Source organism: Acinetobacter rudis (assembly GCF_031157835.1).
GTDB classification, from domain to species: domain Bacteria; phylum Pseudomonadota; class Gammaproteobacteria; order Pseudomonadales; family Moraxellaceae; genus Acinetobacter; species Acinetobacter rudis_A.
The window spans coordinates 1-40,896 of record NZ_JAVIDR010000026.1 but is presented as its reverse complement, the minus strand read 5'-3'; the positions used below and the strand labels follow the sequence as shown (position 1 = coordinate 40,896).

The window sequence follows — 40,896 nt, the reverse complement described above, 5'->3', positions numbered from 1 at the left end:
GAAATGTGTCATATGGCTTACGCCAGTCACTTATATCCTCATCCTGAACGATGAGGTTTTACGCTCCATCGGATAAAAAGCAGGCTTATTGGCCTGCTTGTATTATGTGTTTTATATGGTTTTACTGAGCGACTTTGCGTTTTTCAATGAGTTTACCCATGAGTAGGCCAAGCTCAAATAGCATCCACATAGGAATAGCCAACATAATCATTGAAAGTGCATCTGGTGGTGTTGCAAACATTGAAACAAAGAAACAGCCCACAATAATAAAGCGTCTTTTTTCGGCCAAAGTTTTGGTATCTACAATACCAATGAGTATCAGCACTAACGTAATAATCGGTATTTCAAAGGTTATGCCAAAAACTAAAAAGAGTTTTAGACAAAAAGTTAGATAACTGTTGATATCTGTCATTGGCGCTACAGTATCTGGTGAAACACTGATAAAAAAATGTAGGATTGAAGGTAAAGCCACAAAATATGCAAAACAAATACCCGCATAAAACAGACTGATGCTACCCAAAAGCAAAGGAATCGCTAAGGTTTTTTCCTTTTCATACAGTGCAGGTTTGATATAGGCCCAAAGCTGATAAATGATAAAGGGCATCGCCAGCATTATGGCAACAAAAAAGTTGAGTTTAAAGGGTGCCATAAAAGTTGCTGTAACATCCGTCGCAATCATGGTTGATTGTGCTGGAAGCTGTGCACGTAGCGGTGCAGACAAAGTGCTGTACGTTTTATTGGCAAAAGGGAGTAGGCAGAAGAAGAGTACCAGCAGTATAGTCACGATTTTAAATAAGTGTTTTCGTAGAATAACTAAATGCTTGGTAATCGGCATTTCTTCTAAGGTGGCAGATCCAGTTGATGAATCGTGTATTGCTGGGGGCTGAGTTTGAGAACTCATCGTGTCTGTCATACGGCCACCTGAAATTCGGGAACATGAACTGTGGGATTAGAATCCACAACCAGTACACTATTACAGTTGTGTTTCTTTAACCAAAGCGTAGGCATATACAATTTTGGTATGTGATGTTGAACATACTGGTATTGAGCATGTTTAACTGATGTTGTACTGATATGTTCAGAAGTGAGAGGCTGATTCGCTTGTTGTTGTAATTCTTGCATCTGACGTTGCATTTTTTCTTCAAGCTCTTGAATCCGTTTCATTTCTTGATTCATTTGCTCGCGTAATTCAGATAGACGTAACTCACGATCAATGTCATTTTGTACACTGCTGATGGCACGTTTAAATTTACTGTACCACTTAGCTGCAAAGCGTGCGGCTTCGGGTAGTTTTTCTGGTCCAAGTACCAGAAGGGCAATGACACCAAAAACTAGAAGCTCAGAGAATCCTACATCAAGCATAGCTTACCTCACTCGTTTATTGTTTTACCGTCGAGTTTACGTCGCTATTGGTATTTTGATGTTCTAGAGTACGTGGCTCATTGATTGAGGCCGTTGTTTCCTCATCTTTGATTGATTTTTTAAAATCTTTCACTGCACCACCAACATCTTTACCTAGATTTTTAAGCTTAGATGTACCGAACAATAAAATAACAACGATTGCAAAAATGACAACATGCCAAATTGATAATCCAGCCATGAGAACAACTCCTAATTGATCAACCGCTATATCAACAGTAAATCATGACAGCGCTGTGACGTTATTATTGCAATTTAAGGACATAGGGCTAGACGAAGTGAAAGCGAAAGGTGCATGCTATTTGTTCTTGGGCGATTTTTAGGTTTTGAGCAGTGATTCTATTTCCACTATTTTCTTTTTTATGTGGTTTGCTATTAGCAAGTGTCAAAACACAGGCAAAACTTAGAGTAATACTGTCCAATATTTTAGCTAAGTTGCTTATCCCAATCGTGATTATTTATAACATGGTGTTTTACAAAGAGGGACAGTTGGCATTGGTTGGACTGAGTATTTTGGCTGCAATCATGTTGTATGTTTTTTATGTGCTCTTGTTTAAGGATCGTCTACAGGCATTATGTTGTAGCTATACCAATATTGGTTGGTTGGGTTTACCTATAGCCATGTCAATTTTTGGTGCCGAGGTCAGCGGTGCAATGATTGCTTTATATATTGGTGGCTCTTTATTTGGCAATATTTGGGCGACATCTGCAGTGAGTCAAACAATTCAAGCACCTTGGCTTGTGATTAAAAACTTAGTCCGCTCTCCACCTGTAATTGCACTACTCATCGCTGCTGTTTTAAGTGGGCTTGGTGTTGATCAAATGAAGCAACATGTGCTTATTGATCATTTATATTTAGCTGCAAAGTGGGCAATGAGTTTTGCTGGCATGTGTGTATTGGGTATGTGGCTGAGACATACACGGATAGGTGTAGCTGATTTGATTCAGAGCAGTAAGATTGCTCTATTTAAGTTGTTATGCGGTATTGTTTTTTGTTCACTGATCTATTTGCTCATTGATAATAGTGCAATACATCAAGCAATTGCTGCAATATTCTTTATATTTTGTTTACCACCAGCAGCGAATATTGTTGCACTAGAAACCTCTTTTCAAGGTACTGGTAGATCTGCAAAATATATTGCTGCTGGGACAGTAGTTAGCTGTGTGGTTATTGCCATTTATGCTGGGCTATGGCAGGTATTTGGAGCTTTTCTGGTATTTGCTCAGTTTTAACTAAGCTGTGTGGTGTTCAAGCTGGCTTTAAATAATTGCATCGCTTGACCACGATGACTTATTTTATTTTTATCCACTTTGCTTAGCTCGGCACTACTACAACCTAACTCAGGTAACCAAAATAAAGGATCATAACCAAAACCATTGTCTCCACGTGGAACCTCCAAGAGTTCTCCGTGCCAAATACCTTGGAATACTTGGGGTAAAGGATCTTCAGCATGCTGTACTAAAGCCAATACACAGACAAACATGGCTTCAATGGCTTGGTTGGGTTGACGTAGTGCTTTAACATCTTCAAGCAGTTTTGCATTGTTTGCTGCATCATGACCATGTTCACCCGCATAACGTGCAGAATAAATACCTGGAGCACCGCCTAAAAGTGGAATACATAATCCTGAATCGTCCGCAATAGCAGGTAAACCTGAAATTTTTGCGGCATGGCGTGCTTTAATAATGGCATTTTCAATAAAACTTAAACCATCCTCAACAGCATCTTCAATATCAAGTTGACCTTGGGCAATGACTTGTATAGGAAGATTTAGTTGCTCAAAAAGATGCTCAAATTCTGTAATTTTACCTTTATTATTACTTGCTAAAATTAAACGACCTTGAGATAACCAATCTGTTGCTGACATGTTGTAACTGCTCTAAAAACGAATGCAACTAGTGTAAATGATTTTATGCTGATCATTGTTATTTGCGGCAGATAAATGTGCTATTGAATAGCAAAGTTAGGCTTGGTTGTTTGTGTATAGATAGAAAAAAAGCACCGTAGTGGTGCTCTAATTCCAAATTTTAAAATTAAAAATTAAAAATTATTGTGCTTGAATCCAACGGTCAGCACGTTCACGTGCAGTGCGGATTTGATCTTGGGTTAAGTTTGCAGCCAAAGCAGTTTTCTTTGTTTCTGACATATTGATGACTTTGTTATCAAGCATGCCGTCACGGGTAGAAAGTTCATACCATTGATAAGCACCAATGTAGTTTTTCTTTTGCTCTTCCATAACTGCAAGGTTAAAGCTAGCGCGATTATCGCCGTGGCTTGCTGCTTTCTCTAAATATTGACGTGCCAAAGTTTCATTTTTAGAAACACCAATACCATCTGCATACATGCGGCCAACGTTGAGTTGAGCAGCAGAAATACCTTGGTCTGCTGCAGCTTTATACCAAGTAAATGCTTGTTTATCGTCTTTTTGAATTTCACGGCCAAGTTGGTAGTGAGTCGCTAAGTAGAATTGCGCTGCGGCTTGTCCTGATTTTGCTGCTTTAAATAGATCTTGAACAGGCATATGTGCATATTGGGCAGCTAAAGCAGACGTTGACTGTTTTTGCTGTGGAATATAGTCAGCATGAGCTTGCATACTCAGCATGCCAAAAAATAAGGTACTACCTAATAAAATTTTTTTCATAGAGCACTCACTCGATAAATTGCGACTTCACCAAACAAATTTGGGCTGTACTTACTGAGTAAGTTATCTTTCTGATTCCCATTTACGGCAAGTCGATTAATAATTTGTATACGGTTCTCAGCACAGAGTGCTTCAAAATCTCGAAAAGTACACAGATGGATATTGGGCGTATTGTACCACATATATGGCAATGCTTTGGAAACGGGCATTTTTCCTTTTAAAGCTAAGTAAGAACGAGTCTTCCAATAAGCAAAGTTAGGAAAAGTAATAATAGCTTGTTTTCCAACACGGACCATATCACGTAATAATACATCTGGTGCATCAACAGCTTGAAGAGCCTGAGCCATGACTACATAGTCAAAAGATTGGTCAGCGAAGCGTTGTAAACCCAGATTTAAGTCTTGTTGGATGATATTTAACCCTTTGCCAATAGCAATTGCAATCTTTTCTTGATCAATTTCTAATCCATATGCGCGAATATTATGCTTTTTTGTCATATGTGCGAGCATTTCGCCATCACCACAACCTAAGTCTAAAACAGTTGAATTAGGTTTGATCCATTTTTCAGCGAGTTGATGATCTATACGCATTATGGCTGCTCCTGTGTTGAGATTTGAGCCTGCGATTTTCCAGCTAGAAATGCTTGCAACGATTTAACATATAAAGGGATAGGGAAGAGGAAAGAGTCGTGTCCTTGTTCAGCATCAATGTCGAGATAGCTGACAGGTTTTTGATTGCTAATCAAAGCATTCACGATTTCTTGTGAACGTTCAGGGCTAAAACGCCAGTCTGTAGTAAAAGAAACCACCAAAAATTGACATTGAGTTTTCGCCATTGCTGCTTGAAGTGATTGTTCATATTCACGTGCAGGGTCAAAGTAATCAAGCGCCTTAGTCATGATTAAATAGGTATTAGCATCAAAGTTACGACTAAAGCGTTCGCCTTGGTAGCGTAAATAACTTTCGACTTGGAACTCGACATCAAAACCATACATAAATTTGCCAGATTTTAAATCTCGACCAAATTTTTGCATCATTGCTTCTTCTGAAAGATAGGTAATATGACCGACCATGCGAGCTAAAATAAGACCACGTTTAGGGTAACTGTCATTTTCTAAATAACGACCATCATGAAAATCGGGATCAGATAAGATGGACTGGCGAGCAACCTCATTAAATGCAATATTTTGAGCTGAAAGTTTTGGTGCACTCGCAATGATCACACATTTTTGTAAGCGATCAGGGTAATCTACCGACCACTGTAGAGCCTGCATACCACCTAGAGAGCCACCAATGACCGCATACCAAGTCTGTATACCTAGACGGTCCGATAACATTGCTTGAGTTTTGACCCAGTCTCGGACTGTGACGAGTGGAAAGTCTGGCCCATAGGGGCGATTTTCATTTTCTGGATTAGGTGAAGTGGGGCCTGTAGAGCCATGACATCCCCCTATGTTGTTAATAGCGACAACAAAAAACTTTGAAGTATCAATTGCTTTACCAGGTCCAATACAGGCATCCCACCAACCTGTTTTTTTATCATTGGCATCGTGATAGCCTGCGGCATGATGGTGCCCTGACAGTGCATGACAAATCAAAATTGCATTTGTTTTATCGGCGTTGAGTGTGCCATACGTTTCAACCATTATTTCAAAGCGCGGTAACATTCGACCGCATTCCAATGCTAAGGGTTGTTCAAACTGAAATTTTTGCGGGGACACTAATCCCACTGAGTCAGTCGGGAAGGACACAGTCATTGTTCGCCTTAAAATGTAAGAATATCAATATGTAAAAGAGGATATCACTTGCGATATCCTTTCCAAAGTCATTTATTGCATAGCACAGGCCTGTTTAGTACAAGCCTGTTGATTAAGCCAACCTAAGTGAAAGTTAGGCTGGGGCTTGCGTTTTAGATTGAAGCACGCCCTGAGCAACCAAACGGTTGATACATGCAATAATTGCTTCAATTGAAGAAGTTACAATGTTGTCATGCACACCAGCACCAAATGCTGAGCGTCCAGTACCTTTAACTTGAAGTTCAATTAATGCAAGCGCTTTGGCATTTGCACCTGAGCTAATTCCGCGTTCTTCGTAGTTTAATACGTCAACTGGTAAGTCGAGTGCATTTAAAATAGCTGAAATTGGACCATTGCCTTCACCACGGAGCTGTTGTACTTCACCGTTGATTTCGATATCAAGCTCAATGATTTGATTGCCATTTTGATCTGATAATTTATAACCTTTTGCATCGAAATGACCTTTTTTGCTTTCGACATATGCAGCTTTAAATAATTTCCAGATTTCTTGGGCTGTAATTTCAGTTCCTTCCTCATCGGTAACTTGTTGTACCACTTGAGAGAATTCAACTTGTAAACGACGTGGTAACACAACGTTGTAATGTGATTCTAAAAGATATGCGATACCACCTTTACCTGATTGGCTATTGACACGAATCACGGCATCATAGTCACGACCCAAGTCTTTTGGATCAATTGGTAAATAAGGCATATCCCAAATATCTTGATCTTTTTGGAATTCAAAACCTTTCTTAATCGCATCTTGGTGTGAACCAGAGAATGCTGTGAAGACTAAGTCACCTGCATATGGATGACGTGGATGTACTGGTAAACCTGTACATTCTTCAACAGTCGCGATAATTTCATTAATGTTTGAGAAGTCCAAGTGTGGCGCTACACCTTGGCTATACATATTTAATGCAATTGCTGCTACATCAACGTTACCTGTACGTTCACCATTTCCAAACACACAGCCTTCTACGCGGTCAGCACCAGCCATAATGGCTAACTCTGATGCTGCAATACCGCAGCCACGGTCGTTGTGGCAATGTACAGAAATTAATACCCCATCACGACGAGCAATGTTGCGATGCATCCATTCAATTTGGTCTGCATAAACATTTGGTGTTGAAACTTCAACTGTTGCAGGTAAATTTAAGATGACTTTATTGTCTGGTGATGCTTCCCAAATTTCTGTAACAGCATCACAAACATCTTTAGCAACCTCAAGTTCTGTCGCACTGAAGCACTCAGGACTATATTGGAATACCCATTGGGTTTCTGGATATTGTGCAGCATACTGTTTTACTTTTGTTGCAGCATTAACTGCCAATGCTTTCGCACCAGCAATATCAACATTCAATACTTTTTGGCGGAATGTTGGAGAGTTAGAGTTATAAATATGAACAATTGCACGTTTAGCACCAGCCAAAGCTTCAAATGTTCGTTCAATTAAGTGATCGCGTGCTTGAACTAAAACTTCGATATAAACGTCTTCTGGAATGTGATTTTCTTCGATAAGTTTACGAGTAAAGTCAAAGTCGACTTGTGAAGCCGAAGGAAAACCAATTTCAATATGTTTAAAACCAATTTTGACCAACATTTGGAACATTTTAAATTTTTGTTCAATGTTCATCGGTTCAAAAATAGCTTGGTTACCGTCACGAAGGTCTGTACTCATCCAAATTGGCGCTTGAGTAATTTCTTTGTTTGGCCATTGGCGGTCAGTTAATTCGACACGTTGATACATGCGACGGTATTTTTTACTTGGATCAGCCAACATCATTGCAGAACTCCTTGTGTCACCTAAAAAACTCAGATCTCGGGGATGAGCGATAGACGACAATATATATGGTCTCTATTTAAAATACGTTTAAACTTTAATCTAGGGGGCGAGTGCCAAAATGGCAAAATTAATATGTGCGCGCTAGGCGCAGCATAAGCTGCAAGCTGAGGGTGCTGCTTGCCATTGGGAGGAGGGCGAGAATAGCTGGATATTTATTCATACCGTTAAAATTACGATATAAGCACAATAGTGTCAATGAGATTTAGAAAAAAACTTTTATAGATCAAAATGAAGTTGTCGTAAATGGTGGTAGGAAAGAGCGGAGCCTTAAAGCTCTGCCCATTTACGAATTAAATTATGATAAATATTGGTAAGTTGAATAACTTCCTGATGTCGATCACCTAAACTCATTCGTAGATTTTGAATGCTTTGGTCTAGGTTAAATAACATATGACGATTTGCGTCATCTCGAATCATACTTTGTACCCAAAAAAATGAGGCAACACGGCAACCCTGAGTAATCGCTGTCACTTCGTGTAAGCTACTCGCTGGATACAAAATTAGATCACCAGCAGGTAGTTTAATGTCATGAAAGCCATAGGTATCCTCAACAACAAGCTCACCACCTTGATATTCATCAGGCTCAGATAAAAATAAAGTACAAGATAGATCTGTTCTTAATCGTTCTTGTGTACCTCGAATGCGTCGTATTGCATTGTCAACATGCATACCGAAAGCTTCGCCTGCCTCATAACGATTAAATAGTGGGGGAATGATATCTTGTGGAATTGCTGCTGATAAAAACAAAGGATGTTGTCCCAGTTGTTCTAAAATAATCGTACTCAGTTTATGCGTAAGTGGGTGGTCTTCTGATAGTTGTTGATTATGTTTAACTGTTGCCGAGAGGGTGCCGGCAGTCACCTTGCCATTGACCCATTCAACTTTATTCATTTCGGTACGAAAGTATTCAACTTGCTCTTTACTCAGGACGTTAGGGATATGATGAATCAAAGTAGCACCTATTTATGTTGTTTAAATATACAAATAGCCTCAAACGAGGCTATTTTAGTACAAATCCCTTATTTTTAATAAGGGATTATGTCGTTCTTTTCTTAATACTTAAAGTTAAGTGATACAACTGCACTACGGCCTTCTGCTTCAGTCGCATAGTGTGATGCATAAGCTTTAGTGAAGTAGCGTTTATCACCAATGTTATTTACATTTAACTGTAAGTTAACATTTTTGTTAACGTCATAACGTGCCATGGCATCATAACGAACATAGCTTGGAACCCATTTTGTATTTGTTGCATCGCCATAGACTTTATCACTATAGACTGCACCACCACCAATACTAAACTGTGGTAAGACTTGATAAGTGGTCCATAGGGTTGCACTGTTTTGGGGAACGTTTGGCAATTTTTTGCCTTTTGCAGGATTTTCAGCAGTACAAACACCAGTACGGGTACACGATGGACCAGGTTCAGTTTGTTTACTGTCAAGATAAGAGTAGCCAGCAGATACTGCCCATTTATCAGTAATATTACCATTAACGCCAAGTTCAATACCGTCAACCTTACTTTCACCACCGTTGGTATATGTGGTTGAGTCGAGTTGAATGCGCGTATTTTGTTTCTCAGTACGGAAGATTGCTGCTGTTAAATTTAGACGCTTATCAAGCAGATCCCATTTTGTTCCAATTTCATACGTACGTGCTTTTTCAGGATCGAGATCTTTAATGTTTACATTTAACGCAGTTTCTGAGCCATCACCAGCATCTACTCCAACAGGGTTTGCTGAGGTAGCGAAACTTGCGTAGATTGAACCATTTTCTACAGGTTTAAAAGTTAAGCCGGCTTGGTATGAGAAAAAGTCAGTATTGTTCTCAATTTTTTCACCTGTAGCGTTTGTTTTAAGCTCAGTGTCAAATTTATCCCAACGCGCACCTAAATCGAGCAACCATTGTGGATTAAGTTCAATGTTATCCAATACATACAATGAAGTGGTTTGTGATGTTGTTGTAGTGACTTTTTTATTTTTCGTTGCATTACCTAACCAAGGATCATGTGGGTTTGGATTATAGGCATCAGTACACCAATAGTTTGAATCTGCAGGAGTGAGTCCAGCACAGGCTTTAATACCATTTAGTTTGGCAGGTAATGTTGAAGAGGCGGCTTGTCCCAAATCTGTCAACATATAGTTACCTTTATCGGATACTATCCGGCTAAATTCTGCTCCAGTATTAAAACTATGCTTGATAGAACCTGTATTAAACTTACCACGTAAACTCAGTTGGTCACTAAAACCATCCGTATCAGTTATACGTGTATTCGCACGACGTACGACTTGTCCATTGGCAATATTACTTTTTGAGTCATCAGGTTGCGTCCAGATATAGTCATTTTTAGATTTGTTATATACGGCGGTATTACTGATGGTTAAGTCATCCGTAATATCATGCTCTAGTTTAAGGGTGCCAATATGGTTTTCTTGTTTTTGGAAATCACGATCTTTCCAGCCATAATAAATGCCTTGTTTGGCATCTAATGGTTTGCCTGTAGGTGTACTTGTTTTATGATCCCAATAAGGCACGCCAGAGTCTGGGGTATCATCTGATTTTAAGTAGTAATAACTTAAAGTCGCACGTGTTGGACTACCTAGGCCAAAACTAATACTTGGTGCAATACCAAAACGTTTATATTCAGCACCATCTTTTTGGCCTGCTTTGTCATTTTGATGCCCCATGATTGCTACACGAGCAGCTGTACCATTACCAAAATCTTTGTTGCCATCTAAAGTGATACGAGCATAGTTGTCTGTACCACCTTGTACTGAACCTTCAATAAAGTTTTCTTGTTTTGGTAGTTTAGAAATTAGGTTAATGCTACCACCAGTACCACCGGCACCACCAAGTGCAGAGGCAGAGCCTTTAATCACTTCAACTTGTTCAACTGCGAACATTTCACGATTTTGAGAAGTCGCATTACGGACTCCATCAACATAAATCGAGCTTTCTGAGTTATAGCCACGGATAAATGGTCGATCGCCATTCGGATTACCGCCTTCACCAGCGCCAAGGGTAATACCTGGAACTGTGCGAAGTGCGTCGCTTAGTGTGTTCACTTTAGTGTCAGTGATGAGCTGTGGTGAAATTACATTCACTGATTTTGCAACATCAAGTAGGGGAACCGTAAATTTACTATTTGCTGATTGATCAACTTTTAAAGACTTATCTGCTTGTGCTTCTAGGTGAATAGTCGGTAGTTGAACACGCTCTTGTTCCTGAGCTATAGCATGTGTCGCGATTACAGAAAGTGAAGAAGCAATCGCTGAGGATACTATTTTCTTCCGTGTTTTTATAAATGACATCAATCGACTCGATAGTTAATCTAAAATAGAGTGTAAATAATAATGATTATTGTTTTTTAAACCGACCTAACTAAATTGAAAAAATAGATCAAATATGAAGAAATGAAAGAAAAATGTATTTAATAATAGAATTGTTTATCTATAACTATATGATTTTTATGGTGATGAAAAAAAACGGTAAACTAATTTAATTTAATTGTTTTTTATGATCGCTGTCGGGTGAGTTTTTATAAGTGGTATTGATGCTGGTGTAAAGAGCGTTCAGTGTGTGTTTGATCATTGCAGGGTGAGACAAGAAAGGCTGTGCATATTGATAAATAGTTAGCTAACTAAATAAAACTTTTTATGTTTATCTCTTTCTTTATATTAAGTGTGATAATTCGTATTAAAAGATTTATAAATCAGCAATATTGTCATAAACCATCTGATTGACTTATATGACTCATTAATACTTTGTGAATTATGTTTTAAATATGTTGGCTTATTTAATTCATTTAGAACAAAGCAGAAATTTTTTTGACAGTTTTTATTGAGAAAAGTAAAAATTTATAGTCAGAGAAATCATTGTTGTTAATTATTTAACAGCAAGTGAAAAACTCAGGCTATAACATCTTGAATGCTAAAAGTAATAGAATTAATGATTAAAAAATAAAAAAAAATTGAGTTTATGTTTAAGGATTTTGTATATCTTGCATTGTTGGCATATAATGTAGCACTTTTTAAAACTGTAATTACTACTTAATATATCGAGGAAGCCATGCAAGTAACTTCTGAAGCGGTTTCGGGCGTAGCCCGTCGTTTAAATGTATCTGTACCGACGAGCCGTGTGAACGAACAGTTTGAAGCTCGTTTAAAGCGCACTGCAAAAACTGCGAAGATCAACGGCTTCCGTCCAGGCAAAGTGCCATTAAATGTTGTACGTCGTGAATATGGTGCAGGTATTTACCAAGAAGTGGTAAATGATGTAATCCGTGACACAGTATTCGAAGCTATTCAACAAGAAAAAATCAATGCTGTTGGTATGCCAAACATTGAAAAAGTTGAAAACAAAGAAGACGCTTTAGTTTATGAAGCGACAGTTGAAGTTTATCCAGAAGTTAAAGTAAATGCATTTGATGCTTTAGAAGTTGAACGTAAAACTTCTGAAATTAAAGATGCTGACGTTGACACAATGTTAGAAAACTTGCAAAAACAACGCCAAACTTGGGTTGAAACCAAAGGTATGGCGAAGAAAGACATGCAAGTGACTTTTGATTTTGAAGGTACTGTAGACGGTGAAAAGTTTGAAGGCGGCGCAGCTGAAGACTTTAAACTTGTTTTAGGTTCTAACCGTATGATCCCTGGTTTTGAAGATGGGATTATTGGTATGAAGAAAGGCGAAGAGAAAGTTATTGATGTAACTTTCCCTGAAGATTACCAAGCTGAAAATCTTGCTGGTAAAGCTGCTCAATTCAAAATCAACGTAAAACTTGTTGAGAAAGCAAAACTTCCAGAAATGGACGCAGAATTCCTTACTGTATTCGGTATTTCTGAAGAAGATGGCGTTGAGAAGTTAAAATCTGACGTGCGTAAAAACATGGAACGTGAAGTTAAAAATGGCTTACGTAACCAAGTTAAAGGTGCAGCTTTTGATGCGCTTGTTGCTGCCAATGAAGTTGAAATCCCAACATCTATGCTTGCTCAAGAAATTGACCGTCAACGTCAACAAATGATTCAACAGTTCACTCAACAGTTTGGTGCTCAAGGTGCGCAAGCATTTGACAACAGCATGTTGCCAGATGAGCTTTTCAAAGAACAAGCTGAAAAATCTGTGAAACTCGGTGTATTGGTAAGTGCAATTTTAGCTGAGTCTAAACTTGAAGTTGATCAAGCACGTGTTGATGCATATATCAATGACATGGCATCTTCTTATGAAGATCCTACAGAAGTTATTGAATACTTTAAAAATGATGAAAAACAACGTGCTCAAATCGAAGCTGTTGTTTTAGAAGATCAAGTTGTTGATCACATTCTTGCATCTGCTAAAGTAACTGATAAAGCTGTAAGCTATGACGAATTGTTGAAAGAACAACAAGCACGTCAACAAGCTTAAGTTTTTGTTGCTAAAAAAGGCGCTTAGAGCGCCTTTTTTATTGTGGGTTTGGTGGTGAAAAACGATAAAACCGTGGGTAGCAGAAAAATGTTCGTTCTTTTATAGGGAATATTTTGCAATTTTGAATATTATCCCTCATATTGTGGAAATGAATCTGAGAAACAAAAATCAGGATAAATAACGTATGTACGTTCCAACTATTGATAATGCATTAGTCCCCGTTGTTCTTGAACAGTCTTCTCGCGGCGAGCGCTCATTTGATATTTTCTCACGTTTATTACGTGATCGAGTCATTTTCTTGACAGGCGAAGTTGAAGACAATATGGCCAATTTGATTGTGGCGCAAATGTTGTTTTTAGAAGCAGAAAATCCAGATAAAGATATCCATCTCTATATCAATTCACCAGGTGGCTCTGTGACTGCTGGCATGGCAATCTATGACACAATGCAGTTCATTAAACCTGATGTTGTGACCTATTGTATGGGGCAGGCAGCTTCTATGGGTGCCTTCTTGTTAAATGCTGGTGCAAAAGGTAAACGTTATTGCCTTGAAAATGCACGTGTTATGATCCATCAACCATTAGGTGGTTTCCGCGGTCAAGCTTCTGATATTGAAATTCACGCACGTGAAATTATTTTCATTAAAGAACGCTTAAACAAATTAATGGCGGAGCATAGTGGTCAAGATTATGAAACGGTCGCTCGTGATACAGATCGTGATAATTTTATGACAGCGCAACAAGCAAAAGAATATGGTCTAGTTGATGAAGTATTGTCAAAACGTCCTGAAAACTAAGATCTAAATTAAAGTTAAAATATTTGGAGTGAAAATGTCCGAAAATCCTCAAGGACAAAAGCATTGTTCATTTTGCGGTAAAACGCAGTCTGAAGTCGGTAAGCTGATTGCAGGCGAGGACGCATTTATTTGTAATGAATGCGTGGACGTGTGCATGGACCTAGTTCAAACCAGTCAACAAGTAGAAAGTGGTGACTGGGCAACTCGTCCTTTACCTAAGCCGCATGAGATTCGTGCTGCGCTTGATCAGTATGTTATTGGTCAAAGTACAGCGAAGAAGACTTTGTCTGTGGCGGTATATAACCATTACAAACGTTTAAAAGTCTCTCAAACTGCACAGAAAGAAGATGCAATTGAAATTGCCAAATCAAACATTTTACTTATTGGACCTACAGGTTCAGGTAAAACGTTATTGGCTCAAACTCTTGCACGTTTACTTGATGTTCCTTTTGCAATGGCTGATGCAACAACACTCACAGAAGCAGGTTATGTTGGTGAAGATGTTGAAAACATTGTACAAAAGCTACTGCAAAAAGCTGATTATGATGTAGAGAAAGCTCAAAAGGGTATTATCTACATTGATGAGATTGATAAAATCACTCGTAAGTCAGAGAACCCATCTATTACTCGAGATGTTTCTGGTGAAGGCGTACAACAAGCATTATTAAAAATGATTGAAGGTACTGTTGCTTCAATTCCTCCTCAAGGTGGACGTAAGCATCCTCAGCAAGAGTTCATTCAGATTGATACCTCAAATATATTGTTTATTTGTGGTGGTGCATTTGCTGGCCTTGAAAAAGTGGTGCAACAGCGTCAAGAGAAGGGTGGTATTGGTTTTACTGCAGATGTACGTAGTAAAGATGATACCAAAAAAGTTTCAGAGCTCTTTAGTCAGGTTGAAGCCAATGATTTGGTTAAATTTGGTTTAATCCCAGAGTTCATTGGTCGTTTGCCTGTAATCGCAACTCTAGAAGAGTTAGATGAAGCTGCGCTAATGCAGATTTTAACTGAACCTAAAAATGCATTAACACGTCAGTACCAATATTTATTTGAAATGGAAGATGTTGATCTTGTTTTTGAAGATGATGCTTTACGTGCTGTTGCGCAAAAAGCATTGGAAAGAAATACAGGGGCGCGTGGTCTACGTTCAATTTTAGAAAATGTATTGCTAGAAACTATGTATGACCTACCAAGTCGTGATGATGTGGGTACAGTTGTCATTAATGCTGCAGTTATTAATGATAAGGCTGCACCAGAATACAAGAAAGAGCGTCAACCAAAGCAAGAGAAAGAGACACAAGAGAAAACTGAGTTAAAAGTAATTAAATCAGCTTAATTTTGTGCCTAAAAAACCGTGTAATTTCTGAATTGCACGGTTTTTTTATGTCTTCATTTATTGCACTATTTTTTTTGTTCAGTCAGTGGGGCAATAATTTTGCTCAGCTGTAACATAAACTCTTTTTGTTGAGCTGTATCATTAAATAATTCATATGCAATCTTTGTTGACTCTTGCATCATTTCTGTTGTGAGTTTAGATGTTTTTTGGGAAATGGATTGGCCTAGCGGTGAGCTGAGAAAAGTAATATAGGCCTGAGCTTCTTCTTCAGTATATGTTTTTTGATATATATTTTTAATCATTTGCATAAATCTAGGGTTTTGCATAATTTCTTGATTTTTGGCAAACATCAGTGCAGAAAGCTGTTGTGCGGCTTGTTGTTGTTTGGCATTGAGTTTTTCAACTGCAAGTGATTGTTTGATAATAAGCTCAGCTTGTTGATCCAGCACTGGGCGCATTTCAGTTGCACTATTTTTAATAAAGTTTTCAACATTAGAGAGCTGTATAAGCTTTTCAAGAGACTCATTTTTCATGGGTGCAGCATAAAGTGCCGAACTTGAACTAAGAAAAGATATGAGTAGTACTGAGGCAAAGCGTTTATACATAAATGATCTCTAATATGTGAAAAATATGAAAATAAATATAAATGGTCTTAGATAATAACAGCATTTATGCTTAAATTTTTATATGAAACTTTAAGTGAATGAGATTTATTCGTATTTCACTCTTTTCGTGACTAATCTAAAGTTAGGAAATCAGTATTAAACATGCAGCATGAATAAATATTATTTTGCTCTAAACAAGAAACCATAGTTGGAGATTAATATGAGCAAAACCTTTGTTTTAGCTCCCGATTCGTTTAAAGAAAGCATGAGTGCAAATCAAGCTTGCGAAGCAATGTCCTTGGGGATATTGAAAGTATTTCCTGATGCCAAGATCATTCATGTGCCAATGGCCGATGGTGGAGAGGGCACCGTTGATGCCGTTCTTTTTGCTTGTGAAGCGAAGAAAGTAGAACTTGAAGTGATGGGACCACGAGCTGAGCTGCGAGTTCATGCTTATTTTGCTCTTTTAGACCATGGTGAGACAGCTGTAATCGAGATGGCTTTAGCGAGTGGTATAGAGCTGTTAGAGCTTTCGCAGCGCGATCCATTTTATACGACGAGTTATGGTGTTGGTGAGCTGATTATTGCTGCATTGGATCATGGTGCAAAGCGCATCATCATTGGATTGGGTGGTAGTGTAACTAATGATGCTGGTATTGGTATGGCTCAAGCCTTAGGAGCACGATTTTATAATAAAAATGGGGAAGAGCTTGCTTTAGGTGCATTGGCTTTGTCGCAGTTAGATCGTATAGATTTAAACAATCTTGATGCACGTTTATGTGATCGAGAAATTGTGATTGCAAGTGATGTAAGTAATCCTTTGACTGGGCCAAATGGTGCTTCTTTTGTCTATGGTCCTCAAAAAGGTGCAACTGTAGATCAGGTGCAATATTTAGATCAGTGCTTAACACATGTGGCAACATGTATTCAAAAACAATTAAATGTAAATTATCAAGATATTGCCGGTGCTGGTGCTGCTGGTGGCTTAGGTTATGGTTTAATGGTTTTTGCTGGTGCTCGCATGGCCTCTGGTGTTGAAACCATGATGAACCTGGTTAATCTTCGACAGTATTTAAATGATGCTGATTATGTATTTACTGGAGAAGGTGCGATTGATCGACAAACCTTAGAAGGGAAAACACCTTATGGCGTAATGCAATTGGCTAAGCAGTTCAATGTACCTGTTATTGCATGTGCAGGTCGGGTCGGAGATGGAATAGAGGACTTATATGCAGCTGGTTTCTCTTCGATTTTCTCGATCGTGTCTGAGTGCTGTACGCTTGAACAAGCATGCTTAAATGGTGCTAAAAATCTGCAACAGTGCTGTGAAAGTATTGCACGTATTCTTCACTTGCTTGAGCCTCGGTAAATTGAATTTTGCGTGATGAATGTATGATTAGGCGAATAGAAAAATAGTTTGATGGTACTTGGTTCAGCTTTTCAGGGACTGCTCTGTTAAACTGCCTATGTCAAAAATATGTTGAGTGGTTATGAGTTTAAAAGTCCTGATTGATGAGTTGAATACTCAACAAAAACAAGCAGCAACCACTGAGGCGCAGCATAGTTTGGTTTTAGCTGGAGCTGGTTGTGGTAAAACAAAGACCATTGTTGCTCGTGCAGCTTATTTAATTGAACAAGGGGTACCTGCGGATCAAATACAGATATTAACTTTTACTCGTCGTGCAGCAAGTGAAATAGTATCAAGAGTTGAGTTGGCTTTGGGAGCCAGTGCAAAAGGTTTAAGAGCTTCAACTTTCCATACCTTTTGCATGTATTTATTACGCCGTGTGCCTAAAGCTTTTGGTTTAGAACAATTTTCTATTATTGATCGTGATGATCAAATGCTAATGTTTCGTTTATTACGTGGTAAAGATGATAAAAATCATATAAATGCTTTACCTAAACCGAAAGAGCTTTGTGATTTGTATTCATTTGCACGGAATACTAGACAATCTTTAAGTCAAGCATTAGAAGCTCAACTCCCTGAATTTGTAGAGCAAAAAGAAGCAATTAAACAGCTTATGCAGGATTATCAACAGCGTAAGCAGGCACGTCATTTTTTAGATTATGATGACATTTTAGTTGTTGTTGCGGCAGCATTTGCCCAGTCTGAATCATTGGTCAATTATGTTGCCTCTATGTGTAAACATTTATTGGTTGATGAAATGCAAGATACCAATCCGTTACAGTGGGCTTTACTTGAGCCATTGTTGGAGCAGGTAAACTTGTTTTGCGTGGGCGATGATGCACAATCCATTTATGCCTTTCGTGGTGCTGATTTTGAAAATATTCATCGTTTTAAAGATCGGGTAGCTAATGCTCAAATTTTTAAATTAGAACGTAATTATCGTTCTACTCAAGAAATTTTAGATCTTTCAAATTGGTTGTTATTACAAAGTCCTATTCACTACGATAAACAACTCGAAGCACAGCGTGGTTCTGGGTTAAAGCCTAAAATTCATATTTTTCGCAATGAGTTTGATGAGGCTGCTTGGATTGCAGCAGATATCAAACAAAGACACCTTGTTGATGGTACCGCTTGGCATGAGCATATGGTATTAGTACGCTCGTCTTTTGCTGCGAGACATATTGAGACTGCATGTATTCAAGCGAATGTGCCTTATCGTTTCATTGGTGGAATGAAATTATTAGAGACAGCACATGTCAAAGATTTATTGAGTATGCTGCGTGTTATTGCTAATCCGCAAGATGATATTGCATGGATGCGGTTTTTAACATTATGGCCCGGTGTAGGCGATGTCGGTGCAAGTAAGCTCGCATTACAATTGGTTAAAGCTGATGATATCAGTGCAATTGTCACTATTTTAGAAAAATTTGGCCGAGTTTCAGCTGAAGCAATTTTAATTATGCAGCAGATGTCGGTGCTTAAAGATCAAGTACAGCAGTGTGTGAGCCTAGCGATTGATGCTTTGAAAGAGCAGCTAAGTGAAAACTATGCCAAAAAAGACTGGTCAAAACGCTGTAATGATTTTGACTTGGTTACGCAGCTTGCCGAGAAACATCAGCAACTTAGCGAGTTTTTAGAACAATACGTTTTAGATCCGATTTCCATTTCGGAAGTTGAACGTTTAGAGCAAAATGATGTTGTAACATTGATTACAATTCATTCGGCAAAAGGAACTGAACAAAAGGTTTGCTATGTTGCTAACGTAAGTCCTGGCCAGTATCCACATGCTCGTGCGCTTGAGAGTTTTGATGAGGTTGAGGAAGAACGCCGTGTGCTTTATGTCGCCCTAACACGTGCCCAAAATGAATTGATCTTGACCAAACAAAACCTAAGTCAGTGGACAAGTGAAAAGTATGATGAGCAAGGTCGTAAAATAGAGCATTATTTTTTGACAGGTTTAAGCCGTAAATTATGTATAAGCGAAACACATCATCAGAAAAATACTGGACAACGGGCTCCTACATACTCATCTGGTAGAATAGATTTCGATTTTGGATTGAATCTAGATTAAACTTAAGCATGGGAATCTGTGAGTGTTTGCAGAGTCCCTCTTTTTATATAGTTGTTTAAAAGGTTATGAAATGAAAATACTTGTACGTAATTTAGAGCGATCAATTACTGAGGCAGAATTGCTTGCTTTATTTGAACCTTTTGGGCAGGTTGAATCTTGTGTGATTGTTCTTGATCAGGAAACTGGGAAATCTAAAGGTTTCGGATTTGTTGAAATGACCAATCCTCGTGAAGGTGTTAAGGCTGTTAAGGGGCTGAATACGCTGAAAGTAAAAGGTGTGGGGATGCGTGTTAAAGTGGCTGAATAATTCGGCCTCTGATTTTTAATATGTCAGTTGAATTAGTTGAGTCAAAGACTTATTTGGCACAGTTTTTGGTCGATTAATTTCGGTGACATGTTAAAAAAATGCTTAAATCCTTTGTTTTTTGAACTGATAATATTTAAGCTAAAGCGGAGTGCTATTTGGAAAAAAGCTATGTCCCGTGTTGCGCGCTATCACATTGATCGTACCAATCAAAAATTATATTTTGCTCGTTTGGCTTGCCAACAAGCAGAGCAACTAGATCAAGTTCAGCAAGTTCAAGCTGCACGTGAATCGGCAGTTTTTCATCTGCATGGCGCGCTGTTAGCATTCTTACAAGAATTGGTGCGTTATTATCGCTTAAATGATCAATACCCAACCTTGAAGTCTATAGAAGAAGAAATGGCACTTAAAGGACAAGTATCACCAGAAGTTGTGGTGATGCAACAATTAGCCAAGCAAGGGCTTATTGCAGAGCTTAAACGGGCATATCGACTATGTCAGTACGCAACAGAACCTGCGGCTGCTGAGCCCGAACCCGAAACTTCATCGAATCTTATTATTAAAGTGACGCAATCTCCACAAGCATGGTTGCCTGATAGTGAAATCTTACGTGAATGGCACAGAGATTTGTCTCAACTGTTTGATGGGTTTCGTAATGAGATGGTCGAATTTTAATTTATGAGCGGGATAACTTGAATTGTCCAATGTTTATCCCGATATATCATCATAATGCAGACAAACTATATTTTGTATTATGTTGGGCATGGAGGATTTATGACTATAGAACAGTTAAAAGAATTATTCGGCAATCAAGAAGTCATTCTCGAATTGGTTCAACTTGAAAGTGGTGAGTTAGCACTGCGTAATGCTGGGTCTGAGAAAGAACCATTAATTACCATTCAGTTCAATGCTGAAGTGAAACAGATGTTAGGTGAACAAACAACAGTATTGGCTCAACATATGATTCAAGCTGCGCTATTTAGCCTAATGGAAAAACAAGTTGGTGAATGGCAAGCAGAAGTTGTGGATGAAAAACCACAGTTTTTGAGTTAATGATTGTGGACACATTCCTATCTTGTCATTAAGACAAGATAGGTTTTTTTATGTCTGCAGATCATGGTGTGTGAGGTAAAATTTATCTATAACTTTGAGCGAGAGTTATCTTCAAAAATTTGTGATAAAGGAACGGAGAGGCGGGCAGTAAGAGCCGCATCTGACTCTAACAAGGCAGGTCCAATATCTTGCAGCCATGGCTTATCTTGAGTTATATCAATAATATCCTGACGCCGAGGTAATGGGTAAGGGAGCATTTTGTAAAATTGCCAGAAATCAACTTCATTGAGATTGCGTACAAGGACAAATTTGTCATCACCAGTACATTTAATTAAATTATTTTTCATTAAAATATTCAGGTGACTTGGCCAGCGGCCAATTTCTTCACGACCAAGAACGTCAAGCGCTTCTGCGTCTGATACTGCTTCACCCTTTTTTTGCTTATTATAGAAAAGTTGTAGTAGATCCATGAGCATAATCACTGGATGCCGATTCGACTCTTTATGTGCATTAAATGCAGTAAGTGCATAACTCAGCTCTACACCAAGTAAAATAATGTTCCACGATAAAAATATCCAAAGCAGGAAGATAGGGACTGCGGCAAAAGCACCATAGATGATTTCATAACTGGTGAAGTTTGCCATGACAAAACCAAACAAGTTTTTAAGTAATACAAAGATTGTGGCACTAAAAGCTGCAGCAATCATAGCTGCTTTGGCTGGCACAGGGCGATTAGGAATCATCCAATAGAGAATAAAGAAGCCGAGTATGGTCAAAGCAAAAGAAATAAAACCGAATAGATAAGTTCCATCTAAGTTGTAACCTGCAAAGTTACTGCTTAATACGTTCATAGAGGTGATGGTAGAGGAAATAACAAATGCGCTACCTAACAAAATTGGACCTAAGGAAATAATCGTCCAATAACGCATAAAACCAACAATCCCACCACGGGTTTCGCGTACTCGCCAAATTCGGTTAAATACAGTTTCAATACTGGTCAGCATAAGTACTGTTGTGACAAATAGAAATAAAATACCAATAACTGTTAGGTTGCTTGATTTAGACGTAAAGGCGTTGAGTGCTTTGTCAAAGGCGATTGTGGTTTTTGGTAAAAAATTACTATAAATTAACTGTTGTAGTTGTTGTCTCGCTGGCTCTAAGGCATTGATAGAAGAGATGATCACCAGAAAAACAGTCAGCATTGGTACGACTGCAAAAAGTGTTGTGTAAGTGAGCGAGCCAGCTTGTTCACGACAACGGTCAGCCTCAAAACGTTTAATGACAAAGAGGACAAACTGAAACCATGTGTGATCATAAAAAGGGAGTTTCTGAAAATACTTTTCTAACATAAAAATGCCGTCTCGATTCTTTTATTTAAATTCTTACATTATTCAAATGCATAGAGATATCCCAAAAAGAGAAAAATAACGTATAGTTTTCTCTTTTATCTTAGTCTAGCAAAATATGCAGCCATATATTCTTGTTTTATATTACAGTAAATACGGTTCAGTGAAGCAAATGGCTGAACTGATTGCCAAGGGTGTTGAGTCTACAGGCCTTAATGTGAAAATTAGAACAGTGCCTGAATTGGCTACTGTTGTTACTGAAGCAGCTGCGAGCATTCCCGAAGAAGGTGATTTATATTGTAGCTTAGATGATTTGGCGAATTGTGCTGGGCTCGCACTTGGCTCACCAACACGTTTTGGTAATATGGCTAGTGAAATGAAATATTTCTGGGATCAGACAACCAGCCTTTGGTTAAATGGCGCATTACATGACAAACCTGCATGTGTGTTTACTGCATCTGGATCTATGCATGGTGGGCAGGAGAGTACGCTTTTAACCATGTTACCGCCTTTGTTTCACCACGGTATGATGATTATGGGGCTGAATAATACTCAACCTGCTCTGTCAAATACTAAAACTGGTGGAACGCCATATGGTGCTAGCCATGTTAGTGGTGCAAGACATGATCAAGCGATGAGTGAAGATGAGCGTGTGTTATGTGAAGCACAAGGTAAACGACTTGCTGAAATTGTACAACGTTTAGCTTAAGGCATTGGTGTTATAGTGGATTTTAAAGCCACAGCCTTATTGAATACAATTAAAATCAACCATGGAGTTAGGCTGAATTATGACACTGCACCAATACGCTGTTGAAATAAAATGGCAAGGGAATACAGGCACAGGAACCTCTTCATATCAGGCTTATCGCCGTGATTTTGAAGTGCGACATGAGACTAAACCAAGCATTGCAGGGTCTGCTGACCCAGCATATCTAGGTGATCCAACACGGTGGAATCCAGAAGAGCTATTGATTGCAGCACTTTCTTCATGTCATAAACTTTGGTATTTACACTTGTGTGCTGATCATAATATCTGTGTATTGGATTATACCGATCAAGCAATGGGTGAGATGCAAGACCAAGATCTGTTAAAGCGTGGCCATATGACACAAGTTACTTTACGGCCTCGTGTGATTATTCAAGATTCAGAACAGTTAGCACTTGCAGAAAGTTTACATCAGCTTGCACATCATGAATGTATGATTGCAAATTCTGTAAACTTTCCTGTGCATTGCCAAGCTCACTGTGAAGCTTTGACAAAATAAGATTGCAGTTTATTTTTTATCACTAGATTTTGTTTTTTGTACAGGTTCAAATTCACGAAAATCTTGTTTACGAATAAGTGCATGGATGCCTTTGGTTCTATCTACAACTTGGGAAACACTAAAATCTGTTGCGGCACTTAAATAAGCATATGCGAGTGCTTCATCAATACCATAATGTTGATTCAAAAACCGAATTGCTTCACGAGTTGAGTTTTTCATTGCTTCATTTAGGTCAGGGTCAAGTCCTGGGGTGATCCAATATTCCGGTGTTTCTCCCAATACTTGTTTGAGGGTATGACTTGGAATGGCATTTGTTCCTGCTTTTAATAGTGTGAGTTTAAATGTTGCTCGTGTAGAACCCTCTAGTGCGGTTAAAGCAACCTCACCATTTCCTTGGCTAAAGTGACCATCACCCGTATAGAACTGAGCGCCAGCAACTTGAACCGGGAAATAAGCTGTAGTCCCTTTTGTTAACTCATTAATATCAATGTTACCGCCATAGTAAGCAGGAGGTACGGAGTGAACGGGTTCAGTTGTATTTGCTGCAACACCCATAATCCCCATAAATGGTTTTAAGGGAAAGCGGATTGTTTTTCCAGTAGGTGTAACAATGCTCCCTTCATATTGACCATTGGCGAGCTTTTGTATAGGCGTGAATACAGAGATATTGCCGTAACTTGATGGATTGTTGACACTTGGCTGAGCTTGAGCAGGTGTTTTAGGAAACTCCCCGACTAAAGTGCCTTTCCCATGACGATTGGAGATAACGCCATAGGGAACACGGGGTTCAATGTCAATAATTTCAACTTTAAGCACATCACCTGGTTGTGCATCAATGATTTCAACAGGTCCAGTGACAATATGAGGGCCATCATGCTGAAAGTCATGTTTAAGTGATGATTGAGTAATTAACTGCGCTTCAGCCAAGATTTGTGAAGGAGCTACACCTTTACTCATAAAGTATTTTTTGGCATCACGGCCTTGGTCTTCTAATAGCCCTTCATGCGATACGGTGTCAAATGTCACCACACTACCTGAGGCTACTTTGAGCACTGGAGCATGGTCACGGTTTGGTAAGTAGCCCCATTGAATGGTCTCTAGTGTTGAAGGAATATAGTAATTCCCTTTATATTGCCCCTGGTTGAGTTTTGTAGGATGCTCACTTAATTGAGTCAAAACTTTAAATGGTTCAGCTAATAATTTGCTTGTAACACCATAGCAGCTGAGTATGATACATAAAGGCGTTAATTTTTTTAACATTGTGTTTGTACTCTAGTTTTGTTGTTCGCTCTTAATACTTAGCAAAAAATATGCCGTTTGACCATCGGAAATGATTGTTAACTCTTTGCTTATATGGAGTATTTATATAACTATTCATTGGAATAGAGACTCTATTTGAGCTTCTCGTTATACTTATCATGTATTCAATATATGATTTGAGATACATACGAATATATAGATAGGACTGTGAGTATAAAAAATAAACTTATATAGATCAGGTTTATCAATGATTTTTGATTAGGGTAAAAAATGAAAAAATTGACAATTGCATTGTGCGGTAGTGCTGTATTAACTTTAACGGCTTGTACTACAACAGAAACATCAAGAAGTATTCAAGCACCACAAGTGACAGCGGCCACTGCTGCTGTTAAATATCAAGGTCCGAAGACACCAGTATCTATTGGTAAGTTTGATAATCGTTCAAGTTATATGCGTGGTATTTTTTCAGATAATGTTGATCGTTTAGGTGGTCAAGCAAAAACAATTTTAGAAACACATTTACAGCAAACAGGTTATTTTAGCGTCTTAAACCGCGATAACTTATCTGAATTACAACAAGAAGCAGGTTATACCAAAACGAACCAAGCCATTAAAGGGGCACGCTATGTTTTAACTGGTGATGTATCTGAATTTGGTCGTAAAGAAGTCGGTGATCAACAGTTATTTGGCATATTAGGCCGTGGTAAAGAGCAAGTTGCTTATGCCAAAGTAAATCTAAATGTTGTTGATGTACAAACTTCAGAAGTGGTGCACTCTGTACAAGGGGCAGGTGAGTACGCGCTTAGTGCACGTGAGGTGCTCGGTTTTGGTTCAACAGCTTCTTATGACTCAACTTTAAATGGCAAAGTACTTGATTTAGCTGTGCGTGAAGCAGTCAATAATTTGGTGCTAGATCTACAATCTGGTAAGTGGTCATTGAAATAAGGCTACTGAAAAATAATGAAAAATTTATTTTTATTGCCAGTTTTGGGTTCAATGCTCATTGGCTGTGTATCACAACCCAGTGCTTTGTATAGTTGGGGATCTTATCCCGAACAAACTTATCTCATGTATAGCCAACCACAAAAGGTGTCTCCAAGTGCACAAGTTCAAAAGCTTGAAGCTGAAATTGAGAAAGCTAAGGCTAAAAATTTGGCAGTCCCACCTGGACTGTATGCACATTTAGGCATGTTATACGCAGAGCAAAACAATACCAATAAGGCGGCTGAGTATTTCCAATTAGAGCGTCAGGTTTATCCAGAATCGACAGTGTTAATGGATCGTTTGTTAAAACAATTGACGGGCAATAAGGGAACTGCGAAATAATGATGAATTTCAAATGTGCAGCACTCTTAACAGTAGTGACATTGTTGCTTGGTGGTTGTGCAACAACAGCATCAACACAAAAAGATATGTCTGATTATCGTGCGCATATGCCGCGCTCGATATTGGTACTTCCTCCTGTGAATGATTCGCTTGATGTTAAAGCAACCTATGGTGTTTGGTCTGGAGTAACAGTACCTGTTGCTGAAGCAGGTTATTATGTATTTCCTATGGCTGTTGTTGATAGCATGTTTAAGGAAAATGGTGTGCATAGTGGGGCTGAAGCACAAAATATTCCTGCAAAGAAACTTCAGGAAATCTTTGGCGCTGATGCAGCACTTTATATTCGAATTAAACAATATGGATCAAGCTACCAAGTTCTGCAAAGTGTATCTACCGTAGCTGCAGAAGCCAAACTTGTTGATTTAAAAACAGGAACTTTGCTTTGGTCTGGTTCTAAAACACTTTCACAATCAAGTAATAATGGTGATGGTGGCTTGGTAAGTGCATTATTGACAGCAGTTATTGATCAAGTATCAAGCAGTCTAAGTGACCACTCTCATCCATTAGCAAATCAGGTGAATATGATTATGTATACACCAACCCCTTCACAACCAGGGGTGGGTTTATTATATGGACCACGTTCGCCACAGTTTCAACAAGACGTACCTCAAAAATAATACATACATGAAGTCAGTATTAAAAAAGCCTTAGTGTTACAACACTAAGGCTTTTGATTTTGTAAATGACACTTATATGGATTAAGGTCAATTTTAGACTTTATTCATCTCGAACGAATTGAACTGTGCCGTCTCGTAGAGATTGAACACGTGCTAAAGATTCAACGCGATAACCTTTTTCTAATAAGAGCTCACGACCAGGTTGGAAAGATTTTTCAATCACAATACCAATACCAAGTACTTCAGCTTGAGCTTGATGAATGAGGTCTGCTAAACCAAGAGCAGCTTGGCCATTTGCAAGGAAGTCATCAATTACTAAGACGCGATCTGTTGCAGCAATATGCTTATTTGAAATAGCAATTGTACTTTCAGTTTGTTTGGTAAAAGAGAAGACTTTAGCGCGATAAAGATCATCTTTGAGTGTAAGAGATTGATATTTACGTGCAAAAATAACAGGTACACCAAGCTCCAAACCAGCCATAACTGCTGGTGCAATACCAGAAGCTTCAATGGTGATGATTTTAGTGACACCTGCATCCTTAAAACGACGAGCAAATTCTTGACCTATTTGCTGCATAAGTACAGGGTCAATTTGATGGTTGAGGAAGGAGTCGACTTTCAAAACTTGATCAGAAAGAACGATACCTTCCGCTAAGATTTTCTGTTCGAGTGCTTGCACTGGGAGAATCCTCTAGAAGTCAGATGCTTTTAGCAAATGCGTATTTTAGAAAGCACCTGAAAAAAAGCAAGCTTAATTAGGTTGAAACAGATAAATTAAGCAAGCTTTTTTAATTTTCTTATTTTTTATAATTTGTTAATAACAAACTATAAGAAGTCTTACCATCTTGATGCGCCATTTTTACAGGTAGGTAATCAAGTTGAGGTGCTAGCCAGAAAATAGAGCTTTTAGTTGCTTTATCATGTTTTAGTAGGACCTTAATTGTGCTGTAAGTCCCATAAGGGGTTGTAACAGATTCGGTGCCTTGTTTAATGAATTGGCGAGCGTCGGCAGATTTAGCATCAGCAATATAATAAGTGCCTTTTAAACCACTACCTTTTAAGTCTTCACGAACTTGTAATTCTGCATTTAATTCATCAAGTACACCAGGTTTCCAAGCAAAAGAACGAGCTTTATCATCTTTCTGCGTACTAATAACCTTGCTGTTTGGATTAAAGCTGATATTAAGCTTGTTACTGTGAATTAAAACTTTACTTGTACGACTGAAACTATTCGATTGAATTTGCCCATTGCTAAAATTAAAGCGACTGGTTTCATTTGCAGATGCGAGTGCAGCAGCTTTGGCTGAAAAAGAGTAAGTCCAAAGGTTGCCATTTTGTGAGAGTTGGCGTGTTGCACTACCTACATTTTTTCCATTATAAGAAAATTGATAACTTGCATTAAATGGACTCAGTGCGAAACTGCTACTCGATATGCCTCCGAGTAGGACCAGACTTGTAAGGGTTGCAAGCAAACGTGAAGAGTTTGAAGTGAACAACGTTATCATATTGGTCCTCGAAAAAGGTTATGCTGATCACATTGTACAGCTCAATTCTGAGTAAAATCTGAATTTTTTAATTACTCTTGTGAATTTTCACGTAAATTTAGGGGGATGAGTTTATTTATCAACCATTCTTTTGTTGGATTGGTGTGACTGTTGACTCCAATTCATCATCCATATTGTTCTCAGCATGATCAAAACGATTAAATAAAGCCATTAAACTGATGTTACCTTGTACACGTAATTCTGTCTCTGCAAGTACAGCATGATTAATACGCACTTTATTTAAGGTATTGAGAATGGCAGGTTTACCTAACCACCGATTGAGATCGAGATGTAAAAGTTCATTCTCAACATAGACGATATTGTATTTTGATAAGATTTTACCTAATGGATCTTTTTTTAATATTTTTTGATAGAAAAACAAAGCTGTATTCACAGCAAGTTTTAACCATGCTTTGGCAAATTTTGCTTCAATGACACGAGTATCACTGATTTGTTCAAAGACAATGAGTTGTACGTCTTTATTCATTTGCATTGAGACAAGTTTTAGATCGACAGATAAACTAGCATAGATGCCAGCAACATCAATTGTTGCATAAAGTCTTAACCAGCCATCATGTAGATCTGCATGGAGGTCTTTGAGTAATCTCACATTATCGGTTACATAACGTTTGAAAGTTGCATTGAGAAAAACTTGTGATACTGGAAACTCACGTTCTTCTTCAATGAAATCACTTGCTTTTAGGCATGCTTGTCGTGCTCGACTTGCGATATTAGACAGCAGTGTCTGCATAGGTTATGTCCCCGATGGTGTCATCATACGGTGCAGCCATCTGAATAAGAGGCTGAACTAAAAATTAGTTTGATGACGAAGTCTAACAAAATCGTATCAAAAAACTGTTTTATTGAAGTTCTTCAGTTTAATTTTTTTATTTAAACATAAAGTAATGTAAAAAATAAGGCCATCTTAGGCCATGTTAACTGTCATTCCCATATTGTTGGCTATGATGGAATGACAGCATTAAACGTTATCGCGATGGATGGCGTTTTAAAGGTAAGGGTTGTTTAAACCAAGTTTTGCTAAGATTTCGATCTCAAGTGCTTCCATTTGTTCAGCATCAGCTTCACTTGTTTCATGGTCATACCCCATAAGATGTAATACACCGTGCACTAACATGTGTGTAAAGTGTTCAAGGGGAGTTTTGGATTGCTCTTGTGCTTCGGTTAGCACAACAGGAATACAAATGACTAAGTCTCCTATTGGTAAGGCATCCAGCATTGCAAGCACTTCTTCTGGAATATCACTTGGAAAAGACAATACATTGGTAGATTTATCTTTTTGACGATATTCCAAATTTAAATGGTGACTTTCGTCATGATCGACACAAGCTATACCAATTTCACAGTCTTGATTGACGTCAATGTATCGTAGTGTCGTTTCAATGACTTTCTTTAAATATGCGCGTTTAAGCAATAAATCTGCTGATTCAAACGACTGTTGTAGACTAAGACTAACTTTCAAAATAAACCTTTCATTATGTAAGATCGAATGGTGAAGATTCGGCCTTGATTGATCAAGGCCGAAAGATTTATTCGATTGCTTGGTGCTGTGCATCGGCAGCAGCATCATTGGCTTGTGCTAATGCTTCTTGGCGTGCTTTGCGTTCGGCACGAACCTCGGCTGAAATACGCTGTTGTTCAGAATCCCAGCCTTCATAAGCTTCAACGATTTTTTGTACCAGTTGATGACGTACTACATCACGAGAATGGAAGCGTGTGATGTGAATCTCTTTAATTGATTCAAGTACTCGAAGTGCTTGAGCCAAACCTGACTGTTGCCCACGTGGTAAATCAACCTGAGTGATGTCACCGGTAATCACTGCACGTGAACCAAAACCTAGACGTGTTAAAAACATTTTCATTTGTTCTGGAGTCGTATTTTGTGCTTCATCTAGAATCACAAAAGAGTGATTGAGCGTACGACCACGCATGTAGGCTAAAGGTGCAACCTCGATCACTTGACGTTCAATCAGTTTTGCGACTTTTTCAAAGCCAAGCATTTCATACAAGGCATCGTAAAGTGGGCGTAAATAAGGATCAATTTTTTGTGTGAGGTCACCAGGTAAGAACCCTAGTTTTTCACCAGCCTCAACCGCAGGGCGGACCAAAAGGATACGTTGGATTTCATTTCGTTCCAACATATCAACAGCAGCTGCAACGGCAAGATATGTTTTACCCGTTCCTGCAGGTCCAATACCAAAAGAAATATCACTTTGTAAAATACGCTGTACATAACGTTTCTGGTTTGCACCGCGTGGATTAATACGGCCTTTACGAGTTTGTAACCAAACTTCGTCTAGGCCAGTATGTTCTTGATCCGGATCTTGTTGTAACTCACGATCAGTTTGGCTACCCTGAATCATCAGGTGCAGCGTATCTGCGCTAATTTGCTGAGTATTTTCAGCTTCATCATACAGACGCTGCAATAAACTTTCTGCGCGTTCAACAGCATCTAACTCACCATCTACATAGAAGACATCACCTCTGTGGGAGATTTTGACCTCTAAACGTTGTTCAATTTGTTTCAAATGACCGTTGTATGCACCAAGCATACTTTTGATACGCTCCATTGAAACACCTGGGAAAGCTACTGTACGTCGAATCTCTGCAGTCAAGGTATTTCCTTTTTATTAGTAAAGTTATAGGGCTACATTACGCTACGTCGGGTTCGAGATTCAAGAGCTCACCATAAACTAAATTTAAAGTTTTAATTTCGGTAATTTCAATTTCTGCGAAGCGTCCGACCCAGCTAGGATCGCCTATAAATGTTACCAAACGAGTATTATCAGCAGTACCAACTAAAATATTTGGTTCTTTATCTGATATTTTTTCAACTAATACTCGTTGTAAGGTACCAAGCATTGCATCAGTTTTTTCTATACTTGATTGTTTGATCCACTGTTGAACTTTGGCTAAACGCTCTTTTTTCACTGCTTCTGGTGTATCGTCCACGAGTGTTGAGGCTGGTGTGCCAGGTCGTTTTGAATAAACAAAACTATAAGAATGGTCGAAATCTAGATCTTTAATGAACTGATAAGTTTCTTCAAAGTGAGCATCTGTCTCGCCAGGGAAGCCAATGATGAAATCACTAGAAAGGTGCATATCTGGGCGAACTTGACGTAGCTTTTTAATTTTATCAATGTAAACATCAATACTATGGTTACGTTTCATACCTTGTAGCACGTCATTCGAACCACTTTGTACAGGCAAGTGTAAGTGCGATACCATTTGAGGAAGATCACGATAACATTCAATAATGTCATCAGTAAATTCAAGTGGGTGTGAAGTTGTATAACGGATACGTCCAATACCTGGTATTTCAGCAACTAAGCGTAATAATTGAGCAAAGCTACAAATATCACCATCAAAAGTTTCACCTCTATAACCATTTACATTTTGTCCAAGTAAACTGATTTCTCGCACACCCTTTTCAGCTAAACCTGCAATTTCAGCAAGTACATCATCTAGTGGTCGGGAAACTTCTTCGCCACGTGTGTAAGGGACTACACAGAAAGAACAGTACTTTGAACAACCTTCCATAATTGAGACAAAAGCTTTATAGCCATTGACGCGAGGTTCAGGAAGATAATCAAACTTTTCAATTTCGGGGAAAGAGATATCAACCAGTTTGATTTTGTCTTTCTTCGGTTTTTCTTGCTGGGCTTGATGTTGGTCTAAAATTTGTGGAATGCGGTGTAGTGTTTGTGGACCAAAGACCATATCTACATAAGGTGCACGTTTTTGTATGTTGTCACCTTCCTGAGAGGCAACACATCCACCAACACCAATGACAAGGTCTGGATTTTTTTCTTTCAATTTGCGCCAACGGCCAAGCTCAGAAAATACTTTTTCTTGTGCTTTTTCACGGATGGAGCAGGTGTTCATTAAAAGTACATCTGCTTCATTGGGATCTGTGGTTAAAATGTAACCATGAGATTCGCCTAAAAGATCTGCCATACGGTGACTGTCATACTCATTCATCTGGCACCCTTGAGTTTCGATATACAGTTTTTTAACTGCATTGTTCGAATCAGAGTGCTGAGGCTGGGTAACAGTGTTTTCTGAAGCAGCTTTAGTCGCATTGGGAATGAAGGTTTGAACCGTCATGTCGGCTCCTTTAAAAGGTCAGCATTAGGTTGGGTCTGGCGATAAACTGGCTAGACACATAGTAAAAAACGGAGCATTTTACCGTATTTATGAGCAAAGAGCGAAGAATTAAATGTGTCGATAAGGCTGTTGAATGTGAAGTAAAAAAAGATATTATTAATGCTCTTGAATCATAAGGTTACACAACAGAACAGTAGCTAGAGTTAGGAATACTTAAACTATGTGTTTTGCTACAGTGTTGCAGTTATTTAAAAGGTAAGTCATGCAGATAGGAAACAATATTGTGTATACACTACAAAACATTAAAACAATGAAAACCTGTCTGTTCAGTTGTCTTGCCCTATTGGGTGTGCAGTGTACACACGCCGATGAGTCTCAATTTAATGATGCACTTCGTGCTGCAAGCTCTGGAAATACAACACTTTTAGAGCAATATCGCGTATCTATGCAAGATGATGTATTGGGCTATTATCCAGAGTATTGGTCACTTAACACCAATCTTGGTTTTCAGCCTGCGAGTAGCATTATTAGTTATGCTCAGCGCTATCCTCAATCTGCTATGGCTGAGAAATTAGCAGCAGACTATGTTGAAGAAAAAGTGAAACAAGCTGATTTTGCGACAGCAAAACCTGTCATTAATTATGTTTCAAATCCAGATCAAGCGGAGAGCTGTGCTGTTGCTCAAGTGCGTGCTCGTACTGGCGATAGCCTCGTTTATGCTGAATATAAAGATGTTTGGTTAGCAACAAATAGTCAGCCAGAGTCATGTAATGGGTTAGGGCGAATGATGCTATCTAGTCCATTAATGACCAAGGAAGATCGTGAACAGCGCCTATATGCACAGTTACGTGCAGGTCAATCTGGACCAGCAATGGCTACGGCTCAAACGCTAAATAGTAATTTATCTTTAGCACAACTAAATCAGATTCAGGCAAATCCTGTCGGTTATTTATGGACTGCACCTAAATCAAATATGACAGATTATGCTTATTTGGTTTTTGCGCTTGGACGTGCAGCGGATAGTGATTTAAACACTGCTTTGCAATCATTGCCTCGTCTCACCCAAGATGTTCCGACTGATGTGCAAAAATATTTATATCGTACTGTAGCTTATGTTGGCGGTACGACAGTAATGAAGAACAATTTTAATCTTGCAGTACTTGATGCTTTTGATCGCAGTTATGGTGTGCCATTTACTGATGAAGAAGCAGAGGTTTATGCTCGTCAGGCTGTACGTTTTGGTCGCTGGGAAAGTGTAATCCGTGCGGTTGATAGTATGAGTATTAACCAGAAACAAAGTGATCGTTGGCAGTATTGGTTGGCTCGTGCTACAGAACAACGTGATGACCGTAATGCTAAGAAAACTGCACAAGAAATCTACAGTAGACTGGCTAATGCTGGTGATGATTATCATAACCTATTAGCGAAGGATCACTTGGGGCAACGTTATAATGCTAAGTCTCCTGCTGCACAGCCTTCAAGTAGTGATATGCAACGCTTAAGTCAAGATATTCATTTCCGTCGTGCCTTTACTTTGCGTAATATTAATGCGCCAGCAAATTATGTTAATCGGGAATGGAACTGGGCAGTTCGTCAAGCTTATTTAAAACAGGATGATGGTTTATTGCTTGCTGCAGCAAAACGTGCAACTGATATGGGATGGTATGATCGTGCAATTTATGCAGCAGATCGTACTGCAAAAACGCATAATTATGAATATCGTTATGCGACCCCTCATCAGGCAACAGTGGTGAGTTATAGTCAAAGAGTGGGAATCGATCCATCTTGGGCTTATGGTTTAATGCGTCAAGAAAGTCGATTTGTGACCAATGCTCGTTCTCATGTGGGAGCTGGTGGTTTAATGCAAATTATGCCTGCAACAGCAAAACATGTTGCTGCGAAAATGGGGGAGAGCTATAACTCTGCGGTTTCTTCTGATCCTAATACAAATATTCGCTATGGTACTTATTATTTATCAATGATTCATTCGCAGTTAAGTGCGAATCCCGTATTGGCTACAGCAGGGTATAACGCTGGCCCTAATCGTGCTAAGCGTTGGCAGCCAGATCAACAACCGTTGACTGCGGATCAATATGTTGAATCTATTCCTTTAGCTGAAACGCGGGATTATGTAAAAAATGTGATGACCAATGCGGTGCACTATGGCATTTTGCTCAACCAAGGGCCACAAGTGATCGAAAGTCGTATGCCGGTTATTCCAACACGTACTCCGTAAACTAGGTGTGTTATTGCGGTCGATGAGCAATTTAATTATTAAGAAGTTTAGCCCATATTGGCAACTCAAAGTTTTTAGCCTATTCATTCTATGGATGATAGGAGGGATAGCATTTGCTGCAGAAACGCAGTTGCAAGGTTATGTAATGCAGATTCAAATGACGCCTGCTGTTTGCTCAATGGATCAGCGTAGTGCCAAGCAGCGTAAGTGTATGGAAGGCTACTCCTTAACAATTGCTGGATTACTTCCTGAGGTGCGACCAGGTACAGACTGTCGCACTTCTAGTTCAGCTAGTTTATCTCCAATTCAAACCAAAGTAATTGCGAAGGTGATGCCTGATGAACAGGGGCGTAGTCAATTGTGGCGAGAGGTTGGGGGCTGTGTTCCAATGAACGCAAGTCAGTATTTTAGAACAGTAATTAGTTATGCTGAAAAACTAAAAGTCCCAAGTGATCTCACTGGTTATGAAAATAAAGTTATAGATAAAGCAAAGTTGCGAGCACAGTTTTTAAGGTTGAATCCAAGTCTACCGAGTCAGGGTATTCGTTTTAGCTGTCAAAATAGACAAGAACCGGCTGTCTTGACAGAGGTAAAGGTTTGTTATCATGTGAATGGTACTTACAAGCAATGTTCTAGTCGTGTGGTGACAAGTTGTCCAAATGAGATCTTAATAAAATCAAGTTATTAATTTTATAAGTGATATTAAGATTTTAATTTATAAATTTTTAAGCCTATTGTTCAATACCTTACTGATGAAAGTCTGTATTTAGTTTTTGCTTTGCATTTCAGATGTTATTTATTTTAGTGTTTAATATTGTTGTTTTTTTCATTGGCTTTAAGGCCTAATAACGTCAGCTCATTCATTTTTTCTATCAGACTTTTGTTGAATATCCAAGGTTTTTTATGCAACTGCAATTGGATTGGAGTACAATAATGGCCGTTTATGATAATTCGGTTAAGTAGATATCTGCTTAATCACATTAGCGATCCTCAATTGGAGATGATGATATGAAGCAACCCGTTCGTGTTGCCGTTACTGGCGCTGCAGGTCAAATTGGTTATAGCTTGTTATTCCGTATTGCTAGCGGTGAGATGTTAGGTAAAGATCAACCAGTTATTTTGCAAATGCTTGAAATCCCAGTTGAGAAAGCTCAACAAGCGCTTAAAGGCGTTATGATGGAGCTTGAAGATTGTGCATTCCCATTGTTAGCAGGTATGGTTGGTACTGACGATCCGAATGTTGCATTTAAAGATGCTGATTACTGCTTACTTGTAGGTGCTCGTCCACGCGGTCCTGGTATGGAACGTGCTGACCTTCTTCAAGAAAATGCAAAAATCTTTACTGTTCAAGGTAAAGCAATCAATGATCACGCTAGCCGTGACGTAAAAGTACTTGTTGTTGGTAACCCAGCAAATACAAATGCTTATATCGCTATGAAATCTGCTCCTGATTTAAACCCAGGTCAATTCACTGCAATGCTTCGTTTGGACCACAACCGTGCGTTGAGCCAAATTGCAGCTAAAACTGGTAAAGCAGTTAAAGATATCAAAAACTTGGTTGTTTGGGGTAACCACTCTCCTACAATGTATGCAGACTATCGTTTTGCTACAATTAACGGCGAAAACGTTAAAGATATGATCAATGACCAAGATTGGAACGAAAATGTATTCCTTCCAACTGTTGGTAAACGTGGTGCTGCAATTATTGAAGCACGTGGTCTATCTTCTGCTGCTTCTGCTGCAAACGCTGCAATTGATCATATGCACGATTGGGCGCTTGGCACAAACGGCGAATGGGTAACTATGGGTATTCCTTCTGATGGTTCTTATGGTATTCCTGAAGGCGTAATGTACGGTGTTCCAGTGACTTGTGAAAACGGTCAATATACACGCGTTGAAGGTCTAGAAATTGATGAATTCAGCCGTAAGTGCATGGACAAAACTCTTCAAGAATTAGAAGAAGAACGTTCTGCAATTGCACATTTGTTTAACTAAGCAATGTGTTAATTAGTTGATAAAAAAGCATCCGTTAAGGATGCTTTTTTTTATCTGACTTTTCTGTAGTTGAGGGATGGAGGTGGACTGCAACTTTAAGGTGGTTCGCTAGTTCAAGTGAGTTTTGATCAAAATATTGAACCAATTATGTTGCTGTAAATCCTGAAAAGCTGGATGTTGTTTAATTAAGATTGGGTCGAAGTGAATGGACTTGGCATATTTGTTTAACCAATGTCGTGTCATTGCTGGTTCATTTTTCGCTATTGAAGCATATGCCAATAAGAAGTAAATTTCGGCGTTTTCATAAACAGTAAGCGGTTTTAATATTTGCTGTGTTATGAGAGCGAAGCGTTGTTCTTGACTTATCTCAAAATATTTTAAATATGTTTTTGCCAGTTGAATGGAGAGATCAAGATAGAGTGTTAATGGCATTTGTTCAAATTCAACACGCGCTTGCTCAAGAAGCACAATTGCTTCTTGTAAAAAATGAATTTGTTCAGCACGTGAGTGGCTTGCGTGCACTAATTGCAAGCGTAAATTTGCCCGTTCTAATGCAAGTTCAGGGGTATTTTCCTGTAGAAAAAGCTGATCAGTTTCACCAATACGAGAAACAATCAGTCGAGTGTCTTCAGCCATTAAATATATTCCTTAAATGAGCGAAGTATTTGTTTAGTGTGGCATAAACAAGAATAAATATGTTGTGATATGAAAAATTAACTGTTGATGAAATCCAGTTTAGATCACATTAGAACCACTACGTAGCCACGCAGTAATGGAAAGGCGTTGTTGCTTTGCAGGTTTGACTTCATGAAGCAGGTCACTTTGGAATATTGCAATACGATTGGCTGTTGGTTGAATAATATGCCAATTTCCCTGTCTGTCTTGTAGATGTAATTGGCCCCCCCAATCATCTTGCCAAGTCTCGTGTAAATAGTACACACAAGAAATCATACGATCATTTTTTTGTTGTGGATTGTCTCGATGTAGTGCGTAAAATTCGCCGCTATTATAACAAGCAAAATGTGCTTCGACGTGCTGTATACCTAAGAAAAAGTGTTGATTGAATTGTTGTGAAAGTTGTTCTAAAGCTTGAATATGTTGTTGTGCAATTTGGAATTGGTCTTGGTTGATCCAAAGAATGTGGTCACTACGAATGTTTGATACGATGCCATTTTGTATGGCTGCTTTACGGAATTGATCGAGGTTTTCTGTACACTCCAAAATGAGTTGTTGTTGGTATTCGTGGTCATAGGCTTGATCAATAATTGCAAAACCAGAGTGTGCCAATTGGTCTAAGATATGATCAATTTTCCATGTTTTTGGGAGAAGCATCGCTTCCATAGAACCTCGTAAGTTCAATAAAATAAATAGAGACAATATTTTAGAACATTGAAGGACAGTGAAGAAATCTTTTTTCGTGTTAAAATGCACGCTGAATACAGGAAGAATACATACATGAATTACCGTCACCATTTCCATGCAGGCAATTTTGCTGATGTCATGAAGCATGTACTTTTATTGCAGTTATTGACACGTTTGAATGCCAAAGATAAACCTTATCGTTATATTGATACGCATGGCGGTGCGGGTAAATATGATTTGTCGACTTCTGAAGCGCAAAAATCTGGTGAGTTTCTAAATGGTATTCATCGTTTAGTTAAATTGGATGATTCAATTAAACGTAATGCACCAGAAGGGGTGAAACAATACCTTAAAATTGTTGAAGATATGCGTGCTGGGGCAGGAAAAGGAGCTTATCCAGGTTCACCATGGATTGCTTTGGAAGGCATGCGCGAAATGGATAAAGCAACTATTTTTGAAATGCAGAGAGATGTGTTTCAACAGCTTTATTTTAATATCCGTGATAAGCGTGCTGGTCTACATGAGCGTGATGCTTATGAGGGGCTTTTGGGTGTTATTCCTCCAAAAGAAAAGCGCGGTTTGGTGATGATCGATCCACCTTACGAAATTGAGCGAAAAGATTTCCCACAATTGGTTGAGTTACTACAATTGGCACATAAAAAATGGCCAACTGGCGTAATTGCATTATGGTATCCAATCAAAGATCGCGCAATGATTGAACGTTTTGAAAAGAAAATGATAAAAACAGGCATACGTCGTCAACTTATTTGTGAAATTTGTGTATGGCCAGATGACACACCAGTTGGATTAAATGGTTGTGGTTTGTTGGTGATTAATCCACCTTGGCAATTTTCGAATCAAGCAGATGAAGCATTACAATGGTTATTCCCTCATTTACGTATGAATGAAAATGGTGGGCATGCTGCAGTGCGTTGGTTGGTTGGTGAATAAGCGTATTGTTATAAATTAGAGCAAAGCTAAAACATCAGAAAGTTGAATCAGGAAAATATAATGACAAGTACTCAACAGCAGAAAACAGAAGATTCCAAACATGATGATCGTTCTTTTGATGTGATCACGTTTGAAGTTGAAGAGGAAGAACATACGCATGAAGGGCATAAGGTAAAGCGCCGTGGAATATATTTATGGCCAAACCTAATCACTACTGCTGCTTTACTTTCGGGTTTTTATTCGATTATTGCGAGTATGAATCATGATTATCTACATGCAATTTATGCAATCTTTCTTGCGGCATTGCTAGATGGTTTAGATGGTCGTGTTGCACGTGCGATTGGTGCCCAGAGTGCATTTGGTGAGCAATATGATTCTCTTTCTGATTTACTCGCTTTTGGTGTAGCGCCAGCAATACTCATGTATAGCTGGGGATTACATAGCTTAGGGCGTATTGGTTTGGCCTGCTGTTTTGTATATACCGCTTGTGCTGCATTTCGTTTAGCTCGCTTTAATGTACAAATTGGGGTGGTTGATAAACGTTACTTTATTGGGATTGCGAGTCCACTTGCAGCCATTATTGTTATTTCATTAATTTGGGTAAGTCGAGATTATTCAATGATCTTGGACCCTAGTTTACAAATGATGAAATTTGTTTATGCAGCATTTATGGTTATTGTTGGCTTATTAATGGTATCGAATATGAAATATTATTCGTTTAAGCAAGTTGATCGGAAGCGTGTACCATTTGCTGTGATGTTGCCAGTTATTTTAGTCTTTGGTATTGTGATGTATGACATCCCTTTAGGGATACTCGTAGTATCACTTTTGTATGTATTGTCTGGTTTTATAACCACCTATTTGGCTCGTAATCAAACTGAGTAGTATGCAATATATGATGTAAGGAGAGCTTGTGATGAAGTTGCCAAAAAATAGTCAAAGGAAGCAACTCCGATCTACACAAGCTCAATTTGCATTGAATTTAGCATATCAACCACCTACTCGGTGGTTTAAAATAACTCAACAATCTTTGGTGATTACTGGTCTACCTGCACCACTGCATTATTATAATTTTAAGGCCCAAAATGGGCAGCCAAATATTCCTATCTTTAATCAAAGCCAAAATAAAAAAAAGACACTGGATACTGTTACAACATTAAATAGTGTTAGTTCACATATGTTGGAACAGTCTGCACAATATTCTTTGGAACAAGAGTGTTTGTTTCGAGACAATGATTACCAGTTTGGCAAGGAACAGCGGCTTAAAGGTGAATTTCCATTCTTTGAATTGATTCGTAAGAATTCTGAATTATCTGTTGAACTTAATATTTGTACTTTGCCTGTTGTAAGTCACTTTGCAAAACTTAAATATGGTTTGGGGTTGTATCAACATTGGTCTTTGCTTTGTCGGTGTAAAGGTGAATTAATTTATAAAGGACAGAAGTTTGAGATTGATCATTTGGGAAACTTTGAATATGCACGAGGAGTGAATATTCCTTTTTTAGCTTTATATTTTTATACATATCAAATTATTCAGCTCAAAGATCGGCGTCAATTAATCTTAGTACACATTCGTAATCAATATAATCACGTATTACATTCAAGAATATATATACGGGCAGAAAATTCAAAAAACACCATCTGCTTTAATCATCGAGTCGAATATAAAATTTTTCGAGTATATCCTAAAGTTCAAACACCATATTTAAACTATATGTATTTACCGCGTGAATTTAAATGGTTTGCACAGCAAGGAAAACATTGCATAGAGATCAGTGCCCAAAGTCGAGGGGATTATAAGGCGGGTTTAGGTCGTGGATTTGTAGGAAGTTTTCAATATCAAATTAAAATTGACGATTATTATGAAGAAGGAAGTGCAGGATATTGTGAATTTATAGACTTAAGGCCGCTCAATTGGCAGGAAATAGACCAGCCTGAACAGAAATTAAAGTTAAATTCATTACATTCTTCTGTATTGTGTAAAAAGAAATAGTGTGTTTATTCAACATAAAGACAGTTTTTTTGCTCTTTTTGTTTGTTATTTATTCAAGTGTGATAAAAACCTGTAAAAAGCCCTTGCAGTCTAAAAAAATTAGCCTATAATGCACATCCATCGGCGGTGATGTTAAATAAA

General features: G+C 38.5%; 41 protein-coding genes. 20 read left to right on the top strand and 21 right to left on the bottom strand.

From position 1 onward, the window contains the following. Nucleotides 1–121 precede the first annotated feature (121 nt). From tatC to tatA, 3 genes are read right to left on the bottom strand one after another with little or no spacing between them, the layout of a single operon-like run. Nucleotides 122–901: a twin-arginine translocase subunit TatC gene (gene tatC / locus RFH42_RS15635; RefSeq protein WP_308976779.1), complete on the bottom strand. Its 780-nt coding sequence runs from the start codon at nt 899–901 to the stop codon at nt 122–124. A gap of 8 nt (nt 902–909) precedes the next feature. After that, nucleotides 910–1,362 carry a Sec-independent protein translocase protein TatB gene (gene tatB, locus RFH42_RS15630; protein WP_308976774.1) on the bottom strand — a complete coding sequence of 151 codons (453 nt, stop codon included), beginning with the start codon at nt 1,360–1,362 and terminating at the stop codon, nt 910–912. A gap of 16 nt (nt 1,363–1,378) precedes the next feature. Beyond that, nucleotides 1,379–1,600, bottom strand: a complete 222-nt coding sequence (tatA, locus tag RFH42_RS15625) for a Sec-independent protein translocase subunit TatA (RefSeq protein WP_308976772.1) — start codon at nt 1,598–1,600, stop codon at nt 1,379–1,381. Between the two features lie 155 nt (nt 1,601–1,755). On the opposite strand from tatA, the gene RFH42_RS15620 reads away from it, so the two are divergent. Next, a complete protein-coding gene (locus RFH42_RS15620; RefSeq protein ID WP_308976778.1) occupies nt 1,756–2,652 on the top strand; it encodes a permease in 897 nt (298 codons plus the stop codon). On the opposite strand, the gene rdgB is transcribed toward RFH42_RS15620, so the two are convergent. The 7 genes from rdgB to RFH42_RS15585 all read right to left on the bottom strand — a co-directional run bounded on the left by rdgB (nt 2,649) and on the right by RFH42_RS15585 (nt 11,010). Continuing rightward, nucleotides 2,649–3,287 (bottom strand): RdgB/HAM1 family non-canonical purine NTP pyrophosphatase, encoded by a 639-nt coding sequence (gene rdgB, locus RFH42_RS15615; RefSeq protein ID WP_308976771.1) that lies wholly within the window; start codon nt 3,285–3,287, stop codon nt 2,649–2,651. The two genes, RFH42_RS15620 and rdgB, sit on opposite strands and share 4 nt — an antisense overlap. 180 nt (nt 3,288–3,467) lie before the next feature. After that, entirely contained in the window at nt 3,468–4,061 is a 594-nt protein-coding gene (locus RFH42_RS15610; RefSeq protein ID WP_308976770.1) for a tetratricopeptide repeat protein, read from the bottom strand. Further along, on the bottom strand, nt 4,058–4,651 hold the full coding sequence (gene metW, locus RFH42_RS15605; protein WP_308976769.1) for a methionine biosynthesis protein MetW: 594 nt from the start codon (nt 4,649–4,651) through the stop codon (nt 4,058–4,060). Before metW ends, RFH42_RS15610 begins: the two co-directional genes overlap by 4 nt. Further along, nucleotides 4,651–5,811 (bottom strand): homoserine O-succinyltransferase MetX, encoded by a 1,161-nt coding sequence (gene metX, locus RFH42_RS15600; protein WP_308976768.1) that lies wholly within the window; start codon nt 5,809–5,811, stop codon nt 4,651–4,653. Before metX ends, metW begins: the two co-directional genes overlap by 1 nt. Nucleotides 5,812–5,950: 139 nt before the next feature. Then, nucleotides 5,951–7,642 (bottom strand): 2-isopropylmalate synthase, encoded by a 1,692-nt coding sequence (gene leuA, locus RFH42_RS15595; RefSeq protein ID WP_308976767.1) that lies wholly within the window; start codon nt 7,640–7,642, stop codon nt 5,951–5,953. 327 nt (nt 7,643–7,969) lie between these two features. Beyond that, complete coding sequence (locus tag RFH42_RS15590; RefSeq protein WP_308976765.1) at nt 7,970–8,653, bottom strand: Fe2+-dependent dioxygenase; 684 nt, start codon at nt 8,651–8,653, stop codon at nt 7,970–7,972. Nucleotides 8,654–8,754: 101 nt separating this feature from the next. Continuing rightward, nucleotides 8,755–11,010 carry a TonB-dependent receptor gene (locus RFH42_RS15585; RefSeq protein WP_308976763.1) on the bottom strand — a complete coding sequence of 752 codons (2,256 nt, stop codon included), beginning with the start codon at nt 11,008–11,010 and terminating at the stop codon, nt 8,755–8,757. Between the two features lie 757 nt (nt 11,011–11,767). Here RFH42_RS15585 and tig point away from each other — a divergent pair. From tig to clpX, 3 genes are all read left to right on the top strand, one after another. After that, nucleotides 11,768–13,102 (top strand): trigger factor, encoded by a 1,335-nt coding sequence (gene tig, locus RFH42_RS15580; RefSeq protein ID WP_308976761.1) that lies wholly within the window; start codon nt 11,768–11,770, stop codon nt 13,100–13,102. 184 nt (nt 13,103–13,286) lie between these two features. After that, the gene (gene clpP, locus RFH42_RS15575; protein ID WP_308976760.1) at nt 13,287–13,898 is read left to right on the top strand and encodes an ATP-dependent Clp endopeptidase proteolytic subunit ClpP; all 612 of its coding nucleotides are present in this window, start codon (nt 13,287–13,289) and stop codon (nt 13,896–13,898) included. Between the two features lie 34 nt (nt 13,899–13,932). Next, nucleotides 13,933–15,234: an ATP-dependent Clp protease ATP-binding subunit ClpX gene (gene clpX / locus RFH42_RS15570; RefSeq protein WP_308976759.1), complete on the top strand. Its 1,302-nt coding sequence runs from the start codon at nt 13,933–13,935 to the stop codon at nt 15,232–15,234. A gap of 65 nt (nt 15,235–15,299) precedes the next feature. On the opposite strand, the gene RFH42_RS15565 is transcribed toward clpX, so the two are convergent. Further along, complete coding sequence (locus tag RFH42_RS15565; RefSeq protein ID WP_308976758.1) at nt 15,300–15,839, bottom strand: DUF2059 domain-containing protein; 540 nt, start codon at nt 15,837–15,839, stop codon at nt 15,300–15,302. 220 nt (nt 15,840–16,059) lie between these two features. Between RFH42_RS15565 and RFH42_RS15560 the strand changes: the two genes are divergently transcribed. The 5 genes from RFH42_RS15560 to RFH42_RS15540 all read left to right on the top strand — a co-directional run bounded on the left by RFH42_RS15560 (nt 16,060) and on the right by RFH42_RS15540 (nt 20,675). Further along, entirely contained in the window at nt 16,060–17,208 is a 1,149-nt protein-coding gene (locus RFH42_RS15560; protein WP_308976757.1) for a glycerate kinase family protein, read from the top strand. A 121-nt stretch (nt 17,209–17,329) separates the two neighbouring features. Beyond that, a complete protein-coding gene (locus tag RFH42_RS15555) occupies nt 17,330–19,318 on the top strand; it encodes an ATP-dependent helicase (RefSeq protein WP_374990843.1) in 1,989 nt (662 codons plus the stop codon). A 70-nt stretch (nt 19,319–19,388) separates the two neighbouring features. After that, on the top strand, nt 19,389–19,625 hold the full coding sequence (locus RFH42_RS15550) for an RNA recognition motif domain-containing protein (protein WP_308976756.1): 237 nt from the start codon (nt 19,389–19,391) through the stop codon (nt 19,623–19,625). A 168-nt stretch (nt 19,626–19,793) separates the two neighbouring features. Then, nucleotides 19,794–20,297, top strand: a complete 504-nt coding sequence (locus tag RFH42_RS15545) for a DUF6586 family protein (RefSeq protein WP_308976754.1) — start codon at nt 19,794–19,796, stop codon at nt 20,295–20,297. 99 nt (nt 20,298–20,396) lie between these two features. Beyond that, nucleotides 20,397–20,675 carry a hypothetical protein gene (locus tag RFH42_RS15540; protein WP_308976753.1) on the top strand — a complete coding sequence of 93 codons (279 nt, stop codon included), beginning with the start codon at nt 20,397–20,399 and terminating at the stop codon, nt 20,673–20,675. 86 nt (nt 20,676–20,761) lie between these two features. Here the strand turns inward: RFH42_RS15540 and RFH42_RS15535 are convergent, their stop codons facing one another. Then, complete coding sequence (locus tag RFH42_RS15535) at nt 20,762–22,024, bottom strand: YhjD/YihY/BrkB family envelope integrity protein (RefSeq protein ID WP_308976751.1); 1,263 nt, start codon at nt 22,022–22,024, stop codon at nt 20,762–20,764. 115 nt (nt 22,025–22,139) lie between these two features. On the opposite strand from RFH42_RS15535, the gene wrbA reads away from it, so the two are divergent. Both wrbA and RFH42_RS15525 read left to right on the top strand, forming a co-directional pair. Continuing rightward, a complete protein-coding gene (wrbA, locus tag RFH42_RS15530) occupies nt 22,140–22,730 on the top strand; it encodes an NAD(P)H:quinone oxidoreductase (protein WP_308976749.1) in 591 nt (196 codons plus the stop codon). Nucleotides 22,731–22,809: 79 nt separating this feature from the next. Further along, nucleotides 22,810–23,286 carry an OsmC family protein gene (locus RFH42_RS15525; RefSeq protein WP_308976748.1) on the top strand — a complete coding sequence of 159 codons (477 nt, stop codon included), beginning with the start codon at nt 22,810–22,812 and terminating at the stop codon, nt 23,284–23,286. 9 nt (nt 23,287–23,295) lie between these two features. Here RFH42_RS15525 and RFH42_RS15520 read toward each other — a convergent pair whose 3' ends face one another. Then, nucleotides 23,296–24,546, bottom strand: a complete 1,251-nt coding sequence (locus tag RFH42_RS15520; protein WP_308976746.1) for an acetamidase/formamidase family protein — start codon at nt 24,544–24,546, stop codon at nt 23,296–23,298. Between the two features lie 270 nt (nt 24,547–24,816). Here RFH42_RS15520 and RFH42_RS15515 point away from each other — a divergent pair, with 270 nt between their 5' ends. Genes RFH42_RS15515 through RFH42_RS15505 form a run of 3 tightly spaced genes read left to right on the top strand, consistent with a single transcriptional unit; the run spans nt 24,817 to nt 26,549 of the window. Then, complete coding sequence (locus RFH42_RS15515; protein WP_308976745.1) at nt 24,817–25,491, top strand: CsgG/HfaB family protein; 675 nt, start codon at nt 24,817–24,819, stop codon at nt 25,489–25,491. A 15-nt stretch (nt 25,492–25,506) separates the two neighbouring features. Next, a complete protein-coding gene (locus tag RFH42_RS15510) occupies nt 25,507–25,872 on the top strand; it encodes a DUF4810 domain-containing protein (RefSeq protein WP_308976744.1) in 366 nt (121 codons plus the stop codon). Next, nucleotides 25,872–26,549 carry a DUF799 domain-containing protein gene (locus RFH42_RS15505; protein ID WP_308976742.1) on the top strand — a complete coding sequence of 226 codons (678 nt, stop codon included), beginning with the start codon at nt 25,872–25,874 and terminating at the stop codon, nt 26,547–26,549. Before RFH42_RS15510 ends, RFH42_RS15505 begins: the two co-directional genes overlap by 1 nt. Nucleotides 26,550–26,649: 100 nt before the next feature. Here the strand turns inward: RFH42_RS15505 and RFH42_RS15500 are convergent, their stop codons facing one another. The 6 genes from RFH42_RS15500 to miaB form a co-directional block, all read right to left on the bottom strand. After that, complete coding sequence (locus RFH42_RS15500) at nt 26,650–27,228, bottom strand: xanthine phosphoribosyltransferase (RefSeq protein WP_308976741.1); 579 nt, start codon at nt 27,226–27,228, stop codon at nt 26,650–26,652. A 118-nt stretch (nt 27,229–27,346) separates the two neighbouring features. Further along, on the bottom strand, nt 27,347–28,054 hold the full coding sequence (locus tag RFH42_RS15495) for a DUF3108 domain-containing protein (protein ID WP_308976740.1): 708 nt from the start codon (nt 28,052–28,054) through the stop codon (nt 27,347–27,349). Between the two features lie 118 nt (nt 28,055–28,172). Then, nucleotides 28,173–28,844, bottom strand: coding sequence for a hypothetical protein (locus tag RFH42_RS15490; protein ID WP_308976739.1), 672 nt, complete (start codon nt 28,842–28,844; stop codon nt 28,173–28,175). 255 nt (nt 28,845–29,099) lie between these two features. Further along, on the bottom strand, nt 29,100–29,573 hold the full coding sequence (ybeY, locus tag RFH42_RS15485) for an rRNA maturation RNase YbeY (protein WP_308976738.1): 474 nt from the start codon (nt 29,571–29,573) through the stop codon (nt 29,100–29,102). A gap of 67 nt (nt 29,574–29,640) precedes the next feature. Continuing rightward, nucleotides 29,641–30,726: a PhoH family protein gene (locus tag RFH42_RS15480; protein WP_308976737.1), complete on the bottom strand. Its 1,086-nt coding sequence runs from the start codon at nt 30,724–30,726 to the stop codon at nt 29,641–29,643. 37 nt (nt 30,727–30,763) lie between these two features. Continuing rightward, nucleotides 30,764–32,218 (bottom strand): tRNA (N6-isopentenyl adenosine(37)-C2)-methylthiotransferase MiaB, encoded by a 1,455-nt coding sequence (gene miaB / locus RFH42_RS15475; RefSeq protein ID WP_308976736.1) that lies wholly within the window; start codon nt 32,216–32,218, stop codon nt 30,764–30,766. Nucleotides 32,219–32,528: 310 nt separating this feature from the next. Here miaB and RFH42_RS15470 point away from each other — a divergent pair, with 310 nt between their 5' ends. The 3 genes from RFH42_RS15470 to RFH42_RS15460 all read left to right on the top strand — a co-directional run bounded on the left by RFH42_RS15470 (nt 32,529) and on the right by RFH42_RS15460 (nt 36,449). Next, nucleotides 32,529–34,454: a lytic transglycosylase domain-containing protein gene (locus RFH42_RS15470; protein WP_308976776.1), complete on the top strand. Its 1,926-nt coding sequence runs from the start codon at nt 32,529–32,531 to the stop codon at nt 34,452–34,454. Nucleotides 34,455–34,476: 22 nt separating this feature from the next. Further along, nucleotides 34,477–35,142: a ribonuclease T2 family protein gene (locus RFH42_RS15465; protein WP_445596580.1), complete on the top strand. Its 666-nt coding sequence runs from the start codon at nt 34,477–34,479 to the stop codon at nt 35,140–35,142. Nucleotides 35,143–35,462: 320 nt separating this feature from the next. Then, entirely contained in the window at nt 35,463–36,449 is a 987-nt protein-coding gene (locus tag RFH42_RS15460; protein ID WP_308976735.1) for a malate dehydrogenase, read from the top strand. A gap of 108 nt (nt 36,450–36,557) precedes the next feature. On the opposite strand, the gene RFH42_RS15455 is transcribed toward RFH42_RS15460, so the two are convergent. Together RFH42_RS15455 and RFH42_RS15450 are read right to left on the bottom strand one after the other, a co-directional pair. Beyond that, nucleotides 36,558–37,085, bottom strand: a complete 528-nt coding sequence (locus RFH42_RS15455) for a hypothetical protein (protein ID WP_308976734.1) — start codon at nt 37,083–37,085, stop codon at nt 36,558–36,560. A 99-nt stretch (nt 37,086–37,184) separates the two neighbouring features. Beyond that, nucleotides 37,185–37,790: a 2OG-Fe(II) oxygenase gene (locus RFH42_RS15450; protein ID WP_308976733.1), complete on the bottom strand. Its 606-nt coding sequence runs from the start codon at nt 37,788–37,790 to the stop codon at nt 37,185–37,187. 114 nt (nt 37,791–37,904) lie between these two features. On the opposite strand from RFH42_RS15450, the gene RFH42_RS15445 reads away from it, so the two are divergent. From RFH42_RS15445 to RFH42_RS15435, 3 genes are read left to right on the top strand one after another with little or no spacing between them, the layout of a single operon-like run. Then, entirely contained in the window at nt 37,905–38,762 is an 858-nt protein-coding gene (locus RFH42_RS15445) for a 23S rRNA (adenine(2030)-N(6))-methyltransferase RlmJ (protein WP_308976732.1), read from the top strand. A gap of 60 nt (nt 38,763–38,822) precedes the next feature. Beyond that, on the top strand, nt 38,823–39,647 hold the full coding sequence (gene pssA, locus RFH42_RS15440) for a CDP-diacylglycerol--serine O-phosphatidyltransferase (protein WP_308976731.1): 825 nt from the start codon (nt 38,823–38,825) through the stop codon (nt 39,645–39,647). 31 nt (nt 39,648–39,678) lie between these two features. Continuing rightward, nucleotides 39,679–40,755, top strand: a complete 1,077-nt coding sequence (locus tag RFH42_RS15435; protein ID WP_308976729.1) for a DUF6670 family protein — start codon at nt 39,679–39,681, stop codon at nt 40,753–40,755. Nucleotides 40,756–40,896 lie beyond the last annotated feature (141 nt).

Bases quoted from the DNA above. Each gene is read 5' to 3' on its own strand.
- RFH42_RS15560 (WP_308976757.1), top strand. From the start codon at position 16,060: ATGAGCAAAACCTTTGTTTTAGCTCCCGATTCGTTTAAAGAAAGCATG.
- metW (WP_308976769.1), bottom strand. From the start codon at position 4,651: ATGCGTATAGATCATCAACTCGCTGAAAAATGGATCAAACCTAATTCA.
- RFH42_RS15455 (WP_308976734.1), bottom strand. From the start codon at position 37,085: ATGGCTGAAGACACTCGACTGATTGTTTCTCGTATTGGTGAAACTGAT.
- RFH42_RS15495 (WP_308976740.1), bottom strand. From the start codon at position 28,054: ATGATAACGTTGTTCACTTCAAACTCTTCACGTTTGCTTGCAACCCTT.
- miaB (WP_308976736.1), bottom strand. From the start codon at position 32,218: ATGACGGTTCAAACCTTCATTCCCAATGCGACTAAAGCTGCTTCAGAA.
- leuA (WP_308976767.1), bottom strand. From the start codon at position 7,642: ATGATGTTGGCTGATCCAAGTAAAAAATACCGTCGCATGTATCAACGT.
- clpP (WP_308976760.1), top strand. From the start codon at position 13,287: ATGTACGTTCCAACTATTGATAATGCATTAGTCCCCGTTGTTCTTGAA.
- wrbA (WP_308976749.1), top strand. From the start codon at position 22,140: ATGCAGCCATATATTCTTGTTTTATATTACAGTAAATACGGTTCAGTG.
- RFH42_RS15470 (WP_308976776.1), top strand. From the start codon at position 32,529: ATGAAAACCTGTCTGTTCAGTTGTCTTGCCCTATTGGGTGTGCAGTGT.
- RFH42_RS15610 (WP_308976770.1), bottom strand. From the start codon at position 4,061: ATGAAAAAAATTTTATTAGGTAGTACCTTATTTTTTGGCATGCTGAGT.
- RFH42_RS15565 (WP_308976758.1), bottom strand. From the start codon at position 15,839: ATGTATAAACGCTTTGCCTCAGTACTACTCATATCTTTTCTTAGTTCA.
- tig (WP_308976761.1), top strand. From the start codon at position 11,768: ATGCAAGTAACTTCTGAAGCGGTTTCGGGCGTAGCCCGTCGTTTAAAT.
- RFH42_RS15520 (WP_308976746.1), bottom strand. From the start codon at position 24,546: ATGTTAAAAAAATTAACGCCTTTATGTATCATACTCAGCTGCTATGGT.
- rdgB (WP_308976771.1), bottom strand. From the start codon at position 3,287: ATGTCAGCAACAGATTGGTTATCTCAAGGTCGTTTAATTTTAGCAAGT.
- tatB (WP_308976774.1), bottom strand. From the start codon at position 1,362: ATGCTTGATGTAGGATTCTCTGAGCTTCTAGTTTTTGGTGTCATTGCC.
- RFH42_RS15550 (WP_308976756.1), top strand. From the start codon at position 19,389: ATGAAAATACTTGTACGTAATTTAGAGCGATCAATTACTGAGGCAGAA.
- RFH42_RS15545 (WP_308976754.1), top strand. From the start codon at position 19,794: ATGTCCCGTGTTGCGCGCTATCACATTGATCGTACCAATCAAAAATTA.
- pssA (WP_308976731.1), top strand. From the start codon at position 38,823: ATGACAAGTACTCAACAGCAGAAAACAGAAGATTCCAAACATGATGAT.
- RFH42_RS15510 (WP_308976744.1), top strand. From the start codon at position 25,507: ATGAAAAATTTATTTTTATTGCCAGTTTTGGGTTCAATGCTCATTGGC.
- RFH42_RS15445 (WP_308976732.1), top strand. From the start codon at position 37,905: ATGAATTACCGTCACCATTTCCATGCAGGCAATTTTGCTGATGTCATG.
- RFH42_RS15535 (WP_308976751.1), bottom strand. From the start codon at position 22,024: ATGTTAGAAAAGTATTTTCAGAAACTCCCTTTTTATGATCACACATGG.
- RFH42_RS15505 (WP_308976742.1), top strand. From the start codon at position 25,872: ATGATGAATTTCAAATGTGCAGCACTCTTAACAGTAGTGACATTGTTG.
- tatA (WP_308976772.1), bottom strand. From the start codon at position 1,600: ATGGCTGGATTATCAATTTGGCATGTTGTCATTTTTGCAATCGTTGTT.
- RFH42_RS15525 (WP_308976748.1), top strand. From the start codon at position 22,810: ATGACACTGCACCAATACGCTGTTGAAATAAAATGGCAAGGGAATACA.
- clpX (WP_308976759.1), top strand. From the start codon at position 13,933: ATGTCCGAAAATCCTCAAGGACAAAAGCATTGTTCATTTTGCGGTAAA.
- RFH42_RS15515 (WP_308976745.1), top strand. From the start codon at position 24,817: ATGAAAAAATTGACAATTGCATTGTGCGGTAGTGCTGTATTAACTTTA.
- RFH42_RS15450 (WP_308976733.1), bottom strand. From the start codon at position 37,790: ATGGAAGCGATGCTTCTCCCAAAAACATGGAAAATTGATCATATCTTA.
- RFH42_RS15465 (WP_445596580.1), top strand. From the start codon at position 34,477: ATGAGCAATTTAATTATTAAGAAGTTTAGCCCATATTGGCAACTCAAA.
- RFH42_RS15540 (WP_308976753.1), top strand. From the start codon at position 20,397: ATGACTATAGAACAGTTAAAAGAATTATTCGGCAATCAAGAAGTCATT.
- RFH42_RS15460 (WP_308976735.1), top strand. From the start codon at position 35,463: ATGAAGCAACCCGTTCGTGTTGCCGTTACTGGCGCTGCAGGTCAAATT.
- RFH42_RS15435 (WP_308976729.1), top strand. From the start codon at position 39,679: ATGAAGTTGCCAAAAAATAGTCAAAGGAAGCAACTCCGATCTACACAA.
- tatC (WP_308976779.1), bottom strand. From the start codon at position 901: ATGAGTTCTCAAACTCAGCCCCCAGCAATACACGATTCATCAACTGGA.
- RFH42_RS15585 (WP_308976763.1), bottom strand. From the start codon at position 11,010: ATGTCATTTATAAAAACACGGAAGAAAATAGTATCCTCAGCGATTGCT.
- RFH42_RS15555 (WP_374990843.1), top strand. From the start codon at position 17,330: ATGAGTTTAAAAGTCCTGATTGATGAGTTGAATACTCAACAAAAACAA.
- RFH42_RS15490 (WP_308976739.1), bottom strand. From the start codon at position 28,844: ATGCAGACACTGCTGTCTAATATCGCAAGTCGAGCACGACAAGCATGC.